The following is a 55,900-nucleotide window of genomic DNA, read 5'->3' on the forward strand; positions in this document are numbered from 1 at the left end:
GGCGTAGCTGGACTCGTGGAATGCGAAGTAGAGAGGGTTGCGGCCGTCGTACGGCATCGCATGCATCAGGTCGTACCGGAACGCGTTGGAGGAGGGATCCCGCTCCAGCAGCGACCAGACCGTCTGCCAGCCGTCATCGGTGCCGAGCGCGGAGCCCATCGACCGCAGCCGCGACCGGGAGACGACCTCGCCGTCGGGGAGGACGATGTCGCCGGCGTCGGCCGCGTCGACGAGGCGGCGCATGGCATCGCGGTGCTCCGGGAAGCGGCGGTAGTAGCGCTCCGAGGCCGTGCGCATCTTGTCGTAGCAGAGCGCATAGACATCGTCGGGGTGTCGTCCGACGGCGCTGAGACCGCCGGTGATGAACACGTCGTCGAGGGAAGCGGCATCCGTCGAGAGGTACGCCAGCGTGGTGAAGCCGCCGAACGACTGCCCCAGCACGCTCCAGGTGGTGGCGCCGAGGTGCTCGCGCATCGCCTCGCAGTCCCGCACGATCGCATCCGCGCGGAGGTGGGTGAGGTGTTCGGCGACAGCGGCGGCGCCGCGCTCGAGATCGTGGTCGCCGACCGGGGTGGAGAGTCCCGTGCCGCGCTGATCGAGGAGGACCAGACGGTGGTGGGCGAGCGCCTCGTCGAGCCAGGCCGGCGAGGTCGACGAGTGGAACGGGCGCGGGGCCTCGTGGCCGGGCCCGCCCTGCAGGAACACCAGGTAGGGGAGGTTCTCACCGCCTTCCCGGGAGACGACGCGCGCGAAGATGTCGATCGTGCGGTGGTCGGTGGGGTCTCCCCAGACCAGGGGGACGGTGAGCGTGTGCTCCTCGACGGTGAGGTCCAGCAGCTGACGGATGACGGTGCTCATGTTCACATCACATTTCCGATGTAGGAGTACTTGACGAAGACCTCCGAGGCGATGCCCGACTCCTCGAGCACACCCTGCACAGCGGTCATCATGTAGTTGGAGTCCCAGCCCATGTAGAGGAAGTGGTCTTCGTCGAGCTCATCCCACTGTCCCTTCCAGGCCATGTCCTGGTAGATCGGACCGCCGTGGGCGGCGCAGTAGGCCAGCGCGGCGTCCCTCGTGTCGGTCCAGGCTCGACGGAAGACCCGGTTGAACAGGTACTTCACGTCGGGGACCTCCCAGCGCTCACCGCGGTACTCGACGTAGTCGAACTCGCGCTCCCACCCCGTCGGCCAGCCACGGCGCCGCACCGCATCGAGGATGGGCGTGAGGCCGTCGTCGTCGATCTCGGGCAGCGCGGGTCGGGCCCAGATCCGGATCAGATCGGACGTCAGCGCGACCGTGCGCCGTGTGATCGCCGCCGTGTTCCACACACCGACCTCCGCGAGCTCCCGCGTCGCCGGCACGGAGCTGCGCGCATACGCCTCGGCCCGCTTCGCGGGGAACGATGCACCGAACACCCGCTCGGTCAGGGGCTGCTCCAGCAGGGTCAGGTTGCCGAGGGTCGGGGCGAGTGCCCGGTGGCTGTTCTGCTCGTCTTCGGAGTACTCGATCCACGCTCGCTCGCCGTCGCCCGACCAGGTGTCGCCGGGGACGGTCGGGACGATGTGCTCGATGTCGAACGCGTCGAGGTCGTCCACGCCCTCGAGGCGACCGAGCACGTAGGCGGGGTGGGGGAGCTCGCTGTACTTCAGCACCGCGCTCACGCGCTCGTCGGACGGAGTGATGCGCGCGAAGGCGCGGGCGAGCGCGTCACGGCCGTCGCGGCGTGCTCGGCAGAGGCGGGCGACGAGGCGTTCGGCCGGCAGGTTCACCAGGGCGCGGCGGAGGTACAGCGCCTGGAGCCACTCCAGGGTCTCGATGAGCTCGGAGCGATCGATGACACCGCGGACGTGATCGCTGTAGGCGCTCATGACGAGCGGGTACGACGAGCGGCCGAAGGTGTTCACATGGCGCAGCTGTCGTGCGATCTCCGGATCGCTCTCCTTCGACGGGTCGAGGAGGATGCCGTAGATCTCGGCGAAGTGCCGCCACTCCTCGGCGTCCGCCTGCAGGTGCGCGACGTCGACGCGCGGGAACGACTGCCGGAACGCGCTGTAGACGCCGTGCTCGCCGTTCGCCGCCACCTCGCGGCCGGTGACGCGGACGAGGTAGTGCCGCCAGAAGGCGCCGATCGCCTCGCCGGTGTGGCGCTCGATGGGTACCCAGAAGCGCGCCTCCACGTCGACCTGCTCCGCGTGGCTCAGGCCCATCAGGATGTAGTTGTGGATGAGCTCGTGGTCGCGCAGCGGCTCACCGGTCGAGTTCAGGCTCTCGAAGATCTGCTGCGCGTTCGCCTGGGCGCCGAGGGTGATCGACACGTGCTCGAGCTTCTGCAGCCCCCGCCAGATGAGCGGGACCTCGTCGACGTGGATCTGACTGCGGAAGAACGCGTAGTTGTCGTCGAAGCGCGACTCGCGGTCGGCGTCGTCGCGTCGGTCGAGCACGACGGACTCGTACAGGTCGGCCCACGCGTCGTGCGGGCGCAGCTTGGTGCGTCCGGGGTCATCCGAGCGCACGAGGACCCGCTCGAGAGCCGCGGCCAAGGAGGGATCGGTGTCACGGACGGCGTGATGCAGGGCGGCGACGAGGAGCATCAGCGTCGTGATGCGCTGCTGGCCGTCGATGAGGATCAGGTCGGCATCGTTCGACACGCCGTCCTCGGCGGAGAGGATCGACCCGATGAAGTGCCGGTGCGCCTCGTCCTCGCGGGCGACGGCGCGGATGTCGGAGAGGAGGCGTTCGCAGCCGCCGATGTCCCACCGGTACTGCCGCTGATACACGGGGACGACGATGGTGGTGGTCCCCGCCGCGAGCCACTCGATCGTGTTGACTGCTGTCGCCTCGACGTTGGTCGCGGTGCTCATCCTGGTGTCTCGTCCTCCCGTAGCGACGGGTGCCGAGGGTTCGCCTGGCGCCCGGTCCAGTCTATTCGGTTATGCACGGCCGACCTCCGGAGGGCTCGCGGGCTTCGCTGTTAGGCTTGCCTTATCAGGGCCTGTTAAAACGTGCTGGCCCCCGATGAAAGGAACATGACTCGATCATGGGTTACATCAAGTCCGCTGCCCTCGAGGAAAAGGGATTCGTCGTCCTCGACAGCTACAACCAGGAGCTCGACCCCAAGGAATGGCTCGACATCGAGTACAACGACTGGAAGTCGTCGGGTGACACCCGTTTCGCTCCGCTCGCCAGCGCCTTCGGTGACATCGAGTGCAACGGCTTCTGGAACCACAAGCCGCCGCGCACCGACAAGGACGGCGTCTGGATCGACTCGCAGACCGAGAAGGCCCCGAACCTGACGCGTCGCGCGCAGGAGCCGGGTGCCAACGTCGGCCGCTGCCGCGTGATCGAGCTGCAGCCGACCCCGTACGGCGACTGCCTCTACAACCTCCACCAGGACGACAACAACCGCCTGAACCCGGACGGCACCGGCTGGGTGGTCCGCGGCTTCTTCAACCTGACGGATGACAAGGACAGCTACTTCGTCCTGCGCGAGAACCGCACCGACCCGAGCATCGAGTACCGCATCGCCCTTCCGGCCGGCGCGCAGCTCATCGTCGACACCCAGCGCCTGTGGCACGCCGCCACGCACAACGGCACCGAGCCGCGCTACTGCCTCATCACGTCGTGGACCTCGGGCCCCGAGCTCGACGCCTACATCGAGAAGTACAACGGCACGGACGACGTCCCCAACTACGAGGTCGACCAGGAGACGCTCGAGTTCGGCTACGCCGAGCAGGCTCGCAAGGACGCCGCTCGCGCCGCGTACTACGCCGCGAAGGGCCAGCAGGTCAAGCAGGCCATGAGCGAGGCCTGACCCTCGTCAGACTCAGGACCGATTCCGGTCCGAAGGCCCCGGTCCCCGTGACCGGGGCCTTCGTCGTCGGAATGACATGCTTGTGATTTCCGGCGAACTCGGCGAGAATGGGCCCACAACCGCATATTCTCGCCACTTCGTGGTTCAGGTCGTTGGGGAAGACGCACCTGATGAAACGGAGAGATCATGGCGACGGCTTACGCACGCGGAGTGGTGTTCATCCACTCTGCGCCTCGCGCGCTCTGCCCGCACCTCGAATGGGCGGTGGGTCGCGCTATCGGGCGTGCGGTGAACTTCGACTGGACCGAGCAGCCCGTCCTCGACGGCGCGCGCCGCGCGGAGTTCTACTGGGACGGCCCTGTCGGCACCGGTGCTGCCCTCGCGACGTCGATCCGCGGGTGGGAGCACCTCCGCTTCGAGGTGACCGAAGACCCCACGCCCCGCAGCGACGGCGGCCGCTGGCTGCACACGCCCGACCTCGGCATCCACTACGCCCAGACCGATGCCGCCGGCAACATCGTCATCGGCGAGGACCGCATCCGCTACGCGATGGAGATCGCCGCCGGGAGCGCGACCGAGCTGCAGCGCGAGCTCGACATCGCACTCGGCTCCGCCTGGGACGAGGAGCTCGAGCCGTTCCGTCACGCCAGCGACGACGCCAGGGTCGTCTGGCTCCACAAGGTCGGGTAGCCCGACACCACAGACCGGGCGCGGGGAGGCGTGAGTATCGGATGCCGGTGAGTCATCCCGGACGCCGAGAAGACGTATCCCCGCTCCGCACGACGAGGACCCCGCCCCGGGAACGAGGCGGGGTCCTCGTCGTGGACGTCAGATCACCGCCGCGTGCGGAAGCTCGGCGAGGTCGGACGAGGTCCCGCCGCGCACGTCGCCCCAGGCGAGGGACAGCCGACGCATCGCCTCGTCCATGCGGTCGGGCGGCAGGGTGATGGGGATGCGGAGTCGGCGCTCCAGCACGCCACCGGTCGTGAAGCGCGGCCCGGGCGGGAGGACGAGCCCTCGATCCCGTGCGGCGAGCGACAGCGAGGTCGAGAGCGGGGCGCCGATGTCGACCCAGGCGGAGAGACCACCCGGAGTGGGCGGCATCCGGAAGCCCGGGATCCCGGTGACACCGTCCTCGACCGCGTTCCGGCCCGCACGCAGACGCCGGCGGACGTGCGAGGTGAGCGCGGGCATGTCGGCGAGCAGCTCGACGGCGATGCACTGCTCCAGCAGCGCGGTGCCGAGCTCGAAGGAGGGGCGCACGGCGAGCAGGCGGGCGATGATCGAACGCTCCGCGCGGATCCAGCCGATGCGCATCCCGCCCCACGCGATCTTCGACATCGAGCCGACGGTGATGACGTTCGGCCCGCTCGCGGCCATCGGCGCCGGCGCCCATCCGCGGTCGATGTCGAGTTCGGTGGTGGTCTCGTCGACGAGGAGATGCGTCCCCACGTTCCGGGACGTCGTCACGACACGTGACCGCTCCTCGTCGGGAAGCGTGGCACCGGTCGGGTTGTGGAAGTCGGGGATCAGGTAGGCCACGTGGGGTCGTGAGCTGAGCAGCGTGTCGGTGAGGTGCCGGGTGTCCCAGCCGTCGACGTCGACCGGCGTGGGGAGCAGTCGGTACCCGTGGCGGTGCAGTGCCTCCAGGGCGTGCGGGAAGGTCGGCTGCTCGACCAGTGCCCTCTCGCCCCGCCGTCCGATCGCGGTGAGGATGAGGTTGACCGCGTTGAGAGCGCCGGACGTGATGATGATCTCGTCCGCGGAGGTGGGAGCTCCGCGATCCCGGAATCGCTGCGCGACGGCCTCCCGGAGCTCGGGGAGCCCGCGCAGCGAGTAGCCGCTCGTGCCGCGCAGCGCCGCGAGACGGGGGAGCGATCGCACCGTCGCGTCGTACAGCCCCGGCGTCGAATCCATCGACGCGATCGACAGGTCGATGGCGTCGTCGTCGGCGTCGCCGCTCGGGGCGGTGTGGCCGTGGGGGAGGGTGACGCGTGTGCTCCCGCCATGCAGTCGGGAGACGTAGCCGTCGGCCTCCAGCAGCCCGTAGGCACGCGTGATCGTCGAGCGCGACCGCCGCAGTTCGAGGGCGAGAGCGCGTTCGCTCGGCAGACGCTCGCCGACCGTCAGGCGGCCGTCGAGGACGAGCGCGCGGATGTGGTCCGCCAGGGCTGCCGCCGTCGCGCCGGCGACGGTGTGCGCTCCGAGCTGTGCGACGAGTCGTGATCCCATGCTTCCAGCATGACGCAAAGTGGCCTGAAGTATGCAGGCCACTTTCCCGTCAGTGGCACCGTCGTCTTCCGGGCGACACACGCCAGAGTGGGAGCATGCTTCTCCGTGCTGTCCTCCTGCCCGTCGCCGCCACCAGTCGGCGCGACCTCGTCGAGCGTCTCGGGCAGCTCCTCCTGGGCCTGTTCCTCTACGGCGTCGCCCTCGGCTTCATGGTGCGCGGCGGCATCGGCGTCGCGCCGTGGGACGTGCTGGCGCTCGGCCTCGCCGGGCAGACGGGCATCGGCTACGGCACGATGACGGTGCTGGTCTCGATCGTGGTGCTGCTCCTGTGGATCCCCCTCCGTCAGCGCGTCGGGCTCGGCACCGTGCTGAACGCGCTCCTGGTGGGGCCCAGCGCCGATCTCGCACTCGCGGTGATCCCGGCGCCGGCCTCGGTGTGGATCGGCGCACCGATGTTCGTCTTCGGCCTGCTGCTGCTGGCCTTCGCCACCGGGCTTTACATCGCCGCCGACTTCGGTCCGGGGCCGCGTGACGGGCTGATGACCGGACTCGTGCGTCAGACGGGGTGGCCGGTGTGGCTCGTGCGCACGCTGATCGAGGGCAGCGTGCTGCTGGTCGGCTTCCTGCTCGGCGGCCCCGTCGGCGTGGGCACCGTGCTCTTCGCGTTCGGCGTCGGCCCGCTGATCGGCTGGTTCCTGCCGCGGATCACCCGGATGCGCGAAGCGCGCTCACGACAGCTCGGAGCACGGCGTCCGAGTTGAGCGGAGCCCCGCAGACACGAAGAGAGGCCCTCGGATTCCCGAGGGCCTCTCTTCGTGTCTGCAGTCGTCAGTCGGCGCTGGCGACCACCAGGACGGCGTTGTGTCCGCCGAACCCGAAGGAGTTGCTGATGGCGATCTGCGGACCCTCGCCGAGCGGGGCCGGCTCGCCGGAGAGGCGGAAAGGCACGGCCGGGTCGGGCTCGGTCATGTTGATCGTCGGCGGTGCCACGCGGTCGCGCAGCGCGAGGAGGGAGAAGATCGCCTCCAGGGCGCCGGTGCCGCCGAGCAGGTGCCCGGTGGATGCCTTCGTCGCGGAGACGGGGATCTCGTCGATCCGGTCGCCGAAGACCTTCTTCAGGGCGACGTACTCGTTCGGGTCGCCGACCGGCGTCGAGGTCGCGTGCGCGTTGATGTGGGTGACCTGGTCGGCGGTGATGCCGGCCTCCTCGAGCGCCTGCGTGACGGCGCGGGCCGCACCGTTGCCCTCGGGGTCGTTCCCGGTGATGTGGTACGCGTCGGCAGTGACGCCGCCGCCCAGCACGTAGCCGTAGATCTTGGCGCCGCGGGCCTTGGCGTGCTCCTCGGTCTCGAGGATCAGCACGGCGGCACCCTCGCCCATGACGAAGCCGTCACGGTCGATCGCGCCGGGGCGGGAGGCGTGGGCCGGGTCGTCGTTGCGACGCGAGAGCGCCTGCGCCGAGGCGAAGGAGGCCATCGTGATCGGGTGGATCGCGGACTCGGTGCCACCGGCGATCACGACGTCGGCGAGACCGTCCTGCAGGTGGTGGTACGCGTGGATGATCGACTCGGTGCTCGATGCGCACGCGCTGACCACGGTCTGCGCGTAGGCGCGGGCCTGGAACTGCAGCGACAGGTTCCCTGCGGCGGCGTTCGGCATGAGCATGGGGACCGTGAGCGGCATCACCCGGCGGGGGCCCTTCTCGCGCAGCGTGTCCCAGGCGTCCAGAAGCGTCCAGAGGCCACCGATGCCGGTGGCGAAGTCGATGCCGAGGCGCTCGGGGGCGACCTCGGGGGAACCAGCATCCTCCCACGCCTCGCGCGCGGCGATCAGCGCGAACTGCGACGAGGGGTCGAGGCGCTTGGCCTCGTGGCGGGGGAGCACCTCTTCGGGGCGGACGATCGCCTCGGCGGCGAAGGTGACGGGCAGCTCGTACTGCTGGACCCAGTCGTGTTCGAGCGTGCGGGTGCCGGACATTCCGGCCAGCAGGTTCGTCCAGTTCTCCGGGGCCGTGCCGCCGATGGCGGACGTGGCGCCGATGCCGGTGACGACGATGCGCTTGGTCATGAGGTGTGGTTCCTTGTCGAACGTCGAAGGGGATGAGAGGGCAGGGCGGAGGATGCCACACCCCGCGAGGTGCGGGGGTGGCATCCTGCCGGGATTACTCCTGGCCCGCGACGATGAAGTTGACGGCGTCGCCGACGGTCTTCAGGTTCTTGACCTCGTCGTCGGGGATGGTGACGCCGAACTTCTCCTCGGCGTTGACGACGATCGTCATCATCGAGATGGAGTCGATGTCGAGGTCGTCGGTGAACGACTTCTCGAGGGCGACCTCGGAGGCGTTGATGCCGGTCTCGTCGGTGATGAGCTCTGCGAGGCCAGCGAGGACCTCATCGTTGGTGAAAGCCATGTGGTCTTCCTCTTTCTTACGGGTTGTATTCGGAACCGTGGAACAGTCTAGGGAAGGTCAGCGCATTCTCAGGGAAGGACGACGACCTGTGCGGCGAACACGAGTCCTGCGCCGAAGCCGATCTGCAGCGCGAGTCCACCCGAGAGCTCGGGGTGCTCGGCCATCAGGCGGTGGCTGGCGAGGGGGATCGATGCGGCCGACGTGTTGCCCGTGGTCTCGATGTCGCGGGCGATCACCGTGGTCTCGGGCAGCTTCAGCTGCTTGGCGAACTCGTCGATGATGCGCATGTTCGCCTGGTGGGGGATGAACGCGGCGATGTCGGTGGGCTCGACGCCCGCCCGGTCGAGCGCCTCGCGGGCGACCTTGGCCATCTCCCACACCGCCCAGCGGAAGACCGTCTGGCCCTCCTGGCGGAGCGTGGGCCACGGCACCTCGCCGTCGCGGAACTCGGTGAGCGTGGCGTTCATGCCCACGGCATCGGCCTTGGAACCGTCCGAACCCCACACCGCGGGTGCGATGCCCGGCGTGTCGCTCGGACCGATCAGGGCCGCGCCCGCCCCGTCGCCGAGGAGGAACGAGATGCTGCGGTCGGTCGGGTCGACGACGTCGGAGAGCTTCTCGGTGCCGATCACCAGGGCGTAGCGCGCAGCGCCGGCCTTGATCAGTGCGTCCGCCTGGGCGATCGCGTACGCGTAGCCGGCGCAGGCCGCGTTGATGTCGTAGGCGGCCGCCGGGTTCGCGCCCACGCGGTCGGCGACGATCGCCGAGACCGACGGGGTCTGCTTGGGGTTGCTGATGGTCGCGACGATCACGAGGTCGACCTGGTCCGCCGGGACGCCCGACTTCTCGATGGCCTCGGCCGCCGCGGTGGTCGCGAGGTCGATCGCGTCGGTGCCCTTGTCGGCACGGGCGCGGGTGATGATGCCGGTGCGCTGGCGGATCCACTCGTCGCTGGAGTCGATCGGCCCGATCAGGTCGTCGTTCGGCACGGCGTTCTCCCCACGGGCGGCGCCGTAGGAGTAGATGCGGGTGTAGGCGGGACCGGTGACCTGGGCGAGGGTGACGCTCATGCGGCTTCTCCGTTCAGCAGCGCGACGGCTGCATCAAGATCTTCGGGGGTCTTCACCGCGACGGTCGGCACGCCGCGCAGGCCGCGCTTGGCGAGTCCGACCAGGGCGCCGGCGGGGGCGAGCTCGATCACACCGGTGACACCGGCGCCGGCGAAGGACTGCATGCACAGGTCCCAGCGCACCGGCGAGGACACCTGATCGACGAGGTAGCTGAGCGCCTGGGCGCCGTCCGCCACGACGGAGCCGTCGCGGTTGGTCCACAGCGTGATGTCGGGGTTCGCGGGCGTGATGTCGGCGATGGCGTCGCGGAGGGCGGCGACCGCGGAGGCCATGTGCCGGGTGTGGAACGCGCCGGCGACCTGGAGCGGGACGACCCGGGTGCCTTTGAGGGGCTCCTCGGCGAGGGCCGCGAGGGCGGGAAGTGCGCCGGCGACCACGATCTGTCCGCCGCCGTTGTAGTTGGCGGGGGAGAGGTCGAGCTCGGCGAGACGGGCGAGAAGCGCCTCCTCGTCACCGCCGAGAACCGCGCTCATGCCGGTCTGCTCCTGAGCGGCGGCATCGGCCATGGCGCGGCCGCGGATGCCGACCAGGCGCATGCCGGTCTCGGCATCGATCACGCCGCTGCCCACGAGGGCGGCGATCTCGCCGACCGAGTGTCCCGCGGTGCCGTCGGCACGACGACCGGCCCGCTGCGTCAGCGCGTCAGCCGCGATGAGCGAGGCGGCGACGATCAGCGGCTGCGCGATGCGCGTGTCGCGGATCGTGTCCGCGTCGGACACGGTGCCGTGTTCGCGAAGATCGACCTCGGCGGCGTCCGAGTACGCGGCGAGGCGCTCGGCCACCCCGTCGAGCTCGAGCCAGGGGGCGAGGAATCCGGGGGTCTGCGAGCCCTGTCCAGGGCATACGACGACAATCACCCACCCAGTCTGCCAACGATTGCGGCGAAGCGGTGGATGATCCATCACAAGATTGCGAGAAACCCTTGTGTGTGGCGTACAGAAGTCGGCGGGAGACGCTCAGCGCTGCGGGCGTCGGAGCGGCACGCGGCGACGCACCTGCTCCGCGGCACCGATCGAGCCGAGGATCAGGGCCGTCTGCAGGATGAGAGCCTCGCGGGGGCCGGTGGCATCCCAGCCGATGACCTCGCTGACGCGCTTGAGGCGGTAGCGCACCGTGTTGGGGTGCACGAACAGTTCGCGAGCCGTCGCCTCGAGGGAGCGCCCGTTGTCGAGGTAGCTCCACAGCGTGGTGACGAGGTCGGTGGAGTGTGCCTGCAGGGGGCGGAAGATGCGCTCGATCAGCGTCTGCTTCGCGAGCGGGTCTCCGGCGAGAGCACGCTCCGGGAGCAGGTCGTCCGCCTCGACGGGACGGGGAGCTCCGCGCCAGGCGCGGGCGACGGCGAAACCCGCGAGGGCGGCACGCGCGCTCTGGCTCGCGTCCACCAGCGCGGCGACGGCCGGGCCGAGCACGACGTACCCGGGGCCGAACGACGGTTCGAGGCGGGCGGCGATCTCCTGGAAGCCGAGCTCCTCTTCCTCGCCCTCCTGGCCTTCGACGCGGGCGCGGCCGAGCACGAGGACGAGACGGGAGCCCTGCACGCCGATGAGCACGTCGACGGCGAGCTTCCGCGCCGTCCGGCGGACCAGGTCGACGTCGAACTGCGGCGGGGTCGTGCCGACGAGGACGGCGACCTCACCGTGACCGTGCCAGCCGAGCGCGGCGATCCGGCTCGGGAGCTCCTCGTCGGCCTCGCCCGTGAGGATCGAGTCGACGACGAGTGCTTCCAGACGCGCATCCCAGAGGCCGCGTGCTTCGGCGGCCCGGGCGTACACATCTGCCGCGGCGAAGGCGACGTCGCGAGAGTAGAGCAGGATCGCCTCGCGGAGATCGTCCCCGCGGCCGGCGACGCGCTCCTCGGTGACCTCGACGGTCACGCGGATGAGCTGCAGTGTCTGCTGGAGGCTGACGCTGCGCAGCAGCTCACGCGGAGCGGCGGCGAAGATGTCGGCCGCGATCCACGGGGTGGAGGTGGGGTCTTCGTACCACTGGATGAACGACGTGATGCCCGCCTGGGCCACCAGCCCGACCGCAGAGCGGCGGGCTGGTGGCATGTCGGCGTACCACGGGAGGGTGTCCTCCAGGCGCTTGATCGTCACCGAGGCGATGTCACCGGAGATCCGGCGCAGCCAGGTGAGCGTCGCGGCCTTGTCCATGCCGGAAGGAGAAGAACCTGTCACTGAGGACTCAGCTTTCGCCGCCCGCGTTGCCGCTGGTCCCGGCGTTCACATCGTGCAGGCTGTACTTCTGGATGGCCTGCGCGGCGAGAGAACGGTCGACGACCCCGTCCTCGGCGAGCGACTGCAGCGTGCGGACGACGATCGACGGGCCGTCGATCTTGAAGAAGCGACGTGCGGCGGCACGCGTGTCGGAGAAGCCGAAGCCGTCCGCACCGAGCGTGGCGAAACGGTTCGGGACCCACGGACGGATCTGGTCCTGCACCGCGTGCATGAAGTCGCTGACAGCGACGACCGGTCCCTCGGCACCCTGGAGCTTCTGGGTGAGGTACGCGGTGCGGGGCTCTTCCTCCGGGTGCAGGAAGTTGTGCTCGTCGGCGGCGAGGCCGTCGCGGCGCAGCTCGGTCCAGGAGGTGACCGACCAGACGTCGGCGATCACGCCCCAGTCGTTCTTCAGCAGCTGCTGCGCCTCGAGGGCCCAGGGGAGTCCGACGCCCGACGCGAAGAGCTGGGCGCGGGGGCCCTCGCCCTCGCCGACCGAGACGCGGTGGATACCGCGCACGATGCCGTCGACGTCCGCGTTCTCCGGCTCGGCGGGCATCACCATCGGCTCGTTGTAGAGCGTGATGTAGTACATGACGTTCGGGTCTTCGTGGTTGCCGCCGTACATGCGCTCGAGACCGGAGCGCATGATGTGCGCGATCTCGTAGCCGTAGGCCGGGTCGTACGAGACCGTCGCCGGGTTGGTGGCGGCGAGCAGGTGCGAGTGACCGTCGGCGTGCTGCAGGCCCTCACCCGTGAGGGTGGTGCGACCTGCCGTCGCGCCCATGATGAACCCGCGGGCCATCTGGTCGCCGGCCGCCCACTGGGCGTCGCCGGTGCGCTGGAATCCGAACATCGAGTAGAAGAGGTAGATCGGGATCAGCGGCTCGCCGTGCGTGGCGTACGACGTGCCGGCCGCGGTGAACGCCGCCAGGGCGCCCGCCTCGTTGATGCCGACGTGCACGATCTGGCCCTGCGGGCTCTCCTTGTAGGCGAGGAGGAGTTCGCGGTCGACCGAGGTGTAGTGCTGGCCGTTCGGGTTGTAGATCTTCGCCGACGGGAAGTAGGCGTCCATTCCGAACGTACGAGCCTCGTCCGGGATGATCGGGACGATGCGGTGGCCGAAGTCCTTCGAGCGCAGCAGGTCCTTCAGCAGACGGACGAACGCCATGGTCGTGGCGATCTCCTGCGTGCCGGAGCCCTTCTTGGGCAGGGCGTAGGCCGAGTCGTCCGGGAGCGACAGTCCGACGTGGGTGGAACGGCGCTCCGGCAGGTAGCCGCCGAGAGCCTGGCGACGCTCGAGCATGTACTGGATCGTCTCGTCCTGGGGGCCCGGGTTGTAGTACGGGGGCAGGTACGGGTTCTCCTCGAGCTGCGAATCCGTGATCGGGATGTGCATCGCGTCGCGGAACGTCTTGAGGTTGTCCAGCGTCATCTTCTTCATCTGGTGGGTCGCGTTGCGGCCCTCGAAGTGCGGACCGAGGCCGTAGCCCTTGACGGTCTTCGCGAGGATGACGGTGGGCTTGCCCTTGTGCTCGGTCGCTGCCTTGAACGCGGCATAGACCTTGCGGTAGTCGTGGCCACCGCGCTTGAGGTTCCAGATGTCCTCGTCGGAGTAGTCCTTGACGAGGGCGGCGGCACGCTCGTCGCGTCCGAAGAAGTGCTCGCGGACGTAGGCGCCGGACTCGGCCTTGTACGTCTGGTAGTCACCGTCGGGGGTGACGTTCATCAGGTTGAGCAGCGCACCCTCGGTGTCGCGGGCGAGCAGGTCGTCCCATTCGCGACCCCAGACGACCTTGATGACGTTCCAGCCCGCACCGCGGAAGAATGACTCGAGCTCCTGGATGATCTTGCCGTTGCCGCGCACCGGGCCGTCGAGGCGCTGCAGGTTGCAGTTGACGATGAACGTGAGGTTGTCGAGGCCCTCGTTGGCGGCGACCTGCAGCTGGCCGCGGCTCTCGACCTCGTCCATCTCGCCGTCGCCGAGGAATGCCCAGACGTGCGACTGCGACGTGTCCTTGATGCCGCGGTTCTCGAGGTACTTGTTCGACATCGCCTGGTAGATGGCGTTGATCGGACCGAGACCCATGGAGACGGTCGGGAACTGCCAGTACTCCGGCATCAGACGCGGGTGCGGGTACGAGGGGATGCCGTTCGGGGCGTGCGACTTCTCCTGGCGGAAACCGTCGAGCTGGTCCTCGCTCAGGCGTCCCTCGAGGAAGGAACGGGCGTAGGTGCCGGGGGAGGCGTGACCCTGGATGAAGATCTGGTCCGCGCCGCCGGGGTTGTCGGCACCCTTGAAGAAGTGGTTGAAGCCGACCTCGTACAGAGCTGCCGAGGAGGCGTACGTCGAGATGTGGCCGCCGACGCCGATGCCGGGGCGCTGCGCGCGGTGCACCGTGATCGCGGCGTTCCACCGGATCCAGGCGCGGTAGCGACGCTCGACCTCTTCGTCGCCCGGGAACTCGGGCTCGTTCTCCGAGGCGATGGTGTTGATGTAGTCCGTCGTCGGGACCATCGGCACGCCCAGGTGCAGCTCCTTCGAGCGCTTGAGCAGGCTGAGCATGATCTCGCGGCCTCGGCCATGGCCCTTGGCATCGACCAGCTCATCGAGGGACTGCTGCCACTCGCCGGTCTCCTCCGGATCGCTGTCGAGGGGGCCCTGGGAGTACGGATCCTGGTCGTGCACGGTCACGGGGGAACCTTTCGTCAAGCTGGCAGGTCATGCCAAGGAAACGGGAAGCGACACGGGCAGCCTTGTCAGCTGTGCACAACGCGCGCCGCCATCAGCCTATCCCTCTTCTACGACACAGGTGCGCAACGGGCGGCCGATAGACTGAGCGCACCAGGGCCTTTAGCTCAGCTGGTAGAGCGCCACGTTTACACCGTGGATGTCGTCGGTTCGATCCCGGCAGGGCCCACAGCATCCGGAACGACGGTTCCCCGTTCCACCCGGTCCCTGCGCACCCGGTGCCGAATCGTGACCAGGCTCACGCCGACCGACGCCTACGGCAGACCGGTGCTCGGCCCGTGGCGTTCCTCGAACCGTCGCGCCGCTCGTCGGACCGTCACCACGAGCACGACGCTGGCTGCCGCTGCACCGGTGAACGCGATCCCCATTCGCCGCGGTGACGCAGGAGGGTGCACTCACATGAGCTGTCGACTTCTGGCCGCGATCACCGAGGTGGGGATGTGTCCAGCGGCGAGGACGACAGCGGCGATCGCGAGCCAGGGATTCCCGAGCCACAACGCGCCGGCGAGGAACGCGAGGACGGGGAGCAGCGCCATGGGCACCGGAACTCCCCGCACAGGGCCGAGGAGCGCCTGCAACGGACGCCCCGCCCTGAGGAAACGCACCCACAGCGCCCAGTAGGCGAAGACGAAGACGGCCACGGGGATGAGCCACCACCAGTGCACGGATGCGCCCACGGTGATCGCGGGAACCGTCACGCACAGCGCCTGTCCCGCGCGCTCCAGGACCACGAAGACGCCCGGCACCCGGACGTCTCCCATCGGCGGCCGCGGCGGGAACCACAAGAGGAGCAGGTTCGGCGCGAAGACAGCGAGGCCGAGCGCGAGACCCAGCCCGGAGAAGCCCATATCCCCGAGGGTATCGGCCCTTTCACGCTCTCCGGCAGCGCCGACGGCCCATCGATGGGTGCGGCGTCACCGTCAGGACGAGGGCGTGGTCGACCGCTCCTGCGCGAACTGTCGGGTCACGCGTATCGTGCCGACGACGAGCGTCAGCACGAAGACGAGATCGAAGATGGCAGCGAACACGGTGAGCCAGAGGCGGTCCGCGTCCGTCATGCTCACGTCGCCGGTCCATCCGAGGACGGCGCCGACCGTGAGGCAGGCGGCGATCGCGCCCAGCGGCAGGAGGGTCACGATGCCCCAGAGCAGGCGTCGTGCTGCTGTGCGCGGCGGGTGCCGCTGACCGGCGTGGAAGAGGGCGGAGGACACGTCGCCGATCCTATGCGGTGCTGCACCGAACCGCAGCGCGATGTCCGGTCCGACGCGAGGGGACACGTGACGCCGGGCTGGTGTGCCTACTGTGGCGGAGGAGCGAGCGTGAAGAGGAAGAGCGACAGCAGCGAAGGGCCGAGCGTGACGATCAGCACTCCGACCGCGATGAGGAACGCGGCGAGGCTGAGGGCGGTCCCGCGAAGGAGCGGATCCCTTCGGAGCGACCTCCGTGAGAGGAGCGAACCTGCGAGAGCGCCGACGGCGAGGAGGACCGACAGTTCCCAGACCCACGTCGTCGCGGCCGCCACGAGGCTCAGCACGAAGCTGACGATGGCCGTGCCGTCGACGGGGCGGGCGACGGTCGCGGTCGTCGTGTCTCCTCGGGGGCTGCTCACGCGTACGACAGTAACGGGAGCACGCGAGCAGGGGAAGAGCTCACGTACGGCGGCGACCGCCCGGGAGGATGAGCCCGGATCGCTCCCCTCGGGGCGTAGCGTGGTGCCTGCACAACGAGTCGTTCATCGAGGAGCAGGAGCGGGCACATGACGGGACGCATCGTCATCAGCGGGGCATCCGGGCTGATCGGATCCGCACTCGCCGACAGCCTCCGCGCCGACGGCGTCGAAGTCACCACGCTCGTGCGTCGCGCCCCGCAGTCGGAGGACGAGGCGCAGTGGGAGCCGGGGGAGAGCCCGCTCGATCCCGAGGTGCTGGCGGGAGCGGAAGCCGTCGTCGCCCTCGGCGGTGCCAGCGTCGGACGACTGCCTTGGACGCGCGGCTACCGGCGCGAGCTCATCGACTCCCGCCTACAGACCACGCGCACGCTCACCACCGCGCTGCGGGCGCTGCGTGCCGACGCGCCCGCCCTCGTCTCGGCATCAGCGGTCGGCTACTACGGCTCCGCGCCGGGCGAGGTGCTCACGGAGGACTCCGCAGCCGGGGAGACGTTCCTCGCCGATCTCACGGTGCGGTGGGAGGCCGAGGCGCGACGGGCCGAAGACCACACCCGGGTCGCGCTGCTCCGCACCGCTCCCGTCATCCACCGCCGCGGGGTGCTCAAGCCCCTCGTGCAGCTCACGCGTTTCGGAGTCTCCGGGCCGCTCGGACGCGGCACGCAGGTCTGGCCGTGGATATCTCTCGACGACGAGGTCGCGGCGATCCGGCACATCATCGACGCGAAGGTCGCCGGACCGGTGAACCTCACCGGTCCCACCCCGGCTTCCGCGAACGACATCGGTCGCGCGCTCGCCGCCCGGATGCACCGTCCGTTCTGGCTCCCGGTCCCTTCCTGGGCGCTGCGGTTCGCGCTCGGCGATGCGGCGGAATCGCTGCTCCTCCCGGACGCCGACGTGCGCCCGCAGGTGCTGGAGCGCACGGGATTCGGCTTCACCCACCGGACCGCCGCCGAGGCCGTCGACGCAGCGCTCTGACGTCGCTGCTTCTGCAGGTGATCGTTCCGGCGGCGCCCCTCCCGGATCGGCACCCTCTACTGCCAGACGGCACCCTCCACTGCCAGACTGCACCCTCCACTGCCAGACTGAGCGCATGGAGATCATCGAGAACTCGAAGCTCACCGTCGTCGGAGCGGGAAGCGTGGGGTCGAGCGTCGCGTACGCCGCGCTCATCCGCGGATCGGCCCGTCATGTCGCGCTCTACGACATCGCGACCGAGAAGGTGGAGGCCGAGGTGCTCGATCTCGCCCACGGCACGCAGTTCACCGGGTCCAGCGACATCATCGGCGGCAGCGACATCTCGGTGGCGGCCGGTTCGCACGTCGTGGTCATCACCGCCGGTGCGAAGCAGAAGCCCGGGCAGACCCGCATCGAGCTCGCCGAGGTCAACGCGGGGATCATCCGCCGCATGATGCCCGACCTGCTCGCGGTCGCCCCGAACGCGGTCTACGTGATCGTCACGAACCCCTGCGACGTGCTCACGGTCATCGCCCAGGAGGAGACCGGGCTTCCTCCGGAGCGGATCTTCGCATCGGGTACCGTGCTCGACACGTCGCGGCTGCGCTGGAAGCTCGGGCAGCGCGCCGGTGTGTCGACCGCCAGCGTGCACGCCCACATCATCGGCGAGCACGGCGACACCGAGTTCCCGCTCTGGTCTCGTGCGACCATCGGCACGGTGCCGATCCTGGAGTGGGAGACGCCCGACCACCCGCGCTTCACGATGGACGAGCTGCAGGAGATCGCGGTCGACGTGCGCGACGCCGCCTACAAGGTCATCCTGGGCAAGGGCGCCACCAACTACGCGATCGGACTCTCGAGTGCACGCATCGTCGAGGCGATCCTGCGCGACGAGCACGCCGTGATGCCGGTGAGCACGGTGCTGCGCGACTTCCACGGGCTCGACGGCGTCGCCCTCTCCGTGCCGTCGATCGTGAGCGCGAAGGGTGCCGTGCCGATCCGGAACACGTCGTTCTCGGACCACGAGCTCGGGCTGCTCCGTCAGTCCGCGGATGCGCTGCAGGCGGCCGCGGCCGACCTGCGCCGCTGAGGGACGCCGGCGCGAACCGGCGCCCCTCGCCCTCACCGTCCGTGCGGGTCGGTCCGGTTCAGCGTCGCGACGACCTGGTCGTAGTCGCCCCGCGCCTCGCCGTAGCGGAGGAACTTCACCCGCTCGACCTGGATCTCAGTGGCGTCGGGCTGCGACTCGATCAGTGCCGTCACCTCGTCGATGAACTCGTCGAGCGGCATCGCCGCCTCGTTGTCCTCGTGACCTGGCATGAGCGGCGTGCGGACTGCCGGCGGCTCGAGCTCGAGCACCGAGACGCTCGTCCCCGCGAGCTGCAGCCGCAGCGACTCGCTCAGCATGTGGATCGCGGCCTTGCTGGCGTTGTACGTGGGCGTCACGCGCAGCGGGGCGAAGGCGAGCCCCGAAGACACGGTCATGATCGTCGCGTCCTGCTGCGCACGCAGGTGGTCGATGAACGCGGCGATGAGGCGGATCGGGCCGAGGACGTTGGTGGTGACCGTCTCCTCCGCGGTCTCCAGGAATCCGGAGGGCGTGGTCCAGTCCTCGGCGCGCATGACGCCGGCCATCGTGATGAGCACGTTGAGTGCAGGATGCTCGGCGAGCACGCTCCGGGAGGCGTCGGCGATGCTGCCGGCATCCGTCGTGTCGATGCGGACCGTGTGGATGCCGGGGTGCTCCGCGGCGATCGAGGTGAGCCGGTCCTGTCGGCGCCCGCCCACGATGACGGTGTTGCCGCGTTCGTGCAGGCGCAGAGCGAGGGCGAGACCGATGCCGCTGGTCGCGCCGGGGATGAAGATGGTGTTTCCGCTGATGTCCATGCATCCAGCATCCGAGCGTCGCCGAGCGCCCTCCAGAGAGCGGTCATCCAGGGATCGGCGGTCCCTGGATCGGATCATGCCGCCGGGGGATACTTCAGGGGTGGACCGTGATGCACTGGCCGAATTCCTCCTTCGTCGACGCGAAGCCCTGACGCCCGCCGACGTCGGCCTGTCGACGGGGCCGCGGCGTCGCACGGCGGGGTTGCGCCGCGAGGAGGTCGCGCAGCTGGCCACGATGTCGACCGACTACTACACGCGTCTGGAGCAGCGGCGGGGTCCGCAGCCGAGCGTGCAGATCCTCGCCGCACTGGCCCGTGCGCTGCGGCTGACCGAGGACGAGCGGGACTACCTGTTCCGACTCTGCGGACACAGTGCCCCCGACCGGGCGCATGTGACCGACTACGTGCGACCCGGCATCCTCCGAGTGCTCGACCGTCTGCATGACACACCGGCGTTCGTGGTGTCCGTCCTCGACGAGGTGCTCGTCCAGAACGACGCCTCGCGGACGCTGATCGGCGACGCGGGCGGGCTCACGGGACTCGATCGCAGCGGCATCTACCGCTGGTTCGCCCATCCCGAGCTCGAACGTCGTCGCTACCGCGAGGTGGATCATCCCCGGCAGTCGCGCGCGCTCGTCGCATCGTTGCGCGCCGCCCACGGGGTGATGGGTGCGCGTTCGAGGGCCGGGGAGATCGTCGCCGAGCTGTCGGCCCGCAGCCCGGAGTTCGTTGAGCTCTGGGACGCGCACGAGGTGAGCCGCCGGTTCGAGCAGCACAAGGTGATGGTGCACCCCGAGCTGGGCGAGATCGAGGTCGACTGCCAGGCGCTGTTCACCGAGGACGAGTCCCAGGCGCTGATCGTGCTGACTGCGGCCCCCGGCAGCGAGGCGGCGAGCAAGCTCGAGTTCCTGCGGGTGCTGGGCACGCAGAACGTCTGACCGCGGTGCCGGTCAGGACTCCTCGTGCGTCCGCGGGTCCGCGCCGAAGAGGCGTCCGTCGGCACGCCCGAGCGCGGTGATCGCCGCCACCTCGGCGTCGTCGAGCACGATCTCCGCCGCCGCCAGGTTCGCCACCTGATGCTCGAGGGACGACGCCTTGGGGATCGACACGGCGCCGCGGGCGACGTGCCAGGCGAGCACCGTCTGCGCGGCGGTGATGTCGTGCGCGGCGGCGACCTCGCGGATCACGGCCTCGTCCAGGAGCTCGCGAGCGCGTCCGAGGGGGCTCCACGCCTCGGTGAGGATGCCGTGTTTGCGGTGGTACGCGATCTGCTCCTCCTGCGGGAAGTACGGGTGCACCTCGATCTGGTTGACGACGGGACGGACCCCGGTCTCGCGCTCGATGCGCTCCAGATGCTCCGGTAGGAAGTTCGAGACGCCGATCTGGCGGACGACCCCGCGCGCCTGCGCGTCGACGAGAGCGGCCCAGGCCTGGACGTACTCGTCCTGGCTGGGGTTCGGCCAGTGGATGAGGTGCAGGTCCGTCGCGTCGAGGCCGAGACGCGAGCGGCTCTCCTCGATGCTGGTGCGCGCCTTCTCCGACGGGTGATGCCGCCCGGGCAGCTTCGTGGTGACGATGATCTCCGCGCGGTCGACGTCGGACGCCGCGACGCCGCGTCCGACCGATCCCTCGTTCTCGTAGTTGAAAGCGGTGTCGATGAGGCGGTACCCGGCGCCGATGCCTCCGGCGACCGCGTCGGCTCCGGCATCGCCGTTGAGCGCATACGTGCCGAGGCCGATCGCCGGCAGCGCGAATCCGTTGTGGGCGGTGAAGGTGGGGACGACGGGCTGAGCGGTCACAGGGGCTCCTTCTTTGGCTTTTCCTCGAGCGTACGCTGAGGGTGTGATGCGAGAGGTGGACATGGCGCAAGATGACGTCGTGATCGAGGACGCGGCGCGGTGCCCCTGCTCGTCGGGTGATGTGTTCGGCGACTGCTGCGGTCCGCTGCTCCAGGGGGCGCCGGCTCCGACCGCCGAGCGACTGATGCGCTCCCGCTACACGGCGTTCGCGCTCGAGGACGCCGAGTATCTCCGGCGCACGTGGCACGCGACGACCCGTCCCGCCACGGTCGAGGTCGAACCGGAGCTGCAGTGGCGACGGCTGCTCATCATCGACCGGGTGGCCGGTGGCCCCTTCGACCGTGAGGGCGTCGTGGAGTTCGAGGCGTTCTGGCGCCAGGGTGCGGACCGCGGCTCGCTGCACGAGCGCAGCCGCTTCGTCCGTGAGGAGCGTCAGTGGTACTACGTCGACGGCGATGTGACCTGATGGGCGGACGTCGCCGCAGCGACTAGATTTGAGAGCGTGAACGCCAGCCCCGAGAACCAGCGCACCCTGCTCGACATCGCCGACCTCGACCGGCGCATCGCGCAGGCCGAGCGCGCCCGCACGAAGCCGAGCCAGGCGGGGCGGATCACCGAACTCGTCGCCATCCGCCAGGAGCAGCTCCGCGAGCTGACCACGCTCGCCGGCACCCGTGACGACGTGCGCACCGAGCTGAAGCGACTGGAATCGGACGTCGCGGTCGTCGAGGCGCGTCGCAACCGTGACGCCGAGCGGCTCGCCGCATCGACGAACTCGAAGGACGCGCAGGCGCTCGAGCACGAGCTTGCGAGCCTCGCCCGGCGACAGAGCGATCTGGAAGACGCCGAGCTCGACGTCATGGGTCGGCTCGAAGAGGCAGAGGCCGCCCTCGCCGCACAGCAGGCGCTCCTCGACACCACGACCGCGGAGGGCTCGTCGCTCACCGCGCAGGCCAAGGCCGATGTCGCCGCGGCGACCGAGCTCGGTGCACAGCTCGCCCGCGATCGTGCCGCCGTCGCCGAGAGCGTGGCGCCGGAACTGCTGGCAGAGTACTCGCGCCGGGCCGCGAACAGCGCCGGCGCGGCGCTCCTCACCCGTGGCACCTGCGAGGGCTGCCGCATCCTGCTCCCCAGCACCGACCTGAACGACATCCGCCGCGCTCCGGACGAGCTCGTGGTGTCGTGCCCCGAGTGTGGCTGCATCCTCGTGCGCACCGAGGAGTCCGGGCTCGCATGAGCGGTTCCCGCGACCGCCGACCATGACGACGCCCGCGTCGGGCGCCGAACGACGCATCGCGCTGATCTCGGTCGGCCCGCAGGACTACGTCGCGATCGAGCTCGGCAGCGACGACGAGGAGCGGAGTCGTACGCCTCTGCGCGCGGGTGAGCTCGCCGCGTGGGTCGCCGAGAACGAGGCCTCCGACGCGCCGAGGTGGATCATCCGCTCGGCCGCGGAGATCTACGCCTCACTGCTCCTCGACGGCGTGCGCATCGGCCGCAGCCACGATCTGGTGCTGTGCCATGCGATCCTTCGCGACACCGCGACGGTGCCGATTCCGCTCGCGGCCACGGCGGACTGGGAACGACGTGAGCCCACGGCCGCAGCCCCCTCGCTCTTCGACGTGTTCGATGACGAGGGCGGCGACGACGCGATCGCCGCGGCGCTGGACCAGTACCGCTCCCAGCGCCGGGTGATCGCGGATGCGGCCGACGGCCGGCTCACGCTGCTCTGCGCCGCCGAGTCCGCCGGCGGCCTCATCGCCGAGGAGATGCGCGTCGCCGGGCTGCCGTGGGACGAGGGCGTGCACGACGCGATGCTCACCGAGACGCTCGGCACCCGCCCCGTCGCGGGAGGGCTCCCGAGTCGCATGGTCGAGGTCGGGGATCGGGTCCGAGAGCTCCTGGGCGATGCCACGCTGCACCTCGACAGCCAGCCGAAGCTGCTCCGCGCCCTGCATCGGGTCGGGGTGCACGTGGAGTCGACGAGCCGCTGGGAGCTGGCGGAGCACGACCACCCGGTCGTGGAGCCCCTGCTCGCCTACAAGAAGCTCTCCCGGCTGCTCAGCGCCAACGGCTGGGGCTGGCTCGCCGAGTGGGTGCACGACCGCCGGTTCCGTCCCGTCTACATCCCCGGGGGCGTGGTGACGGGGCGCTGGGCCTCGGCGGGAGGAGGGGCCCTGCAGCTGCCGCGCAGTCTCCGCCCCGCGGTCCGCGCGGATCCGGGCTGGACGCTGGTCGTGGCGGATGTCGCGCAGCTGGAGCCGCGGATGCTGGCCGCGATCGCGGCGGACGAGGCGATGGCCCGTGCCGCGCGGGGGAGCGACCTCTACGCCGGCGTCGTCGCGTCCGGTGCCGTCGCCACCCGCGAGGAGGCGAAGTACGCGGTCCTCGGCGCGATGTACGGCGCGACCACCGGCGACAGCGGGCGACTGGTGCCCCGGCTGCGGAAGGTCTATCCACGCGCGATGGCCCTCGTCGATGCGGCGGCGCGGACGGGGGAGGATGGCGGGATCGTCTCCACCTGGCTCGGCCGGTCCTCGCCACGACCCTCGGCGGAGTGGATGCGGCTGCAGGCGGAGGCGACCGACGCGGATGCCGACCCCGCGGTCGTGGCTCTCGCCCGGCGCCGAGCGCGCGACTGGGGACGCTTCACGAGGAACTTCGTCGTCCAGGGAACCGCCGCGGAATGGTCGTTGATCTGGCTCGCCGAGATCCGCCATCGGCTGCAGCAGATCCCGGAGGTCTTCATGGCGGCGGAGGCATCCGGCCCCTTCGCCCGCTCTCCGCACCTCGCGTTCTTCCTGCACGACGAGGTGATCCTGCACGTCCCGCAGGAGCACGCGGAGGCGGCGGCCACCGCGGTCCGCGATGCGGCGGCCACCGCGACGACGCGGCTGTTCGGCTCCTTCCCGATCGATGTCCCCCTCGACCTGCGCATCGCGGAGTCGGCGGAGAAATAGCCGCAGGTGGCGGCATCCGGAGAACGTAGACTGGAGTCGCGAATGGGTCGACTGGACGGTCGCGTGGCGGGAAACCGCACCGAGGAACGTCCGGGCTCCTCAGGGCAGGACGGTGGGTAACGCCCACCCGGAGCAATCCGCGAGAAAGTGCCACAGAGAGTAGACCGCCCCGCAAGGGGTAAGGGTGAAAGGGTGGTGTAAGAGACCACCGGGGGCCATGGTGACATGGCCCGCCAGGTAAACCTCGTCCGGAGCAAGGTCAGACAGAGGATGTTGACGCGGCTCGCCGAGTCCTCGGGTAGACCGCTAGAGTGCCACGGCAACGTGTCGCCGAGAGAGATGGCCGTCGAAGGGGCGAAGAACCCCGGAACAGAACCCGGCGTACAGGTCGGCCCATTCGCCTCAGACGAAACGAAGGCCCCGATGACGACGAGTCATCGGGGCCTTCGCGTTGTCGGAGTGGAGGAGGGTCAGTCGCCGGCGAGCGAGGCCGCGCCGATGATGCCCGAGTTGTTGCGGTGGATCGCCGGGACGATCGGGGTCTTGAGGTCGAGCAGGGGGAGGAAGTCCCCGGCGTTCTTCGACACGCCGCCGCCGACCACGAAGAGGTCGGGGCTGAACAGGAACTCGATGTGCGAGTAGAACGCCTGCAGGCGCTCCGCCCACTCGGCCCAGGTGAGGTTCTCGCGCTCACGCGCCGAGGTCGCGGCATACGTCTCGACCGACTCGTACTCGCGGAAGTTGAGGTGACCGAGCTCGGTGTTCGGCAGCAGCACACCGTCGTAGAGGAACGCGGAGCCGATACCCGTGCCGAGGGTCGTGAGGAGCGTGAAGCCGCGGACGTCTCTGGCCGCTCCGTGGCGGGCCTCGGCGACGCCGGCGGCATCCGCGTCGTTCACGAACACGATGTTGCGACCGAGGCCGTCACGGAAGAAGCGCTCGGCGTCGAAGTCGATCCACTCCTTCGAGACGTTCGCGGCGGAGAGGGTCTTGCCGCGCTTGACGATCGCCGGGAAGGCGACACCGAGCGGGAGCGTCGACTCGTGCACGTCGAGCGTCTTCAAGACGGTCTGCACGGCGTTCAGCACATCCTGCGGCGATGCGCCTTCGGGAGTGGGCACCCGCACGCGGTCGGATGCCATGATTCCGTGCTCGAGGTCGACGATTCCTGCTTTGATACCCGTGCCGCCGATGTCGACGCCGATCGCTTTTGCCATGGGCGATAGCTTAGCGACCGCGGTACACGCCAGTAGGATCGATGACATCACGTGAAGAAGGGACAGACATGTCTGACGGTGACCACAAGTACTGGTACAACTCCGAGACCGGCGAGGTCGAGTTCGGCATGATCTCGCCCTCCATCGACCGGATCGGTCCTTTCGACACCGAGGCCGAGGCCCGCCGTGCCCCCGAGGTGCTGCAGGAGCGTTCGCGCGCCTGGGCCGACGAGGAAGCGGTGGAGCAGGGCTGGGACGTCAAGGGCGACGCAAAGGGCCAGGGCGCAGAGTAGTCATGGACAAGCAGAGGGACTTCGTCCTCCGCACCATCGAGGAGCGCGGCGTCAAGTTCGTGCGCCTGTGGTTCACCGACGTCATCGGCACCCTGAAGTCGGTGGCGATCGCCCCGGCCGAGGTCGAGGGCGCGTTCGCGGAGGGCATCGGATTCGACGGCTCGGCGATCGAGGGACTGACTCGCACCTACGAGTCCGACCTGCTCGCGCAGCCCGATCCCACGACGTTCCAGACGCTGCCCTGGCGTGGCGAGATCGACCCCACCGCGCGCATGTTCTGCGACCTGACGACGCCCGACGGCCAGCCGGCCGTCGCCGACCCGCGGCACGTGCTCAAGCGCACGCTCGCCAAGGCCGCGGATGCCGGGTTCACGTTCTACACGCACCCCGAGATCGAGTTCTACCTGTTGAAGTCGTCGTCCTTCGGGCCCGACGGTCCGGTTCCGGTCGACTCCGCGGGCTACTTCGACAACGTCCCCGGCGGCACGGCGCACGACTTCCGTCGTCGTTCGGTGCGGATGCTGGAAGACCTCGGCATCTCCGTCGAGTTCAGCCACCACGAGGGCGGCCCCGGTCAGAACGAGATCGACCTCCGCTACGCGGATGCGCTGACGACGGCCGACAACGTCATGACCTTCCGCACGGTGATCAAGGAGGTGGCGATCGAGCAGGGCGTCTACGCGACGTTCATGCCGAAGCCGCTCAGCGGTCACCCGGGCAGCGGCATGCACACGCACATGTCCCTGTTCGAGGGCGACCAGAACGCCTTCTACGAGGAGGGCGCGAAGTACCAGCTCTCCAAGACAGGCCGCCACTTCATCGCGGGACTCCTCAAGCACGCGAACGAGATCTCCGCGGTCACGAACCAGTTCGTGAACTCGTACAAGCGCCTCTGGGGCGGCGACGAGGCCCCGAGCTTCATCACCTGGGGTCACAACAACCGCTCCGCGCTGGTGCGCGTGCCGATGTACAAGCCCAACAAGGGCCAGTCCTCCCGCGTGGAGTACCGGGCTCTGGACTCCGCGGCGAACCCGTACCTCGCCTACGCGCTCATGCTCGCCGCCGGGCTCAAGGGCATCGAGGAGGGCTACGAGCTCCCGCCCGAGGCCGAGGACAACGTGTGGGCCCTCAGCGATGCGGAGCGACGGGCCCTGGGCTACTCGGCACTGCCCGCGAGCCTCGACCACGCGCTCGAGTACATGGAGGAGTCCGAGCTCGTCGCCGAGACGCTCGGGGAGCAGGTGTTCAACTACGTGCTGCTCAACAAGCGCAAGGAGTGGGAGGCCTACCGCGGTCAGGTCACCCCGCTCGAGCTGAAGAACAACCTCGAGCTCCTCTGAGGCGCGTGCATGGCCCGTCCGGACGATTCCGTCTCGCTCTCCGCGCTGGCGAGGCTGGGGTTCGCCGAACTGAGTGAGGCCGCAGCGGCGCTGGCGGAACTGGCGACCATCCTCGATCGGCCGCGCTCGGTGCTGCTCGAAGCGGCGGGGGTGGCCGATCCGGATGCCGCCGTCCGCGGACTGCTGCGGGTGGCGCGCCGGGATGCGGCGCCTCTCCGCGCGCTGCTCGACGACGACGACACGCGTCGGCGGGTGTGGCGGGTGTTCGGCGCGTCCGAGGGGCTCGCGGAGTTCTTCCTGCGCCATCCGGAGGAGCTTTCCGTTCTCGCGGGGCCGGTGACCGGGCTTCCCACCGAGGAGCTGCTCGACGAGCGCCTGCTCGCGTCGGTGGGCGCGCGCGACGGCTTCGCGCAGGCCGGAGACGATGACGCGATCGTGGCCGTCCGCGTCGCGTACCGACGGAACCTGGCGGCCATCGCTGCCTACGACCTCACGCATCCGGCACCGGAGACCGTCGTCGCCGGGGTGTCGGCGGCTCTCGCGGACATCGCCGGCGCGGCGCTCGAAGCCTCGCTCGCTGTGGCCAGGACCCGTCTGCAGGAATCGATGGGGCACGACGAGGTCGCCGCCACCCGACTCGCGATCATCGGCATGGGCAAGGCCGGTGCCCGCGAGCTGAACTACGTGAGCGACGTGGATGTGATCTTCGTCGGCGGTACGAGCGACGAGGAGGTCGTGAGCGAGGCCCGCGCGATCGACATCGCCACCCGACTGGCGCGGGAGACGATGCGGAACCTGAGCGCGATCGAGGTCGAGCCGGCGCTGTGGGAGGTCGATGCCGCGCTCCGCCCCGAGGGGAAGCAGGGAGCGCTCGTCCGGTCGCTCGCCTCGCATCTGGCGTACTACGACCGCTGGGCGAAGAGCTGGGAGTTCCAGGCGCTGCTCAAGGCCCGTCCGCTCGCGGGCGACCCGGAGCTCGGAGCCGACTACATCGCGGCGGTGCAACCGAAGATCTGGTCCAGCGCGGCCAGGCAGGACTTCGTCGAGAGCGTCCAGCGCATGCGTGAGCGCGTGATGGAGCACATCGACCCCGAGGACGCGCCGTACCAGCTCAAGCTCGGTGCCGGCGGGTTGCGCGACATCGAGTTCACCGTCCAGCTGCTGCAGCTGGTGCACGGACTCACCGACGAATCGTTGCGCACGCGCGGCACGCTCGAGAGCCTCGACGCCCTCGTCGACGGCGGCTACATCGGACGCGTGGACGCGGCCGCCTTCGCCGAGGACTACCGCCTGCTGCGACTGATGGAGCACCGTCTCCAGCTGCGCGAGCTCAGCCGCACGCATCTGATGCCGAAGACGCCGGCGGGACTGCGCGTCCTGGCCCGCGGCACGGGGCTGGCCGAGAGCGGCGAAGGCATGTGGGCGCGCTGGGAGGCGGTCCGCCGCGAGGTGCGCGAGATCCACACCCGCCTGTTCTACCGGCCGCTGCTCAGTGCCGTGGCCGGCCTGCCGGAGGAGGAGCGCACGCTCTCGGCCGCGCAGGCCCACGACCGACTGGCGGCGATCGGCTTCCGCGATCCAGCCGGTGCGCTGCGCCACATCGGCGCCCTGACGAGCGGACTCAGCCGTAAGGCGACCATCCAACGGCACCTGATGCCGATCATGGTGCGCTGGTTCGCCGACGGCAGCGACCCCGACTACGCGCTGCTCGCCTTCCGCCGGATCAGCGAGCGCCTCGGCGACACCCCCTGGTTCCTCCGGATGCTGCGGGACTCGTCCGGCGCCGCCGAGAGCCTCACCCGTCTGCTGTCCTCGTCGCGCTACGTGGGCGAGCTCCTCGAGTGGATCCCCGAGTCCGTGGCCTGGCTCGACAGCACCGGGCGCCTGCGTCCTCGCGGTGCGGCAGCGCTCGACGAGGAGGCGCGGGCCATCCAGACCCGCCACGAGACCATCGGAGACGCCCTGCGGGCCGTGCGGGCGCTGCGCCGCCGCGAGCTACTGCGGACCGCGATGGGGGCGGTGCTCGGCGTGCTGACGATCGAGGAGGTCGCGACCGCGCTGACCGAGATCACCGAGGCGACGATCCAGGCCGCCCTGCGCGCGGTGATCCGGGAGGTCGTGCCGCCCGAGGACGAGGACCTGGACTTCGCCGTCATCGCGATGGGGCGCTTCGGCGGTGCCGAGCTCGGCTTCGGATCCGACGCCGACATCCTCTACGTCTACGAGGCGAACGGGGTCGACCCGCAGCGGGCGCAGAAGCTCGCCACGCAGATCGTCGCCGGACTCCGCGAGCACCTGACCGATCACCGACTGCCGCTCGATCTCGACGCCGACCTCCGCCCCGAGGGGCGCAACGGTCCCGTCGTGCGGTCCATCGAGGCCTACACCGAGTACTACCGGCGCTGGTCGCTCTCGTGGGAGGCGCAGGCGCTGCTCCGGGCGCGCGGGATCGCCGGGAGCGCGAAGCTGATCGCGCACTTCACGACGCTGGCGGACACGATCCGCTACCCGGAGTCGGTCGACCTGCAGGGTACGCGCGAGATCAAGCGCATCAAGGCCCGCGTCGAGGGGGAGCGGCTGCCGCAGGGCGCGGACCCCCGCCGTCACCTGAAGCTGGGTCCGGGCACGCTGAGCGACGTGGAGTGGCTCGTGCAGCTCCTCCAGCTCCAGCACGCGCACGCGGTGCCCGGTCTGCGCACGACGTCGACCCTCGGGGCGCTGGATGCGGCCGTCGCGGCCGGACTCGTGGAGGAGGACGACGCCGAGCGCCTCCGCGAAGCCTGGCGTCTGTCCAGCAGGCTCCGCTCCGCGATCACGCTGCTGACCGGACAGACGAGTGATCTGCTCCCGGCGGACCGGCGGCAGCTCGACGCGATCGGCAGGCTCCTGGGCTACCCGGACCGCTCGGCGACCGAGCTCGAAGAGGACTATCTGGGTGTCACCAGACGCGCCCGCAAGACCTTCGAGGACCTGTTCTACGGGTAGTCGCCGCGGCTCATTTGCGCTTTGCCCGGTTCTCGCCCAAGCTGGCGGCATGAGCCAACAGAACATCGGCATCGTCTGGAATCCCTCGAAGATCGACGAGGAGAAGCTGCGCGACGCCGTCGCCCGTTCGTTCCCGGAGACAGCGGATCTTCGCTGGTGGGAGACGACTCCGGACGACCCGGGGCGCGGCATGGCGAAGGAAGCCGTCGAGGCGGGGTGCGACGTCGTGATCGCGGTCGGTGGAGACGGCACCGTGCGGGCGGTCGCCGAGGCCCTCGCCGGAACCGACACCGCGCTGGGCATCGTGCCGCAGGGGACCGGGAACCTGCTCGCGCGCAACCTCGGTGTGCCGCTGGACAACATCCCCGCCGCACTGGACCGGGTGCGCGACGCCGAGCCGCGGCGCATCGACCTCGGCTGGGTCGAACTCGACGGCGACGAGCATGCCTTCGCGGTGATGGTGGGCTTCGGGGTGGACGCCCAGATGCTCGTGGAGACGAACGACGACCTGAAGGACCGCGCCGGATGGCTCGCCTACGTCGAGGCGATGGGCCGGGCGCTCGCGGGCACCGAGATGACCGACATCACGCTCACGCTGGACGGGGACGAGCCGCAGGAGGTCCGCGGTCACACGATGCTGATCGGCAACTGCGGCATGCTCCAGGGTGGCATCCGTCTGCTTCCGGACGCCGAGCTCGACGACGGCCGCCTCGACCTGCTGCTGATCAGCGCCGACGGTGCCCTGCAGTGGCTCGACACCGTGCGCTCCGTGGTCTGGGACAACGGCATCCGCCGTCTGCTCGGCGCGGAGAAGGAGGCGGTGAGCACGGAGTCCACGCGGCACGTCGCCGCGGAGCGGATCGTCGTTGAGCTGGCTCAGCCGCAGATGTTCGAGATCGACGGCGAGGAGATCGGCGAGGTGTCGTCCTTCACCGTGCGGGTTCAGGCGGGCGCCATCACCGTGCGGTGACGGCGGGCGGTGCGACCCGCTTCCGATCCTGGGCGGGGAACACCACCTTCTGCACGATGATGATGATGCTCGCCGCGACCGGGATCGCGACGAGGGCGCCGAGGATGCCGCCGAGTGCACCACCGGCGACGGCGGCGATCACGACGAGGGCGCCAGGGACGGCGACGGCCTTGCTCATGATGCGCGGGGAGAGGACGTATGCCTCGATCTGCATGTAGACGAGGTAGTAGATGATCGCGATGAGCGCGGTCAGCGGCGACACGAAGAGGCAGATCAGCGAGTTGATGATCGACGCCGTCAGCGTTCCGACGAGCGGGATCATCGAGCCGATGAAGGCGATGAGCGCGAGCAGCGCGGGCACCGGGGCGCCGATGATGCTGAGGAAGATGAGGCTCAGGATGCCGTTGATGAGCGCGAGGCTCGCCTGACCGATCACGTACCGGCCGACGGCGCCGGAGACGTCCTCCAGCAGCTCGCCGAAGGTGTCGCGCTGGTAGGCCGGGACGAAGCGCACGGCGAGGCGCTTCATGCTCCGCAGGGAGGCCATGAAGTACAGGGTGAGGATCAGCACGATCGTGATCCCGGTGATGCCGCCCGCGATGCCCGCGCCGACGGCGAAGACCCCGCCGCCGATGTCGAGGAAGTTGTCGGGGTTCTGGACGAAGTCGAGGATTCCCTGCCCGGCATCCTTGATCGTCGATCCGAACTGACCGCTGACGTCCTTGTACCAGTCGCTGGCCAGGAAGTCCTCCACCATCTTCGGGCCGTCCTTGATCAAGTTGCTGATCTGCTCGACGAGGATCGGGACGATGGCGAGGATGATGCCGGCGAAGGCGAGGAGCACCCCGGCGACCACGATGGTGACGGCGGCGGGGCGCGGGAGCTTCTTCTCGATGAAACGCACGATCGGGTCGAGCCCGAGCGCGAGGAAGATCGCCACGCCGACGTAGACGAGGACGGTGGCGAGCTGGTCGACGATGCCGCCGATCGCGAGCGCGACGAGGACACCGAGGGCGCCGAGGAGACCGAACGTGAACGGGTTCGTCCGCGCATAGGCGGCGATGGCGTTCGACGGCTGCGGAGTCGCGACGGGTTCCACCACTTCGCGGCGAGCGTTCGCGGCCATTCTTCTACGACGCATGGTTCCCCCACTCGATGGTCAGACTCACCAGTTGATCACTCGCATGCCCGGCGGTCAAGCCGCGACACGGCAGGGTTGCGGAACGCCCCCTGGCGCCGCGCCCGGGAGCATCGCCGGCCGGGAGCATCGGCGGCAGGGTGGCAGCGTGCGCCGTCACCGGGCGTCCGCGGAGTGGACGGCCTCTCGGCGCGAGGTGACGCCCAGTTTCCGGTACACCGAGCGGATGTGGGTCTTCACGGTCGGGTACGCGATGCCCAGGTGCGCGGAGATCTCCTCCGCCGTCATGGTCGTGCGCAGGCAGGCGAGGACCTCGCTCTCCCGGCGCGTGAGGACCCCCGTCGTGAGCCGTGCGAGTCGCCCGCGGCGCTCGAGGATCGTCCGGAGGAGCTCGTCGTGGCGTGAGCCCCGGTGCGCGTGGGCGCTGAGGAGATCGCCGATCAGGGGATCGTCCGCGAGGAACGGGGTGAGGATGCGCTCCGGCGTCGCGGCCTCGAGCGCCCGGTCGAGGTGCTCGTGCGCGTCCGCGCCGTATCCTGCGGCGGAGCGGAGCGCCGCGGTGGTGACGAGCGTGCTGACGCGCGCGTAGCGGGGCATGGCCCCGGCGGAGGCGAGCCGCAGCGACTGCGCGGCGAGTGCGGACTCGCCGAGGCTGCGGTAGAGCTCGGCGAGCACCGCGTGCGCGACGGCGGCGCCGGGTCGGGCGAGCGCGGGGGCGGCGATGCTCCGGGCGCGGTCGTCGTGTCCCTCGGCGTGCGCGAGCGCGGCCGAGACGACGCGGCGCAGGGTGTCCCAGGGGACGCCGTGCTTGTCGGTCCGGCTCACGCCCTGGAGCAGCCCCGTCGCGGCGTAATACCGGTCTTCGCGCTTCAGGGCGATCAGGCTCAGCACCAGATACAGGCGGGCCAGCGCCTCGAAGTTGTTCCCCGGACCGGAGTCGGTGACGACCGCGTCGAGCTGCACGATGGCCTCGTCGTAGTCGCCGCGCCAGTAGGCGATGGACCCGCGGTTGGCCTGGGGGAGACCACCCTCGAAGGCATCCCAGTCCGACGGCACGGGGGAGGGAGGAAGGGCGTCGAGGATCTGCTCGGCCTCCGTGAACAGCCCGGCGTGCGTCAGCGCGAAGGCGAGGTTGGACTGCGCGAGTCGGAAGGTCTCGGTGCGCTCGTGCAGTCGCGCCTCGGCGGCCGCGGATCGCAGCAGACCGATCGCATCGGCGAGGTCGCGACGGAGACGCACCTCGGTCCAGCCGAGGAGGAAGAGCGCGGAGGGGTAGTCGTCGTCCGGCCCGCACTGGCTGAGGGCCGCTCTGGCGCGATCCGCGGCCGCGGCCTTCGACGGCGTGTCGGTCGCCAGCAGGAGCTCGGTGAAGCACGCGACGAAGTCGTCATCCGCGACGCGCAGTCCCTGCCCGCGGAGGAAGGACGCGCCATGGGAGTCTCCGAGGAGGTCGCGACAGCAGGCCCGGATGAGGAGGATGTGCGGGTCGTGCGGCTCGGGGTGCGCGAGGCACATGCGCTCGAGCTCGGTGGTGTGCGATTCCAGGATGAGGCGGAGCCAGTTCCGACGCAGGACCGTGCGCGCGTGCGCCGGGGAGCTGGAGGCGAGTTCCTCGCGGACGGCTTCGATCACGCTCCCACGATATCGGCGCTCCGACGGGCCGAGGTCGAGGATTACCCCCCGGTCTCATCCGCGGAGGATGAGACCGGGATTCCGCTGTTCGGCGACGGGCCAGACTGACAGCGACGCTCGTCTCCGCGCCCGGTTCCGGAGGGAGGCGGGCGTCCACCCGACCTCACTCCTCTCCTGGGCGCGCGCTGCGTTCCCTCCTGACAGAAACGGAACTCGACGCGCATGCTCTTCTGGGAAACACTCGGCTGGATGCTCTGGGCCACGGTCTTCATCGGCTACCTGTTCGCGCTGTTCGCGATCATCGGCGATCTGTTCCGTGACCGCGCGCTCAACGGCTGGTGGAAGGCGGTGTGGGTGGTCTTCCTGATCTTCCTGCCGTTCCTCACCGTGCTCGTCTACCTGATCGCGCGGGGCCAGGGCATGGCCGAGCGCAGCAGCACGGCTGCACGGGAGGCCGAGAAAGCCACGAAGTCGTACATCCGCGAGGTCGCCGGAAAGACGCCGGCGGAGGAGATCGCCGCCGCTGCCGCGCTGCGCGATGCCGGCTCGATCACCGCGGCGGAGTTCGAGCAGCTGAAGTCCAAGGCTCTCGCCTGAGCGCAGTTCCCGTCGAACCCCGACCCTGAGGAGACCGATGTCGCAGGCGACGACCGCGCAGTTGCAGGAAGAGCTGGCGAACCTCCGCGCGGAGAACGGCAAACTCGCACGCGCCCTCGAGCAGGAGCGGGCGGGCGGCGTGGCGGTCTCCACCGACGTCGTCGCCTCCTCGGAGAAGCGGCGGCGCGGGCGCGGCTGGGGCAGGACCGTGATCGCGACGGTGCTGGTCGTGCTGGGAACGCTGCTGGCTCCGGTCGCGGTGGTGTCGACGTGGGCGCAGCTCGAGCTCACCGATACCGCGGCGTTCGTCGACACCTTCGCGCCGCTCGCCGAGGACCCGGCGGTGCAGGACTTCGTCGCGGATCAGGCGGTGAGCGCGATCGAGGCGGCCGTCGACATCGACCGGATCGCCGACGACCTCTTCGCCGGGCTGGACGAGCTCGAGCTGTCGCCGCGGGCGAGAGAGGCGCTGGTGCTGCTGAAGGCTCCTGCCGTGTCCGGAGTGCGGGGGCTCCTGGACAGCACCGTGACGGAGTTCATCCGGTCCGACGCCTTTGCGACGATCTGGCGTGACGCCCTGGCCATCACGCATGCGCAGCTCGTCAACACCGCGGGTGGGCAGGTGGATGCCGCGGTCGTGATCGGTCCCGATCAGGAGATCAGCCTCCAGCTCGGGCCGATCATCGCCGCGGTGAAGGAGCAGCTGGTCGCCGAGGGGTTCCCTCTCGCGGCGAACGTGCCGGAGATCTCGAGGACGATCGCTATCGCCCAGTCCGACTCCGTCGGCCTCTACCTCGCGATCTATCAACTCGTGGTGGCACTGGGGATCTGGTTGCCGTGGCTGTCGCTGCTGCTCGTCGCCGCGGGCGTGACGGTGGCGCGGAGGCGTGCGCAGGCACTGGTCTGGGCAGCCGGGGGACTGCTCGCCACGATGCTGCTGGTTGGCGCGGGGATCGGCATCGGTCAGGGCTTCTTCGCGCTGGCCGTCGCATCGACCATCCCTCGGAACGCGGCCGAAGCGCTCTACACGGGCATCCTGGGCTCGGTGTCCGACATCGCGCTCGTGGTCGGAGTACTCGCGGCGACGGTTCTCCTCATCACCCTGCTTTCCGGGCCCTGGGGATGGGCGCGCACGGTGCGGCTCAGGGGTGCCGCGGCGTTCGCGGGGATCCGACGCAGCGCTGAGAGGCACGGCATCAGCACGGGGGCCACAGGGGAGTGGCTGCACCGGTGGCGGCTGCCTCTTCGCATCGTGATCGCGGTGGGGTGTTTCGCGGTCCTGGTGCTCTCGCGGCCCCTCGCGACCGGGACGATCGTGTGGACCGCCGTGGTCGGGGTGCTGCTCGTCGCGGCGCTGGAGCTTCTCGCCCGTCCGTCCGCACCGCCCAGGATCACCCAAGAGGAGAAGGCATGATGACCGCGCCGATCGATCGTCGAGTCCCGCTGCGCACCGCACCCAACCTCCGCGACCTGGGTGGACTCCCCGCCCGCGGGGGCACGGTGCGGACAGGGGCCGTGTATCGCTCCGCGACGCTCGCTCGGCTGGAGGGCGAAGACCTCGCGACGTTCGGGCGCCTCGGCATCAGCACCGTGTACGACCTGCGGACGGTCGGAGAGCGCGCCGCGTCGCCGGATCGACTGCCGGGCGGCGTCAGATCCGTCGGGCTGGACGTGCTCGCCGACAGCACGACCGATGTCGCGGCCGGCGTCGGTCAGCTCGGCAGCGACCCCGTCGGCCTCGCCGAGACGCTGGGCGATGGTCGCGGCATCGCCCTCATGCGCGACTCGTATCGCAACATCGTCGGCCTGCCGTCGGCTCTCGCCGCCTATCGCACCTTCTACCTGGACCTCATCGATCCGGGCCGCTCCGGCGCGGCCCTGTTCCACTGCACCACGGGCAAGGACCGCACGGGCTGGGCTGCGGCATCCCTGCTCCTGCTGCTCGGTGTCGGCGAGGACGACGTGCGGGCCGACCACCTCGAGACCAACACCGATCTGCTCCCGGCGCTGCAACCCCTCCTCGCGGCGGCGGCGGAGAAGGGCGTCGACACGCAGCTGCTGCTCCCGGTGCTCGGTGTCCGGCGCGAGTACCTCGACGCGGCGATCGACGAGGCGCACACGCGGTTCGGAGGTGTCGAGGGCTACGCGCGAGACGGCCTCGGACTGGGAGAGGACGACCTGGACGCGCTTCGTCGACGGTTCGTGCTCCACGAGGGATGAGCGGCGCGCCTGGCCCCGCTGAGGGCATCCGATAGCGTGAAGGGCATGGTCACCGACGCCCCTGCCTCCCTGCACGACGCCGCGCTCCGCACCGGATTCAGCGGGGTGATCCGCCTCGATCGTCCCGGCGAGGAGACGTTCGCCCGCGCCTACGGGTTCGCCGATCGCGCGCGGGAGCAGCAGATGACCGTCGATCACCGCTGCGGACTGGCGAGCATGTCGAAGGGGTTCACGGCGTTGGCGATCGGGACGCTCATCGACGAGCGGGCGCTGACCCTCGACGCTCCGGTCCGGCCGATCCTCGGCGACGACCTCCCGCTCATCGACGATGCGGTCACCGTGGGGCACCTGCTCTCCCACACATCCGGCATCGGCGACTACCTCGATGAAGAGGACGGAGACATCGGCGACTACGTCCTCGATCGACCGGTGCATCTGTTCGATACCACAGAAGCGTTCCTCCCCGTGCTCGACGGGCGCCCGCAGGTGAGCGCCCCCGGTTCGGCGTTCGCGTACTGCAACAGCGGCTTCGTCGTCCTGGCGCTGATCGCGGAGCGTGTGTCGCAGGTGCCGTTCCACGAGCTCGTGGGTGCGCGGGTGCTCGCGCCGGCGGGGATGACGTCGAGCGGCTATCCACGTACCGACGAGGTCGCGGGCGATGTGGCCCTCGGGTACCTCGAAGACGACGGCGATCGCACGAACGTGCTCCATCTCCCGGTGCGCGGCAGCGGCGACGGCGGGGCGGTCGGAACGGTCGCCGACCTGGCGGCGTTCTGGTCGGCGTTGTCGGAGGACCGGATCGTGTCCCGCGCCACCCGCGAGCTGCTCACCGAGCCGCTCCACGTCGTCGAGGAAGAGGACATGCGCTACGCCCGCGGGTTCTGGCGCGGAGCCGAGTCCGACGTGCTGATCCTCGAGGGCTATGACGCGGGGGTCTCCGTACGCACCTGGCACGACCCGGCGACCGGTGTCACGGGGACGGTCATCTCGAACACCTCGGAGGGCGCCTGGCCCGTGATCGGCGCCCTCGACTGGAGCTGACCGCCGCGGCCGTCCCGCACAGAGATGCGGAAGAGCCCGCCCCCGCGGACGCGGGGGCGGGCTCTTCCGTGCAGCTCGGCGGTGGTGCTCAGACCCCGAAGTACAGCTCGTACTCGAACGGGTGCGGGCGCTGGGCCATCGGGAGGATCTCGTTCTCGTACTTGTACGAGATCCAGGTCTCGATGAGCTCCTTGGTGAACACGCCGCCCTCGAGGAGGAACTGGTGGTCGGCCGCCAGGGCGTCGAGCGAGTCCAGCAGGGAGTTCGGGACCTGCGGGATGTCCTTGGCCTCCTCGGGCGGGAGCTCGTAGAGGTCCTTGTCGACGGGGTCGTGCGGCTCGATGCGGTTCTTGATGCCGTCGAGGCCGGCCATCAGCTGCGCGGCGAAGGCGAGGTACGGGTTGCCGGAGGCGTCGGGCGCGCGGAACTCGATGCGCTTGGCCTTCGGGTTGGAGCCCGTGATCGGGATGCGGATCGCGGCGGAGCGGTTGCCGGCCGAGTAGACCAGGTTGACCGGTGCCTCGAAGCCCTTGACCAGACGGTGGTAGCTGTTCAGGGTCGGGTTCGTGAAGGCGAGCAGTGCCGGCGCGTGCGCCAGGATGCCGCCGATGTACCAGCGCGCGATGTCGCTGAGCTGGCCGTAGCCGGCCTCGTCGTAGAACAGCGGCTTGCCGTCGCTCCACAGCGACTGGTGCGTGTGCATGCCCGAGCCGTTGTCGCCGTACAGGGGCTTGGGCATGAAGGTCGCGACCTTGCCCCACTCGTTGGCGGTGTTCTTGACGATGTACTTGAACTTCAGGATGTCGTCCGCCGCGTGGACCATGGTGTCGAAGCGGTAGTTGATCTCCTGCTGACCGGCGGTGCCGACCTCGTGGTGCGAGCGCTCGAGGATGAATCCGGCCTCGATCAGCTTGAGGGTGATGTCGTCGCGCAGGTCGGCCGTCTTGTCGACCGGGCTGACGGGGAAGTAGCCGCCCTTGTACGGGGTCTTGTTGGCGAGGTTTCCGCCCTCCTCCTCGCGACCGGTGTTCCACGCGGCCTCCTCGGAGTCGACCTTGTAGAAGCTCTCGCCGGCGGTGACCGAGTAGCGCACGTCGTCGAAGATGTAGAACTCGGCCTCGGGCGCGAAGAACGCGGTGTCGGCGATGCCGGTCGAGGTCAGGTACTTCTCCGCCTTCTTGGCGACCTGACGCGGGTCCTTCGAGTAGATCTCGCCCGTGCGGGGGTTGTAGATGTCGAACAGCATCACGAGGGTGCTCGCCTCGCGGAAGGGGTCGACGTACGCGGTGGTGACGTCGGGGATGAGCTGCATGTCCGACTCGTGGATGCTCGCGAAGCCGCGGATCGAGGAGCCGTCGAACAGCTGCCCGTCGGTGAAGAAAGCCTCGTCGACCGTCGATGCAGGAATGTTGAAGTGCTGCTGCACACCCGGGAGATCGGTGAAGCGGATGTCAAGGAACTTGACGTCGTTCTCCTTGATGTAGGTCAGTACCTCGGACGAATCTTTGAACATGTACGACTCCTGTAATGCGGATCGATGGCTTCACGGCCACTCTGCAGAGTACGGACGGGGGATTTCTCTACGGTATCCGCTTTGTTTCGGGCGTGTTACAGGCGCTGCGGCGACGGCGGGACTTTCCGCGCTCGGTAGGCTGGAGGGGTGACGGATGCTGTGAACACGTACCCCGGTGAGCGACTCGGACTCCCGGAATCGGGTACCGGGAGCATCGCCCGCCCCGGTCGGCGCATCAGCGCTCTCGTGATCGACTACGCCGCGGCGACCATCATCGCCACCGGCTTCCTCGGATTCGACCAGTTCGCGCTGCCCACCGAGGCCGGCTTCACGCAGTTCACGCCGATGCTGGTGTTCGCGGTCCTGCAGATCCTCTTCATCCCGACCGCCGGCGGCAGCCCGGGGCACCGCATCCTCGGGATGCGCCTCGTCCGCATGGACGGGAGCTGGATCGGGCTGTGGCGTCCGATCGTGCGCACCCTGCTGCTCGTGGTCGTCGTCCCCGCGGTGATCTGGGACACGGACCAGCGCGGTCTGCACGACAAGGCCGTCGGCACGGTGCTCATCCGCGCCTGAGAAGCGGCGGTCAGACCCTGCCGCGGTTGCGGCGGCGCGCCTCGCGGGGTGCGCGGCCGCCCAGGAACGATCGTGCCGGGTCCACGGAGAAGCCCTGACGGAGCGCCTCTCGTCCGATGAGCATCCGGAAGCCCATCTCGTCGCGATTGCTCAGCGTGACCTCGGCGAGCACCTCGCGGTCCACCAGCCGGATCAGCAGCTCGACCACGAGACGCTCCTGCGCGTGCCCGGACGAGCTGCGGACCGCACGGCGGTCATGGACCGGGGACTCGACGACGACGGCGTCCTCCTGGCTGTCCTGCCAGGGCTTGACCTTGAAGCGCACCCAGGGCTGGCCGTCCTGCTCGAACTCGACGATGTCGAAGGCATGCAGCGAAGACGTGCGCGCACCCGTGTCGATCTTGGCCTTGAGCCAGTCGACTCCGAGATCGGGCAGGCTCACCCATTCTCGCCACCCCGTAAGGGTGTTTGAATGGGGGGTAGTCCTACTCACCTGATACATCCTGGCAGGAATTCCCCCGTGAAGATCGCAGTGCTCTCCCGCGCGCCGCAGGCGTACTCCACTCAGCGTCTGCGCGCCGCCGCGCTGCAGCGCGGCCACAACGTCAAGGTGCTCAACACCCTGCGCTTCGCGATCGATCTCACCGCCGATGAACCGGACCTGCACTACCGCGGTCGCCAGCTCAGCGACTACGACGCGATCCTGCCCCGCATCGGCAACTCGATCACGTACTTCGGCACCGCTGTCGTGCGGCAGTTCGAGCAGATGGACGTCTACACGCCGAACACGGCCAACGGCATCTCCAGCGCTCGCGACAAGCTCCGGGCGAACCAGATCCTGTCCCGGCACAACATCGCGATGCCCCCGACGGCGTTCGTGCGCAACCGCGCCGACGTGCGTCCGGCCATCGAGCGCGTCGGCGGTGCCCCCGTCGTGATCAAGCTGCTGGAGGGCACGCAGGGCATCGGCGTCATCCTCGCTCCGCAGGTGAAGGTGGCCGAGGCCATCATCGAGACCCTGCACTCCACCAAACAGAACGTGCTCATCCAGAAGTTCATCTCCGAGAGCCGCGGGCGTGACATCCGCGCGCTCGTCGTCGGAGACCGGGTCGTGGCCGCGATGCGGCGCTCGGCGGCCGGTGACGAGTTCCGCTCCAACGTGCACCGTGGCGGGTCGGTCGAGGCCATCGAGCTCGACCCTGTCTACGAGCGCGCCGCCGTGCGCTCGGCTCAGATCATGGGCCTGCGCGTCGCCGGCGTCGACATGCTGGAGGGCGATGACGGGCCGCTGGTCATGGAGGTCAACTCCTCGCCGGGGCTGCAGGGCATCGAGACGGCGACGAAGCTCGACGTCGCGGGCGCCATCATCGACTACATCGCGGGACAGGTCGCATTCCCCGAGATCGATGTGCGTCAGCGCCTGACGGTCTCGACGGGCTACGGCGTCGCCGAGCTCATGGTGCACGGCGCGGTCGATCTGGTCGGCAAGACGCTGGGAGAGGCGGGGCTGTGGGAGCGGGACATCACGGTCCTCACGCTCCACCGCGGCGTCAGCGTGATCCCGAACCCGCGCAAGCACGTGGTCCTCGAGGCCGACGACCGGCTGTTCTGCTTCGGCAAGCTCGACGAGATGCGTTCGATGGTTCCCGAGCGCCGGCGTCGCCGCGCGAAGGTCCGCCGTCTTCCTCGGCAGCCCCTCTCGGAATGACGCGCACGGCGTGACGAAAGAGAGCGCGGCCGCTCCTCAGACGAGGACGGCCGCGCTCTCTGCTGCTGCGGAGTCGGGACTCAACGAGGACGCTGCGAGCGCACCTTCGTGGGGTCGATGCCCTTCGGGATCGGCAGCGAGGACAGCGACTGCGACACCGAGTCCACGCGGCGGATGACGGCGGCCATGGTGGCCTTGTCGATCGCCTTCGGCAGCTTCTTGATGGTCTTGGCGAGGTCGGCGATCGCGACCTCGTCGTCACCGTGTCCGACGTAGAGGACGGTGATGGGGACGCCGTGCGCGACGCGCTGCGCCTTGCTGCGCTCCTCGTTGACCAGACGCGTGAGACGGCCGCGTGCTCCTTCGCCGATGACCACGATGCCGCCGCGGCCGATCGTGCGGTACACGGCCTCCTGCGTCTTCGGGTTGATGCCGACGGGCGTCTCCGACGCCTGCCAGCTGCGACCGAGGCTCGTGCTCAGGACATGGCCCGTGGCACCGGGCATGCCGTCGATCTTCGTGTACATGGCAGACGTCGACAGTCGCGTCATGAGGAAGAGGGCGCCGAGGATACCCAGCATCAGACCCGTGATGCCCCAGAGGACGAGGGTCCAGATCTGGAACGGGGGGATGAGGTAGCCGGCGACGAGGCCGAGCAGGACACCGCCGATGAGGATCGCGGCCTGCGCCCAGGGCAGCCACGAGTAGGCCTCACGTGTGAACCGGAAGAGGGACTTGATCTGGGAGAAGAACCCAGGACGCTTTTCGGGTTCAGGAGCACGCTTTGCCATGGGGACCAGCCTACCGAGTCTGCGGCGTTCCTGATGCCGTCGTTCGCGCGGAGCGGAGTGAGGGTGTGCACTCCTCCTGCACATTCACGACGCGGGCGGAATCCGTTCGCGTCGGCTCGGAACGCGACGGCGGGTCCGGTCCGGTGCGCTGTGATGGGCGCATGGCAGATGTCGACAGCGATGACGGTCGGGAGACGGCGCTCCTCTCGCGGGCGCATCGGGTGGTGCGTGCCCTCGATCGCACGGAGGGGCCGTTCGCCGGCACACTCGTCACGGCGGGCGACGCCGTGGCGGTGCGGGTGGATGCGGCGGCGCTCGGCGGGTGGGTGGGGTGGCGGTACGCCGGTGCGGAGCACGTCGCCGCGCCCTTCGACGTCAGCAGGCGCGGCGGAGGGCAGGACGTGCTGCTCCCGAGGTGCACGGACCGGGTGCTGGGGTTCCTGGTGCGCCGCGCTGCTGGCGGAGCCGCGCTCACGCCGGGGGAGTGCTGCACCCTCGTCATCAGTCTGCTGCGCGGTCTCGACGAGGTCGGGGCGGGCTTCGAGGAGACGCGCAGTGGTGTCTGGTGGCTGACGGACGGTGGAAGACCGGTCTTCGTGTTCGGGGAGGGGCCGGACATCCGGGCGGGCGCCGGGGAGATCATCGCCCGCCTGGCAGCGGACAGTCGCGACAAGGTCCTGACCCGTGCGCTCGGTGCGGTGCAGCGTGGCATGGAGAAGGCCGCCGCGCAGCCGCGTCTTCCGCGCAAACTCCTCGAGGTGTGGGAGCGCGAGCTGCTGGAGGTCGCCTCGCCCCAGCCGCTCGACCGGGGGATGCCCGTGCCGGAGCGCGCGCGGGAGGTCGCACGGGCCGCGGGTGTGCGCGAGACCGTGACTCCGCAGGGCCGGCAGCGACTGCGGGCGGATCGCGTGCCTTCTCGGCCGGGCCGGGGCGTCGTCGATCGCGTTCGGGCCTTCGGTGGAGCGGTGGGTGCTGCCGTCGGGGCGGGTCTCGCTCGCGCGGTCGCGTTCCGTGGTGCGATCACGGGCCGTCGCGCGATACCTGGATCAGAGCCCGCGCCCGCTCGGGGGCATCGGCGTCGCACGTCCTTGATCGTCGCGGCGGCGGCCGCCGGGATCGTGCTCGCCGCCGGACTGCTCTGGCCGGACGGCGGGACGTCGGGCGAGGCCGCGGACACCCCGCGTCGAGAGCCGACGAGCTCACCGCCTGCTGGCGAGGGCGACGTGGCGCCGTCGAAGAAGCCGGACACGGAGGAGCGTGCCGGCGAGGATGACGCCGTCACGGAGTCGCCGGAGCGGACGCGCGAGGGGGAGTCGGCCGACGATGATCCGCAGGGGGCTGCGTCCGCCCTTCTGGGAACGATCGCGGAGTGCCGTACCGCGGGCGATCTCTCGTGTGCGGGCGGTGTCGCGCCGGGCTCAGAGGGCGTCCAGGACGCGCTCGAATCCGTGGACCGGCGCACGGCCGCCTTCGAGCTGGTCGATGAGTACGGGGACGTCGCCGTGGTCCGACTCACCGGCGGCGGTGCCTCGGACGAGGGCGACCCCACGCCTCAGGAGCGCCTGATGCTCGTCCTCATCCGGGTGCAAGAGAAATGGCTGGTCCGCGACGTCTATGACGTCGCGGACCAGCCAGGATGATCTCTCGGGTCAGGCGCCGAGCTGCGAGGCGAACTGGGCCGACTCGAGGCGAGCCTTCACGGCACCCAGGAAGCGAGCCGCGTCGGCACCGTCGATGATCCGGTGGTCGTACGAGAGCGCGAGGTACACGTAGGACCGGATGGCGATCGCGTCTGCGCCGCCGACCTTGACCAGGCCCGGACGCTTGACGACCGTGCCCGTGCCGAGGATCGCGGACTGCGGCAGGAAGACGACGGGAGTGTCGAACAGCGCGCCACGCGAACCGGTGTTGGTCAGCGTGAACGTGCCACCGGCGAGCTCGTCGGGCTTCAGCTTGTTGTCGCGGGTCCGGGCGGCGAGGTCGGCGATCTCGTGTGCGATCTGCGCGATGTTCTTCGACGCGGCGTCACGCAGCACGGGGGTGAGCAGACCGCGCTCGGTGTCGACCGCGATCGAGACGTTCTCGCTGGCGGGGTAGACGATGTTCTCGCCGTCGACCGTCGCGTTCACGATCGGGAACGCCTGGAGGGCCTCCGCGGTCGCGAGGGCGAAGAACGGCAGGAAGGAGAGCTTGTCGCCCGTCTTCTCCAGGAACGACGCCTTGACGCTGTCGCGGTACTCGGCGAGAGCCGTGACATCGACCTCGACGACCGTGGTTAGCTGGGCCGTCTGCTGCATCGACTCCACCGCACGCTTGGCGAGGACCTTGCGCAGACGTGACATCGGCTGAGTGGTGCCGCGCAGCGGGGAGACCTCGAGCGGGGCAGGAGCGGGAGCCGCTGCCGCAGCCGGTGCTGCCGACGCGGTCTCCGCAGCCTTGAGGACGTCTTCCTTGCGGATGCGACCGCCCACGCCGGTTCCGGTGACGGAGGCCAGATCCACGCCCTGCTGGGAAGCCAGGCGACGCACGAGCGGCGTCACGTACAGGTTGTCGTTCTCGGTCGGGAGTGCCAGCTTCGACTCGGCCGGAGCCGCAGCGGCAGCAGGTGCCGGAGCAGCCGGAGCCGGGGCGGCGGGTGCCGGAGCCGCAGCGGGAGCCGGTGCGGCCGGAGCAGCGGCGGGTGCCGGTGCAGCCGGAGCCTCAGCAGCAGGTGCCGGTGCGGTGGCTGCCTCAGCGGCGGGAGCCGGAGCGGCGGCTGCCGGTGCAGCACCGGAGCCGACGCGGGCCAGGACGGCGCCGACCTCGACGGTCTCGTCCTCACCGGCGATGATCTCCTGGAGAACGCCGGCGACCGGCGACGGGATCTCGGTGTCGACCTTGTCGGTGGAGATCTCGAGGAGGGCCTCATCGACCTCGATGCTGTCGCCGACCTGCTTCAGCCAGCGGGTCACGGTGCCCTCGGTGACGCTCTCACCCAGCTCGGGGAGAACGATGTCGGTCGCATCGCCGGCGGGCGCGGACTCGGCGGCGGGAGCCGGAGCCTCTGCGGCGGGTGCGGGCTCGGCCGGTGCAGCCTCGGCGGCCGGTGCAGCCTCGGGAGCCGGTGCGGCCTCGGCGGCAGGCGCCGCGGCGGCAGGGGCATCCTCGGCGGGTGCCGCGCTGCTGCCGTCGCCGATGCGGGCGAGGAGGGCGCCGACCTCGACGGTCTCGTCTTCGGCCACGAGGATCTCCTCGATGACGCCGCTGACGGGGGAGGGGATCTCGGTGTCGACCTTGTCGGTCGAGATCTCGAGCAGGCCCTCATCCGCCTGCACGGTGTCTCCCACCTGCTTGAGCCAGCGGGTGACCGTACCCTCTGTGACGCTCTCGCCGAGAGCGGGGAGGACGACGGATGTGCTCATGACTGAGTCTCCTTCAAGGTTGTATGACGCTTGTCTAGCTTAGTGACTCGGGCACCGGTTGGTGCTCAGAGGGCGTGCAGGGGCTTGCCGGCCAGGGCGAGGAAGGCCTCGCCGAGGGCCTCGCTCTGGGTCGGGTGGGCATGGATCAGGGGGGCGATGTCCTCGGGGTGCGCTTCCCAGGCGACGGCGAGCTGGCCCTCGGTGATGAGCTCTCCGACGCGATCGCCGAGGAGGTGGACACCGACGACGGGGCCGTCCTTGAGACGGACCACCTTGACGAGTCCGCTCGTCCCGATGATCTCGCTCTTGCCGTTCCCGGCGAGGTTGTACTCGTACGCCACGACCGCGTCCGCGCCGTGCTCGGCGACGGCGGCTTCCTCGGTCACGCCGACCGAGGCGACCTCGGGGCTCGAGTAGGTCACCTTCGGGATCTGCACGTCGGGGATGTTGGCGGGGGAGAGCCCCGCGATCCGCTCCGCGACGGCGATGCCCTGCTGGAAGCCGCGGTGCGCGAGCTGGAGGCCGGGCACGATGTCGCCGACGGCCCACACACCGGGAACGCCGGTGCGCAGGTTCTCGTCGACCGTCACGAAGCCGCGGTCGAGGACGACGCCGGCCTCCTCGAAGCCGAGGTCGGCCGTGACGGGGCCGCGTCCGACCGCCACGAGGAGGTAGTCGGCCGTGAACTCCTTGCCGTCTTCCAGGGTGACGGTGACGGACGTGTCGTCCTGGACCGCGTTCTGGAATCGCGTGCCGAGGGAGTACTGGATGCCGCGACGACGGAACGCCCGCTCCAGGCCCTTGCTGAGGGCGATGTCCTCGTTCGGGACGAGGTGCGGCAGCGCCTCGATGATCGTGACCTCGGAGCCGAAGGAGCGCCAGACGCTGGCGAACTCGACGCCGATCACGCCCCCGCCGAGGATGAGCACCCGCTCCGGGATGACGTCGAGGGCGAGGGCCTGCTCGCTCGTGAGGATGCGCCCGCCGATCTCGAGGCCGGGCAGTGAGCGGCTGTAGGAACCGGTGGCGAGGATGACGTCCGCGCCCACGTACCCGTCGTCGCCGACGCTGACGCTGTGGTCGGGGTTGAGCCGGCCGAGTCCGGCGACCGTGGTGATGCCGCGGGCCTTGACGAGCCCCTCGAGACCCTTGAACTTCTTCGCGACGATCCCTTCGCGGTACGCGCGGACGCCGGCGGGGTCGATGCCCTCGAGCGTCGCGGTCACGCCGACGGATGCGGCGTCGCGCACGTGCTCGGCGACCTCCGCCGCGTGCAGCAGCGCCTTCGTCGGGATGCAGCCGCGGTGCAGGCAGGTGCCGCCGACCTTGTCCTTCTCGATCAGGGCGACGGACTTGCCGAGCTCACTCGCACGCAGCGCCGCGGCGTAGCCGCCGCTGCCGCCGCCCAGGACGACGATGTCGAAGGTGTGGGTTGTCATGTGTCATGCCTCCTTGTGGGATGCTGCGGCGAAGGCGACGATCGATCGGACCATCGCCCCCGTGGGGCCCTTCTCGGTGAAGCCGTACGGCGATCCGCCGTGCTCGCCGGAACCGGCGATGTCGAGGTGCACCCAGGGGATGCGCGGGGCGTCCTCGGCCTCGGAGGTGCGTCCGACGAAGCGGCGCAGGAAGAGGCCGGCGAACGACGCGCCACCCATCCGGTCGCCCATGTTCGCGTTCTGCAGGTCGGCGATGGGGGACTCGAGCGACTCCTCCATGTACGCCGGCAGGGGCATGTGCCAGGCCGGCTCGGCGACCTGCTCGGCGGCGGTGAGGAACTCGGCGACCGTGTCGTCGTCGCCGAACACGCCCGTGTGCCGGTGCCCCAGGGCGGCGACGATCGCACCCGTGAGCGTGGCGACGTCGATGATCACGTCGGGCTGCTCGCGGCTCGCGGCGACCAGTCCGTCGGCGAGCACCAGGCGGCCCTCGGCATCCGTGTTCTGCACCTCGACGGTCGTGCCGTCGAGGATGCGGATCACGTCGCCGGGGCGCAGCGCGCGGCCGGAGGGCATGTTGTCCGTGATGCACAGCCACGCGGTCACGTGCACCGGGAGCTCCAGCGCGGCGATCGCACGGAGCGCGGCGAGGGAGGTGGCGGCTCCGGCCATGTCGAACTTCATCCCGACCATGGACGCGGCGGGCTTCAGCGAGAGACCGCCGGTGTCGAAGGTGATGCCCTTCCCGACCAGCGCGATGTGACGGGTGGCACCGGCGGGGGCGTAGTCCAGACGCACCAGGCGCGGAGGACGGTCCGACCCCTGACCCACGCCGAGGATGCCGCCGAAGCCCTTCTCGGCGAGAGCCTTCTCGTCGAGGATCTCCACCGTGACGTCGAGGTCGGCGACGCTCTCCACGGCGCTCTCCGCGAGCTGAGCGGGGCTCTGCCACTCGGCGGGCACGTTCACGAGGTCCTTGATGAGGGCGACGGCGTCGCCGATCACCTGCGCGTGCGTAGCGTCCGCATCGTCGAGAGCAGCGTGGAGGGTGACCGCGGTCGCCCGGGTCTTCCCCTTCTCAGTGCGGTAGCCGTCGAAGCGATGACCGCCGAGCACGGCGCCCTCGGCAGCGGCGGCGGCGAACGGCTCGAGGCCGTCGGCGAGAGCGAGCGACACGGTGTCGAATCCGGTGAGCGTGCGGAGGGCCGTGCCGGCGGCGTTGCGGATCGCGGCGGCATCCGGCTTGTCGCCCGCACCGACCACGGCGAAGGGCAGGGACGTCACCTCCGGCGCGTACACGCGGGTGAAGGATCCTGCCGAGCCGGTGAACCCGATGCCGGCCAGCGCGTCGGCGAGGCCGGGATAGGCGGCCAGCGATTCCGCCGACTCGGTGAGAGTGGAGACGACGAGCACTGCGGCATCTGCAGCGCTTCCGGGGAACTGATCGGTGGTGTGCGAGAGCACGGGAAGCGTCATGCTTCCATCCTAGGATCTTCGCCGCAGCATGGTCGCGCGCCCTCCCTGCGCGTGTTCGCTCTCAGCATGATGCGCCGCGCCCCCTCGTCCGGACCTGCTCGTAGCATGGAGACATGCCCTTCTCCGGTGAGATCCACGAACGCGTCGCGAATGCGCCCGAGGTGCCGCACGGCCTTCCGCTGGTGCTGCTGCTCACCGGTTTCACGGATGCGGGGAGCGCGGTCTCCGGACTGATCGACCACCTCCGGGAGACCGCTTCTCCGGAGCCGATCGTCGTCTTCGACAACGACGTGCTCCTCGACTACCGCGCGCGCCGTCCGGTGATCTCGTTCGATCAGGACCACCTCACCGAGTTCCGGCCGCCGCGTCTCGAGCTCTCGCTCGCGACGGACGCCCTGGGGCGCCCGTTCCTGCTGCTGGCCGGCTACGAGCCGGACTTCGCCTGGAACGTCTTCGCGAGCACGGTCCTCGCCCTCGCCAGCGAGTTCGAGGTGTCGGGTCTGCACTGGGTGCACTCGATCGCCATGCCCGTTCCCCACACGCGCCCGATCGGCACCACGGTCAGCGGCAACCGTCGGGAGCTCACCGTGGCGCATTCGGTGTGGCGGCCGCGCACGCAGGTGCCGGCGACCGCGGGCCACCTCCTCGAGTTCCGTTTCGTCGAGCGCGGCGACCGTGCGGTGGGCTTCGTGCTGCTCGTTCCCCACTACCTCGCCGAGACCGAGAACCCGGACGCGGTCATCGCCGCGGCCGAACGACTGATGGCGTCCACGGGCCTCGTGCTGATGCTCGACGCCGTGCAGGAGCGCCGCGAGGACTACCTCTCCCGCGTCGACGAGCAGGTCGCGGGCAACGACGAGCTCCAGCAGATGGTGCACAACCTCGAGCGCCGCTACGACGCCTACATGGCAGGGCGCAACCCCGACGACGGGACCTACGACGAGGGCGGATTCAGCGAGCGCGACCTGCCCAGCGCCGACGAGCTGGCGGCCGAACTCGAGCGCTACCTCGCCTCCCGGCCCTCGGGCGATGAGGACAAGCCGGGTCGCGGCTGACGCCGATCGGAGCGAACTTCGCCGGAATGCGTCCGCATCGCCACACGTGTGCGATACTAGGACTCTGACCCGTTGTCAATCAGTGTTTTCGAGCATTGGACTTGACAAGGGTCTTACTAGTGTCCGAAATGTCCCGGGGCTACACAGCAGCTCCGTGAAAGGCGAAACGTGACTCCTGCCACGACGAAGAACACCCGGACGAAGAAGGCTGCCGAAGAGACGACCGCCGACGCTCCGGTCGAGGCCGATGCGCCCGAGAAGCCCGCGCCCCTGAGCGCGGCGAAGCGTGCTGCCGCGAAGCGCGCCCCTGTCAAGAAGAAGAAGTCCGAGGACGTCGTCGAAGAAGACGAGGCTCCCGTCGTGGCTGCTGCCGAGGACGAGGAGGACGAGGACGCGAAGCCGAAGTTCACCGAGCCCCTCCCGACCGGCGCGATCGTCATCTCGTCGAACGATGACGAAGACGTCCCGGTCTACTCGACGCAGATCACCGGTGCGACGGCCGACCCCGTCAAGGACTACCTGAAGCAGATCGGAAAGGTCGCGCTGCTGAACGCGGCCGAAGAGGTCGAGCTCGCCATGCGGATCGAAGCGGGTCTCTTCGCCGAGGAGAAGCTGTCGGCGATGACCGCTGCCGAGAAGACCAGCCAGCTCGGTCTCGACCTGCAGTGGGTCGCCCGTGACGGTCAGCGTGCGAAGAGCCACCTGCTCGGCGCCAACCTCCGTCTCGTCGTCTCGCTCGCCAAGCGCTACACGGGCCGTGGCATGCAGTTCCTGGACCTGATCCAGGAGGGCAACCTCGGTCTCATCCGCGCGGTGGAGAAGTTCGACTACACCAAGGGCTTCAAGTTCTCGACGTACGCCACCTGGTGGATCCGTCAGGCGATCACCCGCGCGATGGCCGACCAGGCTCGCACGATCCGCATCCCGGTGCACATGGTCGAGGTCATCAACAAGCTCGCCCGCGTGCAGCGGCAGATGCTGCAGGACCTCGGTCGCGAACCCACTCCGGAAGAGCTCAGCCGCGAGCTGGACATGACGCCGGAGAAGGTCGTCGAGGTGCAGAAGTACGGCCGCGAGCCGATCTCCCTGCACACGCCGCTCGGTGAAGACGGAGACAGTGAGTTCGGTGACCTCATCGAGGACACCGAGGCCGTGGTTCCCGCCGACGCCGTGGGCTTCACCATGCTGCAGCGTCAGCTGGAGCAGCTGCTGGACTCGCTCTCCGAGCGCGAGGCGGGCGTGATCCGCATGCGCTTCGGACTGGGCGACGGTCAGCCGAAGACGCTCGACCAGATCGGCGACACGTTCGGTGTGACGCGTGAGCGCATCCGCCAGATCGAGTCCAAGACCATGGCGAAGCTCCGTCACCCGAGCCGTTCGCAGTCGCTGCGGGACTACCTCGAGTGATGCAGGCGAACGACGGCAAGGCGCTCGAGGCGAGCGTCGACGGAAAGAGCTATGCGCGCATCCCGCTGCGCACCCGTGTGGTCATGCCGGACGACGATCTCGACGCGATCATCACCGAGTACGCGAAGGATGCCGTGCAGCCGGGCGACCTGCTGTTCGTGACCGAGAAGATCGTGGCGATCACGCAGGGACGGTCGTACCGTCTCGACGAGATCAAGCCGCGCAAGCTCGCGCTGTTCCTCTCGAAGTACGTCACGCGCACGCCCTACGGCATCGGACTCGGCATGCCCGAGACGATGGAGATGGCGCTGCGGGAGTGCGGCACGCCGCGCATCCTGTTCGCCTCGGCCGTGGCCGCCGTCACCAAGGCGTTCGGTCGCCGTGGTGACTTCTACCGCATCGCGGGCGACAAGGCGCGGGCGATCGACGGTCCCACGAAGCACACCATCCCGCCCTACAACGAGGCGGTCGTGCTCGGACCGAAGGACCCCGACGGCGTCGCGGCACATCTGAAGAAGCTCATCGGCGGTCAGGCCGAGGTCGCAGTGGTCGACATCAACGACCTGGGCGGCAACATCCTCGGATCGACGCTCGACAAGGACGGCGAGCGTCGTCTGGTCAAGATCCTCGGCGACAACCCGCTCGGCCAGGGCCTCGAGTCCACGCCGCTCGGCATCGTCCGCGCGAGCTGACCCGCACGAACCCATGAAGAAGGCCCCGGATGCTCGGCATCCGGGGCCTTCTCGCTGTCTCAGAAGCCGATGACCTTGCGGTAGCGCGGCTTGTGACCGGTACGGATGCCGGTGACGCTGGGCTTGTTCTCGTACACGCCGGCACCCCAGTTGCCCTCGACGAGGACCGGGCCGTCGGGGGAGACGACGATGTCCCAGCCGACGTACTGCACCTGCGGCACGACCCGGGCGACGTCGTCGATGAACGCTCGGACCTCGTCCATGTAGGGGAGCTGGAAGTCCGCGATCCGGAAGCCGGAGTCGGGGTGCGTCTCGTGCACGTGGCCGTGCGAGTCGTATCCGGCGCCCACGGCGTGGCCGTTCTCGTCGAGCATCGTGTAGAAGCCGCCGAACGTCATCTGGTCGCTCACGGCGCCGCGACCGAACTTCTGGGCCATCGCCAGAATGTGCGCCTTCTCACCGTCGAAGAACGCGGTGATGCGGGTCGTGTTCACGGTGCCGGGGCACACCGCCGCGAGGGCGTCGTGCTGACGGATGACCTCTTCGATGAGCAGCTCTCCGCGCGTCAGCAGACCGCGGTGGAACTCTTCCCAGTCCTCGATGTCGGCGGCGTGGTAGCGGTGCACACCGGTGCCGGCCTGCCCCACCGGCTCCTTCGTGACGATCGTGCCGAGGCGCTGGGTGAGCTCGCGCACGGCATCCGCGTTGCCCTCCTCGACGACCATCCACTCGCGCTTCAGGAAGGGGGCGAACTGCTTGTCGAACTCGACCTTGTCCTGGAAGATCCAGCGATAGTCGGGGTGGTCGTACCGCTGCGAGAGCTGGTTCGACACCGGGTGGGTCATGTACGTCTCGCGCTCCGCCTTCGTGAGCATGGCGAAGTCGTAGTCGATGTAGTCCTGGAAGCCGACGTTGTGCCGGGCGGCGGACCACAGCATGTCGACGACGATGGCGGGAACGGCCTTGTGGTGCTGTTCCGACGCCTCCTTGGCGCGTTCCACCACCGATCCGACATCGATGCGGCGGGCACGTCCCAGCAGATAGCGGATGCGGGGCGCGAGGGAAAGACGAGACATGTGGCTCCAGGGTCGGGGTCACCACCAGTCTACGGGGGCATCGCAGGTCGACCTGGGAGCCGGAAGCTAGGCTGGAGCACGTGTGCGAGACGACTTCCAGCTCCCTGCCGCGCGCGGTGATCTCCCGCTCGGCCCTGGCTGCAGCGGCCTCTGCGGCGGTTCTCGAGGGCGGTCGCGTGGCCGATCTCCGCCGCGATGCCTGGGGCCACGGTCTCCTCGCGGTCGCTCAGGCGGTGACCGCGGCGGGAGCGGAGCGCGTGCTCGTCGACGCGCCGGGCGAGGTCGAAGCCCTCCACCTCGAGGGCATCGTCGGCACCACGACGGGTGAGCCCGACATCGATTCGTCACTCCTCTACGGCCTGCCGGACACCGCGGGTGCGCTCGCGACGCGTCCGGTCATGCGTCTGACGGGACGAGTGCTCTCCACCAAGCGCCTGCGCCCCGGAGACGCCGTCTCCTACGGCTACACGTTCCGCGCGACGGAAGACACCACGGCCGCCCTGGTGACGGGCGGCTACGCGCAGGGGATCGTGCGGGCTCTCGGGAACAACGCCCACGTCGAGATCGACGGAATCGCCCGCCCCATCGTCGGGAGGGTCGCGATGGACGTCTGCGTCGTCGACCTCGAAGGCGGAGACGCGGAGGTGGGGACCGAGGTCACCTACTTCGGCGGGGAGGGCCCTGCAGCGGCGGGCATCGCGCGCTGGGCCGACATCACCGGGATGGAATCCGCGGAGCTGGTCACCGTGGCCGGGGCGCACGCCGTCCGGGGGTGGGAAGCATGACGCGCCCCGAGCTCCGTCTGAGCAGCAGCGTCTTCCGCGCGAACATCGCCGCCGTGCAGGCGCGCGTGTCCCCGTCGACGCTCATGCTCGTGCTCAAGGACGACGCCTACGGACACGGGCTCGCGTGGGCGGTCGAGAACGCCGTACAGGCAGGGGTCGACTCGTTCGGCAGCTATGACATCCGCAGCGGCCTCTCCGTGCGGCGGATCGTCGGCGGAGACGCCAGGATCTTCGCCTGGGCGACATCGACGGACGCCGAGATCGATGAGGCCCTGATGCAGAGCATCGACCTCGGGGTCGGGACGGTCGAGTATCTGCGGCGGATCATCGCGCGTGCGGAGGCCCTGGGGTCGCGAGCCCGGGTGCATCTGAAGATCGACACCGGGCTGCACCGCAACGGCGTGCTGCCGGAAGACTGGGAGTCCGCCGTCGCCGAGGCTCGACGTGCGGAGGCCGCCGGTCTCCTGGAGCTCGTCGGCGTGTGGAGCCATATCGCCGAGGCGAGTGACGCCGACGACGACGACGCGCAGAAGGTCTTCCTGGACGCCGTCCGCGTCGCGGGGGAGTCCGGTCCGACGCCGACGGCCCTCCACCTCACCGCATCGGCGGCGTCCTGGTGGCGGCCGGAGCTGCGGGGGACCGTGTCGCGCATCGGCGCGTTCTGCTACGGCGTCCGCTCCGCAGATGGTCCGGAGCTCGAAGGGATACGCCCGGCGGCGACGCTCGTGGCCCCGGTCGTCGAGACGACGGACGACGAGACGACGGACAGCGAGGTGCGGATCGGGATCGGGAGCTTCGACGGTCTGCCCTCGACGGTGCGTGGCGCGAGCGTCGGGACCCCCGGCGGAGCCAGGGCGCTGCGGGAGGTGGGTCACACCTCGTCGGTGGTCGACGGCTGGCCCGGCGCCCGCGTCGGTGACGAGGTCGTGCTCTTCGGAGCGGGGGACGACGGAGAAGACTCCGCCACCGCCCTCGCCGAGAGGATCGACACCGTGGGTGAGGAGATCCTCACGAGGCTCACCGCACGGGTGCGCCGGGTCGTCGTGGACTGACCCGTCTCAGCAGACGATCAGACCGTCTCGACGAGACGGGCGGTCTCGTCGTGCCAGCTGGTGGCGATGCTGCGGAGCTTCTCTTCGTACTTGCGGCCGTGGTGGGCGCAGAACAGAAGCTCGGAGCCGTTCACCTCGGCAGCGATGTACGCCTGAGCGCCACAGGAATCACAGCGATCCATGGCCGTCAGACGGAACTCGACGGTGGAGGTGTCACGTTCGGTCGTTGCGTTCATCTCGGTGCCTCCTCGGGTGTCGGCTTCGCTTGGGGGATTTGGTCAATACAACCACGCCCCACCTGTACGCATGCCCGGTTTGCGGCGTGTTTCGCTCAGCGCGTACGCGGTGGGCCTCCCGTAGCCATCCGTGGGGAGTGTCTGCGGCTGGAGAGCGTCTGTCGAGAATAGACTCGGAGATTGTGAATGCCGAGTATTCCGCCCATCATCTCCAGGTGCTTGAGGGGCTTGAGGCTGTCCGCAAGCGCCCGGGCATGTACATCGGGTCGAACGGTTCGCCGGGCCTCATGCACTGCCTCTGGGAGATCATCGACAACTCCGTCGACGAGGCCGTCGCCGGCAACGGCACGAAGATCGACGTCATCCTGCACGCCGACGGCAGCGTCGAGGTGCACGACCTCGGTCGCGGCATCCCCGTCGACGTCGAGCCGCGCACCGGCCTGACCGGCGTCGAGGTGGTCTACACCAAGCTGCACGCCGGTGGAAAGTTCGGCGGCGGCTCCTACGCGGCATCCGGCGGTCTGCACGGCGTCGGCGCCTCCGTCGTGAACGCGTTGTCGGAGCGTCTCGACGTCGAGGTCGATCGCGGCGGCAAGACCTACGCCATGTCGTTCCACCGCGGCGAGCCCGGCATCTTCACGGACTCGGGGGAGAAGCGCCCGGACGCGCCGTTCACGCCGTTCGAGGAGAACAGCGAGCTGCGCGTCATAGGCAAGGCGCCGCGTGGCGTCACCGGAACTCGCGTGCGCTACTGGGCCGACCGGCAGATCTTCACCAAGGACGCCGCGTTCCAGCTCTCGGAGCTCGAGACGCGTGCGCGCCAGACCGCCTTCCTCGTCCCCGGGCTCGAGATCGTCGTCAAGGATGCACGGGCGGCGGGACAGGTCGTCCCGGTCCCGGACTCCGATGGCGAGACGACCGTCGTCGGGACCGACGAGACCTCATACCTGTACGAGGGCGGCATCTCCGAATTCGTGGACTACCTCGCGATCGATCCTCCCGTCACGGACACGTGGCGGATCCAGGGCGAGGGAACCTTCAAGGAGACCGTGCCGGTGCTGCAGGCCGATGGGCACATGATCGCCACGGAGGTCGAGCGCGTGTGCGCCGTCGACATCGCCCTGCGCTGGGGGACCGGCTACGACACCCGCGTCCGCTCGTTCGTGAACATCATCGCGACGCCCAAGGGCGGGACGCACCAGCAGGGCTTCGAGCAGGAGCTCCTGAAGGTGCTGCGGACGCAGGTCGAGCAGAACGCGCGTCGTCTGAAGGTCGGCAACGACAAGCTCGAGAAGGACGACGTCCTGGCCGGGCTGACGGCGGTGCTGACCGTCAACGTGCCCGAACCGCAGTTCGAAGGCCAGACCAAGGAGGTGCTGGGCACTCCGGCTGTTCGTCAGATCGTGGCGCAGGTGATCCGCAAGGACCTGGCGCAGCG

At 69.6% G+C, this 55,900-nt stretch carries 51 protein-coding genes, 1 tRNA gene and 1 other RNA gene (2 of these 53 running past the window's edge); 28 read left to right on the top strand and 25 right to left on the bottom strand.

Annotated elements, in window-relative coordinates:
- Window positions 1–864, bottom strand: the 5' portion of a protein-coding gene (locus tag AC07VM_RS14885) for an alpha/beta fold hydrolase (RefSeq protein WP_416383310.1). The gene continues 390 nt to the left of window position 1, outside the view; the window shows 864 of its 1,254 coding nt (coding positions 1–864); its start codon is at window positions 862–864; its stop codon lies off the left edge, out of view.
- Window positions 861–2,864: a DUF262 domain-containing protein gene (locus AC07VM_RS14890; RefSeq protein WP_494911974.1), complete on the bottom strand. Its 2,004-nt coding sequence runs from the start codon at window positions 2,862–2,864 to the stop codon at window positions 861–863. Before AC07VM_RS14890 ends, AC07VM_RS14885 begins: the two co-directional genes overlap by 4 nt.
- Before the next feature lie 176 nt (window positions 2,865–3,040).
- Between AC07VM_RS14890 and AC07VM_RS14895 the strand changes: the two genes are divergently transcribed.
- Both AC07VM_RS14895 and AC07VM_RS14900 read left to right on the top strand, forming a co-directional pair.
- Complete coding sequence (locus tag AC07VM_RS14895; RefSeq protein WP_105670086.1) at window positions 3,041–3,814, top strand: hypothetical protein; 774 nt, start codon at window positions 3,041–3,043, stop codon at window positions 3,812–3,814.
- Window positions 3,815–4,000: 186 nt separating this feature from the next.
- A complete protein-coding gene (locus tag AC07VM_RS14900) occupies window positions 4,001–4,504 on the top strand; it encodes a DUF3145 domain-containing protein (protein WP_267414861.1) in 504 nt (167 codons plus the stop codon).
- A 138-nt stretch (window positions 4,505–4,642) separates the two neighbouring features.
- Here the strand turns inward: AC07VM_RS14900 and yczR are convergent, their stop codons facing one another.
- Window positions 4,643–6,046 carry a MocR-like transcription factor YczR gene (gene yczR / locus AC07VM_RS14905; RefSeq protein WP_494911975.1) on the bottom strand — a complete coding sequence of 468 codons (1,404 nt, stop codon included), beginning with the start codon at window positions 6,044–6,046 and terminating at the stop codon, window positions 4,643–4,645.
- Between the two features lie 95 nt (window positions 6,047–6,141).
- On the opposite strand from yczR, the gene yczE reads away from it, so the two are divergent.
- Window positions 6,142–6,807 (top strand): membrane protein YczE, encoded by a 666-nt coding sequence (gene yczE / locus AC07VM_RS14910; RefSeq protein WP_494911976.1) that lies wholly within the window; start codon window positions 6,142–6,144, stop codon window positions 6,805–6,807.
- Window positions 6,808–6,874: 67 nt separating this feature from the next.
- Here yczE and AC07VM_RS14915 read toward each other — a convergent pair whose 3' ends face one another.
- The 6 genes from AC07VM_RS14915 to aceE form a co-directional block, all read right to left on the bottom strand.
- Window positions 6,875–8,113 (bottom strand): beta-ketoacyl-[acyl-carrier-protein] synthase family protein, encoded by a 1,239-nt coding sequence (locus AC07VM_RS14915; protein ID WP_494911977.1) that lies wholly within the window; start codon window positions 8,111–8,113, stop codon window positions 6,875–6,877.
- A gap of 94 nt (window positions 8,114–8,207) precedes the next feature.
- Window positions 8,208–8,456 carry an acyl carrier protein gene (locus AC07VM_RS14920; protein ID WP_017202249.1) on the bottom strand — a complete coding sequence of 83 codons (249 nt, stop codon included), beginning with the start codon at window positions 8,454–8,456 and terminating at the stop codon, window positions 8,208–8,210.
- A gap of 68 nt (window positions 8,457–8,524) precedes the next feature.
- A complete protein-coding gene (locus AC07VM_RS14925; protein WP_267414853.1) occupies window positions 8,525–9,526 on the bottom strand; it encodes a beta-ketoacyl-ACP synthase III in 1,002 nt (333 codons plus the stop codon).
- On the bottom strand, window positions 9,523–10,443 hold the full coding sequence (locus AC07VM_RS14930; protein WP_494911978.1) for an ACP S-malonyltransferase: 921 nt from the start codon (window positions 10,441–10,443) through the stop codon (window positions 9,523–9,525). The genes AC07VM_RS14925 and AC07VM_RS14930 overlap by 4 nt, the downstream gene beginning before the upstream one ends.
- 99 nt (window positions 10,444–10,542) lie before the next feature.
- A complete protein-coding gene (locus AC07VM_RS14935) occupies window positions 10,543–11,739 on the bottom strand; it encodes a PucR family transcriptional regulator (RefSeq protein ID WP_267414849.1) in 1,197 nt (398 codons plus the stop codon).
- A gap of 31 nt (window positions 11,740–11,770) precedes the next feature.
- A complete protein-coding gene (gene aceE / locus AC07VM_RS14940; protein WP_494911980.1) occupies window positions 11,771–14,497 on the bottom strand; it encodes a pyruvate dehydrogenase (acetyl-transferring), homodimeric type in 2,727 nt (908 codons plus the stop codon).
- A 153-nt stretch (window positions 14,498–14,650) separates the two neighbouring features.
- On the opposite strand from aceE, the gene AC07VM_RS14945 reads away from it, so the two are divergent.
- Window positions 14,651–14,723, top strand: a tRNA-Val gene (locus AC07VM_RS14945).
- A 226-nt stretch (window positions 14,724–14,949) separates the two neighbouring features.
- Here AC07VM_RS14945 and AC07VM_RS14950 read toward each other — a convergent pair.
- From AC07VM_RS14950 to AC07VM_RS14960, 3 genes are all read right to left on the bottom strand, one after another.
- Window positions 14,950–15,402 carry a hypothetical protein gene (locus AC07VM_RS14950; RefSeq protein ID WP_494911982.1) on the bottom strand — a complete coding sequence of 151 codons (453 nt, stop codon included), beginning with the start codon at window positions 15,400–15,402 and terminating at the stop codon, window positions 14,950–14,952.
- Window positions 15,403–15,474: 72 nt separating this feature from the next.
- Complete coding sequence (locus AC07VM_RS14955) at window positions 15,475–15,765, bottom strand: hypothetical protein (protein WP_494911983.1); 291 nt, start codon at window positions 15,763–15,765, stop codon at window positions 15,475–15,477.
- 86 nt (window positions 15,766–15,851) lie between these two features.
- A complete protein-coding gene (locus AC07VM_RS14960; protein ID WP_494911985.1) occupies window positions 15,852–16,163 on the bottom strand; it encodes a hypothetical protein in 312 nt (103 codons plus the stop codon).
- A gap of 147 nt (window positions 16,164–16,310) precedes the next feature.
- Between AC07VM_RS14960 and AC07VM_RS14965 the strand changes: the two genes are divergently transcribed.
- Both AC07VM_RS14965 and AC07VM_RS14970 read left to right on the top strand, forming a co-directional pair.
- On the top strand, window positions 16,311–17,198 hold the full coding sequence (locus tag AC07VM_RS14965; RefSeq protein WP_494911986.1) for a TIGR01777 family oxidoreductase: 888 nt from the start codon (window positions 16,311–16,313) through the stop codon (window positions 17,196–17,198).
- Window positions 17,199–17,313: 115 nt separating this feature from the next.
- Window positions 17,314–18,267, top strand: a complete 954-nt coding sequence (locus AC07VM_RS14970) for an L-lactate dehydrogenase (protein ID WP_494911988.1) — start codon at window positions 17,314–17,316, stop codon at window positions 18,265–18,267.
- 32 nt (window positions 18,268–18,299) lie between these two features.
- On the opposite strand, the gene AC07VM_RS14975 is transcribed toward AC07VM_RS14970, so the two are convergent.
- Entirely contained in the window at window positions 18,300–19,064 is a 765-nt protein-coding gene (locus tag AC07VM_RS14975) for an SDR family oxidoreductase (protein ID WP_494911989.1), read from the bottom strand.
- A 100-nt stretch (window positions 19,065–19,164) separates the two neighbouring features.
- Here AC07VM_RS14975 and AC07VM_RS14980 point away from each other — a divergent pair, with 100 nt between their 5' ends.
- Window positions 19,165–20,001 (top strand): helix-turn-helix transcriptional regulator, encoded by an 837-nt coding sequence (locus tag AC07VM_RS14980; protein WP_267414832.1) that lies wholly within the window; start codon window positions 19,165–19,167, stop codon window positions 19,999–20,001.
- 12 nt (window positions 20,002–20,013) lie between these two features.
- Here the strand turns inward: AC07VM_RS14980 and AC07VM_RS14985 are convergent, their stop codons facing one another.
- A complete protein-coding gene (locus AC07VM_RS14985) occupies window positions 20,014–20,862 on the bottom strand; it encodes an aldo/keto reductase (RefSeq protein ID WP_494911991.1) in 849 nt (282 codons plus the stop codon).
- Window positions 20,863–20,923: 61 nt separating this feature from the next.
- Here AC07VM_RS14985 and AC07VM_RS14990 point away from each other — a divergent pair, with 61 nt between their 5' ends.
- From AC07VM_RS14990 to rnpB, 4 genes are all read left to right on the top strand, one after another.
- Window positions 20,924–21,328 carry a YchJ family protein gene (locus AC07VM_RS14990; protein WP_494911992.1) on the top strand — a complete coding sequence of 135 codons (405 nt, stop codon included), beginning with the start codon at window positions 20,924–20,926 and terminating at the stop codon, window positions 21,326–21,328.
- Window positions 21,329–21,364: 36 nt separating this feature from the next.
- Window positions 21,365–22,099, top strand: coding sequence for a zinc ribbon domain-containing protein (locus AC07VM_RS14995; protein WP_494911993.1), 735 nt, complete (start codon window positions 21,365–21,367; stop codon window positions 22,097–22,099).
- 22 nt (window positions 22,100–22,121) lie between these two features.
- Complete coding sequence (locus AC07VM_RS15000; RefSeq protein ID WP_494911995.1) at window positions 22,122–23,822, top strand: bifunctional 3'-5' exonuclease/DNA polymerase; 1,701 nt, start codon at window positions 22,122–22,124, stop codon at window positions 23,820–23,822.
- A 43-nt stretch (window positions 23,823–23,865) separates the two neighbouring features.
- Window positions 23,866–24,222, top strand: an RNA gene (gene rnpB, locus AC07VM_RS15005) — RNase P RNA component class A.
- Window positions 24,223–24,292: 70 nt separating this feature from the next.
- On the opposite strand, the gene ppgK is transcribed toward rnpB, so the two are convergent.
- Window positions 24,293–25,039, bottom strand: a complete 747-nt coding sequence (gene ppgK, locus AC07VM_RS15010; RefSeq protein WP_494911997.1) for a polyphosphate--glucose phosphotransferase — start codon at window positions 25,037–25,039, stop codon at window positions 24,293–24,295.
- Window positions 25,040–25,107: 68 nt separating this feature from the next.
- On the opposite strand from ppgK, the gene AC07VM_RS15015 reads away from it, so the two are divergent.
- The 4 genes from AC07VM_RS15015 to AC07VM_RS15030 are packed head-to-tail and all read left to right on the top strand — an operon-like array spanning window position 25,108 to window position 30,627.
- Window positions 25,108–25,332 (top strand): SPOR domain-containing protein, encoded by a 225-nt coding sequence (locus tag AC07VM_RS15015; protein ID WP_267414819.1) that lies wholly within the window; start codon window positions 25,108–25,110, stop codon window positions 25,330–25,332.
- Between the two features lie 2 nt (window positions 25,333–25,334).
- Window positions 25,335–26,672 (top strand): type I glutamate--ammonia ligase, encoded by a 1,338-nt coding sequence (glnA, locus tag AC07VM_RS15020; protein ID WP_267414817.1) that lies wholly within the window; start codon window positions 25,335–25,337, stop codon window positions 26,670–26,672.
- Window positions 26,673–26,681: 9 nt separating this feature from the next.
- Window positions 26,682–29,657 (top strand): bifunctional [glutamine synthetase] adenylyltransferase/[glutamine synthetase]-adenylyl-L-tyrosine phosphorylase, encoded by a 2,976-nt coding sequence (locus tag AC07VM_RS15025; RefSeq protein WP_494911998.1) that lies wholly within the window; start codon window positions 26,682–26,684, stop codon window positions 29,655–29,657.
- A gap of 49 nt (window positions 29,658–29,706) precedes the next feature.
- Complete coding sequence (locus AC07VM_RS15030) at window positions 29,707–30,627, top strand: diacylglycerol/lipid kinase family protein (protein WP_494911999.1); 921 nt, start codon at window positions 29,707–29,709, stop codon at window positions 30,625–30,627.
- On the opposite strand, the gene AC07VM_RS15035 is transcribed toward AC07VM_RS15030, so the two are convergent.
- Both AC07VM_RS15035 and AC07VM_RS15040 read right to left on the bottom strand, forming a co-directional pair.
- Window positions 30,614–31,753 carry an AI-2E family transporter gene (locus AC07VM_RS15035; RefSeq protein ID WP_267414812.1) on the bottom strand — a complete coding sequence of 380 codons (1,140 nt, stop codon included), beginning with the start codon at window positions 31,751–31,753 and terminating at the stop codon, window positions 30,614–30,616. The genes AC07VM_RS15030 and AC07VM_RS15035 overlap by 14 nt on opposite strands.
- A 168-nt stretch (window positions 31,754–31,921) precedes the next feature.
- Entirely contained in the window at window positions 31,922–33,397 is a 1,476-nt protein-coding gene (locus AC07VM_RS15040; protein ID WP_494912001.1) for a LuxR C-terminal-related transcriptional regulator, read from the bottom strand.
- Window positions 33,398–33,619: 222 nt separating this feature from the next.
- Here AC07VM_RS15040 and AC07VM_RS15045 point away from each other — a divergent pair, with 222 nt between their 5' ends.
- The 4 genes from AC07VM_RS15045 to AC07VM_RS15060 are packed head-to-tail and all read left to right on the top strand — an operon-like array spanning window position 33,620 to window position 37,255.
- Entirely contained in the window at window positions 33,620–33,994 is a 375-nt protein-coding gene (locus AC07VM_RS15045; protein ID WP_494912002.1) for a PLDc N-terminal domain-containing protein, read from the top strand.
- A 37-nt stretch (window positions 33,995–34,031) separates the two neighbouring features.
- On the top strand, window positions 34,032–35,408 hold the full coding sequence (locus tag AC07VM_RS15050) for a hypothetical protein (protein WP_494912003.1): 1,377 nt from the start codon (window positions 34,032–34,034) through the stop codon (window positions 35,406–35,408).
- Window positions 35,405–36,214 (top strand): tyrosine-protein phosphatase, encoded by an 810-nt coding sequence (locus AC07VM_RS15055; protein WP_494912005.1) that lies wholly within the window; start codon window positions 35,405–35,407, stop codon window positions 36,212–36,214. The genes AC07VM_RS15050 and AC07VM_RS15055 overlap by 4 nt, the downstream gene beginning before the upstream one ends.
- A 45-nt stretch (window positions 36,215–36,259) precedes the next feature.
- Window positions 36,260–37,255, top strand: coding sequence for a serine hydrolase domain-containing protein (locus AC07VM_RS15060; RefSeq protein ID WP_494912007.1), 996 nt, complete (start codon window positions 36,260–36,262; stop codon window positions 37,253–37,255).
- A gap of 88 nt (window positions 37,256–37,343) precedes the next feature.
- Here AC07VM_RS15060 and glnA (AC07VM_RS15065) read toward each other — a convergent pair whose 3' ends face one another.
- A complete protein-coding gene (gene glnA, locus AC07VM_RS15065; RefSeq protein WP_494912008.1) occupies window positions 37,344–38,768 on the bottom strand; it encodes a type I glutamate--ammonia ligase in 1,425 nt (474 codons plus the stop codon).
- A 147-nt stretch (window positions 38,769–38,915) separates the two neighbouring features.
- Here glnA (AC07VM_RS15065) and AC07VM_RS15070 point away from each other — a divergent pair, with 147 nt between their 5' ends.
- Window positions 38,916–39,344: an RDD family protein gene (locus tag AC07VM_RS15070; protein WP_494912010.1), complete on the top strand. Its 429-nt coding sequence runs from the start codon at window positions 38,916–38,918 to the stop codon at window positions 39,342–39,344.
- 10 nt (window positions 39,345–39,354) lie between these two features.
- On the opposite strand, the gene AC07VM_RS15075 is transcribed toward AC07VM_RS15070, so the two are convergent.
- On the bottom strand, window positions 39,355–39,846 hold the full coding sequence (locus AC07VM_RS15075; protein WP_494912011.1) for an ATP-dependent zinc protease family protein: 492 nt from the start codon (window positions 39,844–39,846) through the stop codon (window positions 39,355–39,357).
- Window positions 39,847–39,864: 18 nt separating this feature from the next.
- Between AC07VM_RS15075 and AC07VM_RS15080 the strand changes: the two genes are divergently transcribed.
- Window positions 39,865–41,052 carry a RimK family alpha-L-glutamate ligase gene (locus tag AC07VM_RS15080; protein WP_029265073.1) on the top strand — a complete coding sequence of 396 codons (1,188 nt, stop codon included), beginning with the start codon at window positions 39,865–39,867 and terminating at the stop codon, window positions 41,050–41,052.
- Window positions 41,053–41,132: 80 nt separating this feature from the next.
- On the opposite strand, the gene AC07VM_RS15085 is transcribed toward AC07VM_RS15080, so the two are convergent.
- Complete coding sequence (locus AC07VM_RS15085; RefSeq protein ID WP_267414783.1) at window positions 41,133–41,843, bottom strand: DUF4191 domain-containing protein; 711 nt, start codon at window positions 41,841–41,843, stop codon at window positions 41,133–41,135.
- 161 nt (window positions 41,844–42,004) lie between these two features.
- On the opposite strand from AC07VM_RS15085, the gene AC07VM_RS15090 reads away from it, so the two are divergent.
- Window positions 42,005–43,483, top strand: a complete 1,479-nt coding sequence (locus tag AC07VM_RS15090) for a hypothetical protein (RefSeq protein ID WP_494912014.1) — start codon at window positions 42,005–42,007, stop codon at window positions 43,481–43,483.
- A 9-nt stretch (window positions 43,484–43,492) separates the two neighbouring features.
- On the opposite strand, the gene sucB is transcribed toward AC07VM_RS15090, so the two are convergent.
- The 3 genes from sucB to AC07VM_RS15105 form a co-directional block, all read right to left on the bottom strand.
- A complete protein-coding gene (sucB, locus tag AC07VM_RS15095; protein WP_494912016.1) occupies window positions 43,493–45,244 on the bottom strand; it encodes a 2-oxoglutarate dehydrogenase, E2 component, dihydrolipoamide succinyltransferase in 1,752 nt (583 codons plus the stop codon).
- A gap of 65 nt (window positions 45,245–45,309) precedes the next feature.
- Window positions 45,310–46,683 (bottom strand): dihydrolipoyl dehydrogenase, encoded by a 1,374-nt coding sequence (lpdA, locus tag AC07VM_RS15100; protein WP_494912017.1) that lies wholly within the window; start codon window positions 46,681–46,683, stop codon window positions 45,310–45,312.
- A gap of 3 nt (window positions 46,684–46,686) precedes the next feature.
- Window positions 46,687–48,159, bottom strand: a complete 1,473-nt coding sequence (locus AC07VM_RS15105) for a leucyl aminopeptidase (RefSeq protein WP_494912019.1) — start codon at window positions 48,157–48,159, stop codon at window positions 46,687–46,689.
- Between the two features lie 113 nt (window positions 48,160–48,272).
- Here AC07VM_RS15105 and AC07VM_RS15110 point away from each other — a divergent pair, with 113 nt between their 5' ends.
- The 3 genes from AC07VM_RS15110 (at window position 48,273) to AC07VM_RS15120 (ending at window position 51,313) form a co-directional block, all read left to right on the top strand.
- Entirely contained in the window at window positions 48,273–49,214 is a 942-nt protein-coding gene (locus AC07VM_RS15110) for a proteasome assembly chaperone family protein (protein WP_267414773.1), read from the top strand.
- A gap of 168 nt (window positions 49,215–49,382) precedes the next feature.
- Window positions 49,383–50,621 carry an RNA polymerase sigma factor gene (locus tag AC07VM_RS15115; RefSeq protein ID WP_267414770.1) on the top strand — a complete coding sequence of 413 codons (1,239 nt, stop codon included), beginning with the start codon at window positions 49,383–49,385 and terminating at the stop codon, window positions 50,619–50,621.
- On the top strand, window positions 50,621–51,313 hold the full coding sequence (locus AC07VM_RS15120) for a coenzyme F420-0:L-glutamate ligase (protein WP_494912021.1): 693 nt from the start codon (window positions 50,621–50,623) through the stop codon (window positions 51,311–51,313). Before AC07VM_RS15115 ends, AC07VM_RS15120 begins: the two co-directional genes overlap by 1 nt.
- A gap of 59 nt (window positions 51,314–51,372) precedes the next feature.
- Here AC07VM_RS15120 and AC07VM_RS15125 read toward each other — a convergent pair whose 3' ends face one another.
- Window positions 51,373–52,389, bottom strand: a complete 1,017-nt coding sequence (locus tag AC07VM_RS15125) for a sugar-transfer associated ATP-grasp domain-containing protein (RefSeq protein ID WP_494912023.1) — start codon at window positions 52,387–52,389, stop codon at window positions 51,373–51,375.
- A gap of 80 nt (window positions 52,390–52,469) precedes the next feature.
- Between AC07VM_RS15125 and AC07VM_RS15130 the strand changes: the two genes are divergently transcribed.
- Window positions 52,470–53,174, top strand: a complete 705-nt coding sequence (locus AC07VM_RS15130) for an alanine racemase (protein ID WP_494912025.1) — start codon at window positions 52,470–52,472, stop codon at window positions 53,172–53,174.
- Window positions 53,171–54,226 carry an alanine racemase gene (locus tag AC07VM_RS15135; protein WP_494912027.1) on the top strand — a complete coding sequence of 352 codons (1,056 nt, stop codon included), beginning with the start codon at window positions 53,171–53,173 and terminating at the stop codon, window positions 54,224–54,226. The genes AC07VM_RS15130 and AC07VM_RS15135 overlap by 4 nt, the downstream gene beginning before the upstream one ends.
- A gap of 17 nt (window positions 54,227–54,243) precedes the next feature.
- Here AC07VM_RS15135 and AC07VM_RS15140 read toward each other — a convergent pair whose 3' ends face one another.
- Entirely contained in the window at window positions 54,244–54,462 is a 219-nt protein-coding gene (locus AC07VM_RS15140) for a DUF7455 domain-containing protein (protein WP_021200689.1), read from the bottom strand.
- Between the two features lie 182 nt (window positions 54,463–54,644).
- Here AC07VM_RS15140 and AC07VM_RS15145 point away from each other — a divergent pair, with 182 nt between their 5' ends.
- On the top strand, window positions 54,645–55,900 hold the 5' portion of the coding sequence (locus AC07VM_RS15145; protein WP_494912029.1) for a DNA gyrase/topoisomerase IV subunit B. It continues 871 nt past the right edge of the window; 1,256 of the gene's 2,127 nt are visible here — the first part of the coding sequence; it begins with the start codon at window positions 54,645–54,647; its stop codon lies off the right edge, out of view.

This window comes from Microbacterium sp. GW821-FHT01D02 (assembly GCF_059422585.1).

What these genes read in the sequence shown, in the direction of transcription:
- AC07VM_RS14890 (WP_494911974.1), bottom strand. Translation starts at nt 2,864, where the DNA reads ATGAGCACCGCGACCAACGTCGAGGCGACAGCAGTCAACACGATCGAG.
- AC07VM_RS14895 (WP_105670086.1), top strand. Translation starts at nt 3,041, where the DNA reads ATGGGTTACATCAAGTCCGCTGCCCTCGAGGAAAAGGGATTCGTCGTC.
- AC07VM_RS14900 (WP_267414861.1), top strand. Translation starts at nt 4,001, where the DNA reads ATGGCGACGGCTTACGCACGCGGAGTGGTGTTCATCCACTCTGCGCCT.
- yczR (WP_494911975.1), bottom strand. Translation starts at nt 6,046, where the DNA reads ATGGGATCACGACTCGTCGCACAGCTCGGAGCGCACACCGTCGCCGGC.
- yczE (WP_494911976.1), top strand. Translation starts at nt 6,142, where the DNA reads ATGCTTCTCCGTGCTGTCCTCCTGCCCGTCGCCGCCACCAGTCGGCGC.
- AC07VM_RS14915 (WP_494911977.1), bottom strand. Translation starts at nt 8,113, where the DNA reads ATGACCAAGCGCATCGTCGTCACCGGCATCGGCGCCACGTCCGCCATC.
- AC07VM_RS14920 (WP_017202249.1), bottom strand. Translation starts at nt 8,456, where the DNA reads ATGGCTTTCACCAACGATGAGGTCCTCGCTGGCCTCGCAGAGCTCATC.
- AC07VM_RS14925 (WP_267414853.1), bottom strand. Translation starts at nt 9,526, where the DNA reads ATGAGCGTCACCCTCGCCCAGGTCACCGGTCCCGCCTACACCCGCATC.
- AC07VM_RS14935 (WP_267414849.1), bottom strand. Translation starts at nt 11,739, where the DNA reads ATGGACAAGGCCGCGACGCTCACCTGGCTGCGCCGGATCTCCGGTGAC.
- AC07VM_RS14950 (WP_494911982.1), bottom strand. Translation starts at nt 15,402, where the DNA reads ATGGGCTTCTCCGGGCTGGGTCTCGCGCTCGGCCTCGCTGTCTTCGCG.
- AC07VM_RS14965 (WP_494911986.1), top strand. Translation starts at nt 16,311, where the DNA reads ATGACGGGACGCATCGTCATCAGCGGGGCATCCGGGCTGATCGGATCC.
- AC07VM_RS14970 (WP_494911988.1), top strand. Translation starts at nt 17,314, where the DNA reads ATGGAGATCATCGAGAACTCGAAGCTCACCGTCGTCGGAGCGGGAAGC.
- AC07VM_RS14975 (WP_494911989.1), bottom strand. Translation starts at nt 19,064, where the DNA reads ATGGACATCAGCGGAAACACCATCTTCATCCCCGGCGCGACCAGCGGC.
- AC07VM_RS14990 (WP_494911992.1), top strand. Translation starts at nt 20,924, where the DNA reads ATGGCGCAAGATGACGTCGTGATCGAGGACGCGGCGCGGTGCCCCTGC.
- AC07VM_RS15000 (WP_494911995.1), top strand. Translation starts at nt 22,122, where the DNA reads ATGACGACGCCCGCGTCGGGCGCCGAACGACGCATCGCGCTGATCTCG.
- ppgK (WP_494911997.1), bottom strand. Translation starts at nt 25,039, where the DNA reads ATGGCAAAAGCGATCGGCGTCGACATCGGCGGCACGGGTATCAAAGCA.
- AC07VM_RS15015 (WP_267414819.1), top strand. Translation starts at nt 25,108, where the DNA reads ATGTCTGACGGTGACCACAAGTACTGGTACAACTCCGAGACCGGCGAG.
- glnA (WP_267414817.1), top strand. Translation starts at nt 25,335, where the DNA reads ATGGACAAGCAGAGGGACTTCGTCCTCCGCACCATCGAGGAGCGCGGC.
- AC07VM_RS15025 (WP_494911998.1), top strand. Translation starts at nt 26,682, where the DNA reads ATGGCCCGTCCGGACGATTCCGTCTCGCTCTCCGCGCTGGCGAGGCTG.
- AC07VM_RS15030 (WP_494911999.1), top strand. Translation starts at nt 29,707, where the DNA reads ATGAGCCAACAGAACATCGGCATCGTCTGGAATCCCTCGAAGATCGAC.
- AC07VM_RS15035 (WP_267414812.1), bottom strand. Translation starts at nt 31,753, where the DNA reads ATGGCCGCGAACGCTCGCCGCGAAGTGGTGGAACCCGTCGCGACTCCG.
- AC07VM_RS15045 (WP_494912002.1), top strand. Translation starts at nt 33,620, where the DNA reads ATGCTCTTCTGGGAAACACTCGGCTGGATGCTCTGGGCCACGGTCTTC.
- AC07VM_RS15050 (WP_494912003.1), top strand. Translation starts at nt 34,032, where the DNA reads ATGTCGCAGGCGACGACCGCGCAGTTGCAGGAAGAGCTGGCGAACCTC.
- AC07VM_RS15055 (WP_494912005.1), top strand. Translation starts at nt 35,405, where the DNA reads ATGATGACCGCGCCGATCGATCGTCGAGTCCCGCTGCGCACCGCACCC.
- AC07VM_RS15060 (WP_494912007.1), top strand. Translation starts at nt 36,260, where the DNA reads ATGGTCACCGACGCCCCTGCCTCCCTGCACGACGCCGCGCTCCGCACC.
- glnA (WP_494912008.1), bottom strand. Translation starts at nt 38,768, where the DNA reads ATGTTCAAAGATTCGTCCGAGGTACTGACCTACATCAAGGAGAACGAC.
- AC07VM_RS15075 (WP_494912011.1), bottom strand. Translation starts at nt 39,846, where the DNA reads ATGTATCAGGTGAGTAGGACTACCCCCCATTCAAACACCCTTACGGGG.
- AC07VM_RS15085 (WP_267414783.1), bottom strand. Translation starts at nt 41,843, where the DNA reads ATGGCAAAGCGTGCTCCTGAACCCGAAAAGCGTCCTGGGTTCTTCTCC.
- AC07VM_RS15090 (WP_494912014.1), top strand. Translation starts at nt 42,005, where the DNA reads ATGGCAGATGTCGACAGCGATGACGGTCGGGAGACGGCGCTCCTCTCG.
- sucB (WP_494912016.1), bottom strand. Translation starts at nt 45,244, where the DNA reads ATGAGCACATCCGTCGTCCTCCCCGCTCTCGGCGAGAGCGTCACAGAG.
- lpdA (WP_494912017.1), bottom strand. Translation starts at nt 46,683, where the DNA reads ATGACAACCCACACCTTCGACATCGTCGTCCTGGGCGGCGGCAGCGGC.
- AC07VM_RS15105 (WP_494912019.1), bottom strand. Translation starts at nt 48,159, where the DNA reads ATGACGCTTCCCGTGCTCTCGCACACCACCGATCAGTTCCCCGGAAGC.
- AC07VM_RS15110 (WP_267414773.1), top strand. Translation starts at nt 48,273, where the DNA reads ATGCCCTTCTCCGGTGAGATCCACGAACGCGTCGCGAATGCGCCCGAG.
- AC07VM_RS15120 (WP_494912021.1), top strand. Translation starts at nt 50,621, where the DNA reads ATGCAGGCGAACGACGGCAAGGCGCTCGAGGCGAGCGTCGACGGAAAG.
- AC07VM_RS15125 (WP_494912023.1), bottom strand. Translation starts at nt 52,389, where the DNA reads ATGTCTCGTCTTTCCCTCGCGCCCCGCATCCGCTATCTGCTGGGACGT.
- AC07VM_RS15135 (WP_494912027.1), top strand. Translation starts at nt 53,171, where the DNA reads ATGACGCGCCCCGAGCTCCGTCTGAGCAGCAGCGTCTTCCGCGCGAAC.
- AC07VM_RS15140 (WP_021200689.1), bottom strand. Translation starts at nt 54,462, where the DNA reads ATGAACGCAACGACCGAACGTGACACCTCCACCGTCGAGTTCCGTCTG.